The organism is Phenylobacterium sp. P4_E10, from assembly GCF_056401675.1.
This window is the reverse complement of the sequence record NZ_JBFUIW010000007.1, coordinates 1-55,360: the sequence shown is the minus strand read 5'-3', so window position 1 is coordinate 55,360 and position 55,360 is coordinate 1. Positions and strand designations below refer to the sequence as shown.

Annotated in this window: 49 protein-coding genes and 2 pseudogenes (1 of these 51 cut by a window edge); 21 read left to right on the top strand and 30 right to left on the bottom strand. The window is 67.5% G+C overall.

All coding sequences use genetic code 11. The features are described 5' to 3' along the window. On the top strand, positions 1-354 hold the 3' portion of the coding sequence (gene folE, locus AC1DQJ_RS10135; RefSeq protein ID WP_477602808.1) for a GTP cyclohydrolase I FolE. Its footprint begins 231 nt before the window's first position; 354 of the gene's 585 nt are visible here — the last part of the coding sequence; its start codon lies beyond the left edge, outside the window; its stop codon occupies positions 352-354. 138 nt (positions 355-492) lie between these two features. On the opposite strand, the gene ykgO is transcribed toward folE, so the two are convergent. Beyond that, on the bottom strand, positions 493-618 hold the full coding sequence (ykgO, locus tag AC1DQJ_RS10130; protein ID WP_056023006.1) for a type B 50S ribosomal protein L36: 126 nt from the start codon (positions 616-618) through the stop codon (positions 493-495). 165 nt (positions 619-783) lie between these two features. Here ykgO and AC1DQJ_RS10125 point away from each other — a divergent pair, with 165 nt between their 5' ends. Then, positions 784-2,067 carry a lytic murein transglycosylase gene (locus AC1DQJ_RS10125; RefSeq protein ID WP_477602805.1) on the top strand — a complete coding sequence of 428 codons (1,284 nt, stop codon included), beginning with the start codon at positions 784-786 and terminating at the stop codon, positions 2,065-2,067. Here the strand turns inward: AC1DQJ_RS10125 and AC1DQJ_RS10120 are convergent. Next, positions 2,064-3,389: an MFS transporter gene (locus tag AC1DQJ_RS10120; RefSeq protein WP_477602803.1), complete on the bottom strand. Its 1,326-nt coding sequence runs from the start codon at positions 3,387-3,389 to the stop codon at positions 2,064-2,066. The genes AC1DQJ_RS10125 and AC1DQJ_RS10120 overlap by 4 nt on opposite strands. A 112-nt stretch (positions 3,390-3,501) precedes the next feature. Between AC1DQJ_RS10120 and motA the strand changes: the two genes are divergently transcribed. Beyond that, positions 3,502-4,371, top strand: coding sequence for a flagellar motor stator protein MotA (gene motA / locus AC1DQJ_RS10115; protein ID WP_477602801.1), 870 nt, complete (start codon positions 3,502-3,504; stop codon positions 4,369-4,371). Positions 4,372-4,510: 139 nt separating this feature from the next. On the opposite strand, the gene AC1DQJ_RS10110 is transcribed toward motA, so the two are convergent. Then, complete coding sequence (locus tag AC1DQJ_RS10110; protein ID WP_477602799.1) at positions 4,511-5,590, bottom strand: 5-(carboxyamino)imidazole ribonucleotide synthase; 1,080 nt, start codon at positions 5,588-5,590, stop codon at positions 4,511-4,513. A gap of 9 nt (positions 5,591-5,599) precedes the next feature. Next, positions 5,600-6,091, bottom strand: coding sequence for a 5-(carboxyamino)imidazole ribonucleotide mutase (gene purE / locus AC1DQJ_RS10105; protein WP_477602797.1), 492 nt, complete (start codon positions 6,089-6,091; stop codon positions 5,600-5,602). 119 nt (positions 6,092-6,210) lie between these two features. On the opposite strand from purE, the gene AC1DQJ_RS10100 reads away from it, so the two are divergent. Both AC1DQJ_RS10100 and AC1DQJ_RS10095 read left to right on the top strand, forming a co-directional pair. Then, positions 6,211-6,930 (top strand): GGDEF domain-containing protein, encoded by a 720-nt coding sequence (locus AC1DQJ_RS10100; RefSeq protein ID WP_477602795.1) that lies wholly within the window; start codon positions 6,211-6,213, stop codon positions 6,928-6,930. An 84-nt stretch (positions 6,931-7,014) separates the two neighbouring features. Beyond that, positions 7,015-7,380 (top strand): VOC family protein, encoded by a 366-nt coding sequence (locus tag AC1DQJ_RS10095; protein WP_477602793.1) that lies wholly within the window; start codon positions 7,015-7,017, stop codon positions 7,378-7,380. A gap of 6 nt (positions 7,381-7,386) precedes the next feature. On the opposite strand, the gene AC1DQJ_RS10090 is transcribed toward AC1DQJ_RS10095, so the two are convergent. Genes AC1DQJ_RS10090 through AC1DQJ_RS10080 form a run of 3 tightly spaced genes read right to left on the bottom strand, consistent with a single transcriptional unit; the run spans position 7,387 to position 8,702 of the window. Beyond that, on the bottom strand, positions 7,387-7,605 hold the full coding sequence (locus tag AC1DQJ_RS10090) for a YdcH family protein (protein ID WP_477602791.1): 219 nt from the start codon (positions 7,603-7,605) through the stop codon (positions 7,387-7,389). Between the two features lie 47 nt (positions 7,606-7,652). Next, entirely contained in the window at positions 7,653-8,099 is a 447-nt protein-coding gene (locus AC1DQJ_RS10085; protein ID WP_477602789.1) for a TIGR02444 family protein, read from the bottom strand. A 3-nt stretch (positions 8,100-8,102) separates the two neighbouring features. Beyond that, the gene (locus tag AC1DQJ_RS10080) at positions 8,103-8,702 is read right to left on the bottom strand and encodes a UbiX family flavin prenyltransferase (protein ID WP_477602787.1); all 600 of its coding nucleotides are present in this window, start codon (positions 8,700-8,702) and stop codon (positions 8,103-8,105) included. A gap of 131 nt (positions 8,703-8,833) precedes the next feature. Here AC1DQJ_RS10080 and AC1DQJ_RS10075 point away from each other — a divergent pair, with 131 nt between their 5' ends. Continuing rightward, positions 8,834-9,007 (top strand): DUF465 domain-containing protein, encoded by a 174-nt coding sequence (locus AC1DQJ_RS10075; protein WP_477602785.1) that lies wholly within the window; start codon positions 8,834-8,836, stop codon positions 9,005-9,007. Between the two features lie 165 nt (positions 9,008-9,172). On the opposite strand, the gene AC1DQJ_RS10070 is transcribed toward AC1DQJ_RS10075, so the two are convergent. Further along, the gene (locus AC1DQJ_RS10070; RefSeq protein WP_477602783.1) at positions 9,173-9,841 is read right to left on the bottom strand and encodes a DUF1013 domain-containing protein; all 669 of its coding nucleotides are present in this window, start codon (positions 9,839-9,841) and stop codon (positions 9,173-9,175) included. A 229-nt stretch (positions 9,842-10,070) separates the two neighbouring features. On the opposite strand from AC1DQJ_RS10070, the gene AC1DQJ_RS10065 reads away from it, so the two are divergent. The 3 genes from AC1DQJ_RS10065 to AC1DQJ_RS10055 all read left to right on the top strand — a co-directional run bounded on the left by AC1DQJ_RS10065 (position 10,071) and on the right by AC1DQJ_RS10055 (position 12,656). Continuing rightward, positions 10,071-10,424: a hypothetical protein gene (locus tag AC1DQJ_RS10065; protein WP_477602781.1), complete on the top strand. Its 354-nt coding sequence runs from the start codon at positions 10,071-10,073 to the stop codon at positions 10,422-10,424. Between the two features lie 109 nt (positions 10,425-10,533). Then, positions 10,534-11,274 carry a TylF/MycF/NovP-related O-methyltransferase gene (locus AC1DQJ_RS10060; RefSeq protein ID WP_477602779.1) on the top strand — a complete coding sequence of 247 codons (741 nt, stop codon included), beginning with the start codon at positions 10,534-10,536 and terminating at the stop codon, positions 11,272-11,274. A gap of 80 nt (positions 11,275-11,354) precedes the next feature. Further along, positions 11,355-12,656, top strand: a complete 1,302-nt coding sequence (locus AC1DQJ_RS10055; protein WP_477602777.1) for a lanthionine synthetase LanC family protein — start codon at positions 11,355-11,357, stop codon at positions 12,654-12,656. Here the strand turns inward: AC1DQJ_RS10055 and ribB are convergent. The 6 genes from ribB to AC1DQJ_RS10025 form a co-directional block, all read right to left on the bottom strand. Then, positions 12,653-13,774: a 3,4-dihydroxy-2-butanone-4-phosphate synthase gene (gene ribB / locus AC1DQJ_RS10050; RefSeq protein ID WP_477602775.1), complete on the bottom strand. Its 1,122-nt coding sequence runs from the start codon at positions 13,772-13,774 to the stop codon at positions 12,653-12,655. The genes AC1DQJ_RS10055 and ribB overlap by 4 nt on opposite strands. After that, positions 13,771-14,346 carry an NADPH-dependent FMN reductase gene (locus tag AC1DQJ_RS10045; protein WP_477602773.1) on the bottom strand — a complete coding sequence of 192 codons (576 nt, stop codon included), beginning with the start codon at positions 14,344-14,346 and terminating at the stop codon, positions 13,771-13,773. Before AC1DQJ_RS10045 ends, ribB begins: the two co-directional genes overlap by 4 nt. Next, the gene (locus AC1DQJ_RS10040; RefSeq protein ID WP_477603104.1) at positions 14,343-16,061 is read right to left on the bottom strand and encodes a class I adenylate-forming enzyme family protein; all 1,719 of its coding nucleotides are present in this window, start codon (positions 16,059-16,061) and stop codon (positions 14,343-14,345) included. The genes AC1DQJ_RS10045 and AC1DQJ_RS10040 overlap by 4 nt, the downstream gene beginning before the upstream one ends. Positions 16,062-16,211: 150 nt before the next feature. Then, positions 16,212-17,540: an acyl-CoA dehydrogenase family protein gene (locus tag AC1DQJ_RS10035; protein ID WP_477602771.1), complete on the bottom strand. Its 1,329-nt coding sequence runs from the start codon at positions 17,538-17,540 to the stop codon at positions 16,212-16,214. 190 nt (positions 17,541-17,730) lie between these two features. After that, positions 17,731-19,251: an MATE family efflux transporter gene (locus AC1DQJ_RS10030; RefSeq protein WP_477602769.1), complete on the bottom strand. Its 1,521-nt coding sequence runs from the start codon at positions 19,249-19,251 to the stop codon at positions 17,731-17,733. 201 nt (positions 19,252-19,452) lie between these two features. Next, a complete protein-coding gene (locus AC1DQJ_RS10025) occupies positions 19,453-20,856 on the bottom strand; it encodes an amino acid permease (RefSeq protein ID WP_477602767.1) in 1,404 nt (467 codons plus the stop codon). A 164-nt stretch (positions 20,857-21,020) separates the two neighbouring features. Here AC1DQJ_RS10025 and AC1DQJ_RS10020 point away from each other — a divergent pair, with 164 nt between their 5' ends. Further along, on the top strand, positions 21,021-22,766 hold the full coding sequence (locus tag AC1DQJ_RS10020) for a DUF885 domain-containing protein (RefSeq protein WP_477602765.1): 1,746 nt from the start codon (positions 21,021-21,023) through the stop codon (positions 22,764-22,766). A gap of 135 nt (positions 22,767-22,901) precedes the next feature. Here the strand turns inward: AC1DQJ_RS10020 and AC1DQJ_RS10015 are convergent, their stop codons facing one another. Then, the gene (locus AC1DQJ_RS10015; protein ID WP_477602763.1) at positions 22,902-23,537 is read right to left on the bottom strand and encodes a TetR/AcrR family transcriptional regulator; all 636 of its coding nucleotides are present in this window, start codon (positions 23,535-23,537) and stop codon (positions 22,902-22,904) included. A 155-nt stretch (positions 23,538-23,692) separates the two neighbouring features. On the opposite strand from AC1DQJ_RS10015, the gene AC1DQJ_RS10010 reads away from it, so the two are divergent. From AC1DQJ_RS10010 to AC1DQJ_RS10000, 3 genes and pseudogenes are all read left to right on the top strand, one after another. Next, positions 23,693-24,529 carry a UDP-2,3-diacylglucosamine diphosphatase gene (locus tag AC1DQJ_RS10010; protein ID WP_477602761.1) on the top strand — a complete coding sequence of 279 codons (837 nt, stop codon included), beginning with the start codon at positions 23,693-23,695 and terminating at the stop codon, positions 24,527-24,529. A gap of 56 nt (positions 24,530-24,585) precedes the next feature. Beyond that, positions 24,586-24,777 (top strand): annotated as a pseudogene (locus AC1DQJ_RS10005) (TetR/AcrR family transcriptional regulator); the annotation flags it as partial. A 111-nt stretch (positions 24,778-24,888) separates the two neighbouring features. Beyond that, the gene (locus tag AC1DQJ_RS10000; protein ID WP_477603102.1) at positions 24,889-25,986 is read left to right on the top strand and encodes a glycosyltransferase family 4 protein; all 1,098 of its coding nucleotides are present in this window, start codon (positions 24,889-24,891) and stop codon (positions 25,984-25,986) included. A 76-nt stretch (positions 25,987-26,062) separates the two neighbouring features. Here the strand turns inward: AC1DQJ_RS10000 and AC1DQJ_RS09995 are convergent, their stop codons facing one another. From AC1DQJ_RS09995 to AC1DQJ_RS09970, 6 genes are all read right to left on the bottom strand, one after another. After that, positions 26,063-27,103: a substrate-binding domain-containing protein gene (locus AC1DQJ_RS09995; protein WP_477602759.1), complete on the bottom strand. Its 1,041-nt coding sequence runs from the start codon at positions 27,101-27,103 to the stop codon at positions 26,063-26,065. 47 nt (positions 27,104-27,150) lie between these two features. Further along, positions 27,151-28,401, bottom strand: coding sequence for an OprO/OprP family phosphate-selective porin (locus AC1DQJ_RS09990; RefSeq protein ID WP_477602757.1), 1,251 nt, complete (start codon positions 28,399-28,401; stop codon positions 27,151-27,153). A gap of 269 nt (positions 28,402-28,670) precedes the next feature. Then, positions 28,671-29,480 carry a phosphonate ABC transporter, permease protein PhnE gene (gene phnE, locus AC1DQJ_RS09985; RefSeq protein ID WP_477602755.1) on the bottom strand — a complete coding sequence of 270 codons (810 nt, stop codon included), beginning with the start codon at positions 29,478-29,480 and terminating at the stop codon, positions 28,671-28,673. Positions 29,481-29,489: 9 nt separating this feature from the next. Further along, on the bottom strand, positions 29,490-30,512 hold the full coding sequence (gene phnD / locus AC1DQJ_RS09980; RefSeq protein ID WP_477602753.1) for a phosphate/phosphite/phosphonate ABC transporter substrate-binding protein: 1,023 nt from the start codon (positions 30,510-30,512) through the stop codon (positions 29,490-29,492). Beyond that, entirely contained in the window at positions 30,509-31,303 is a 795-nt protein-coding gene (phnC, locus tag AC1DQJ_RS09975) for a phosphonate ABC transporter ATP-binding protein (RefSeq protein ID WP_477602751.1), read from the bottom strand. The genes phnD and phnC overlap by 4 nt, the downstream gene beginning before the upstream one ends. 154 nt (positions 31,304-31,457) lie before the next feature. After that, on the bottom strand, positions 31,458-31,985 hold the full coding sequence (locus tag AC1DQJ_RS09970) for an N-acetyltransferase family protein (protein ID WP_477602749.1): 528 nt from the start codon (positions 31,983-31,985) through the stop codon (positions 31,458-31,460). A 219-nt stretch (positions 31,986-32,204) separates the two neighbouring features. Between AC1DQJ_RS09970 and AC1DQJ_RS09965 the strand changes: the two genes are divergently transcribed. From AC1DQJ_RS09965 to AC1DQJ_RS09955, 3 genes are all read left to right on the top strand, one after another. Beyond that, complete coding sequence (locus AC1DQJ_RS09965) at positions 32,205-33,458, top strand: type III PLP-dependent enzyme (protein WP_477602747.1); 1,254 nt, start codon at positions 32,205-32,207, stop codon at positions 33,456-33,458. A 98-nt stretch (positions 33,459-33,556) separates the two neighbouring features. Next, entirely contained in the window at positions 33,557-34,618 is a 1,062-nt protein-coding gene (locus tag AC1DQJ_RS09960; RefSeq protein ID WP_477602745.1) for a 1,9-bis(guanidino)-5-aza-nonane synthase, read from the top strand. A 75-nt stretch (positions 34,619-34,693) separates the two neighbouring features. Next, complete coding sequence (locus AC1DQJ_RS09955; protein ID WP_477602743.1) at positions 34,694-35,506, top strand: acid phosphatase; 813 nt, start codon at positions 34,694-34,696, stop codon at positions 35,504-35,506. Between the two features lie 147 nt (positions 35,507-35,653). Here the strand turns inward: AC1DQJ_RS09955 and AC1DQJ_RS09950 are convergent, their stop codons facing one another. Together AC1DQJ_RS09950 and AC1DQJ_RS09945 are read right to left on the bottom strand one after the other, a co-directional pair. Next, a complete protein-coding gene (locus tag AC1DQJ_RS09950; RefSeq protein ID WP_477602741.1) occupies positions 35,654-36,421 on the bottom strand; it encodes a molybdopterin-dependent oxidoreductase in 768 nt (255 codons plus the stop codon). After that, entirely contained in the window at positions 36,418-37,233 is an 816-nt protein-coding gene (locus AC1DQJ_RS09945) for a cytochrome b/b6 domain-containing protein (protein WP_477602739.1), read from the bottom strand. Before AC1DQJ_RS09945 ends, AC1DQJ_RS09950 begins: the two co-directional genes overlap by 4 nt. 116 nt (positions 37,234-37,349) lie before the next feature. Between AC1DQJ_RS09945 and AC1DQJ_RS09940 the strand changes: the two genes are divergently transcribed. Beyond that, complete coding sequence (locus tag AC1DQJ_RS09940) at positions 37,350-37,547, top strand: hypothetical protein (protein WP_477602737.1); 198 nt, start codon at positions 37,350-37,352, stop codon at positions 37,545-37,547. Here the strand turns inward: AC1DQJ_RS09940 and AC1DQJ_RS09935 are convergent. Beyond that, entirely contained in the window at positions 37,544-37,738 is a 195-nt protein-coding gene (locus AC1DQJ_RS09935; RefSeq protein WP_477603100.1) for an alkylphosphonate utilization protein, read from the bottom strand. The two genes, AC1DQJ_RS09940 and AC1DQJ_RS09935, sit on opposite strands and share 4 nt — an antisense overlap. A 223-nt stretch (positions 37,739-37,961) precedes the next feature. Between AC1DQJ_RS09935 and AC1DQJ_RS09930 the strand changes: the two genes are divergently transcribed. Both AC1DQJ_RS09930 and AC1DQJ_RS09925 read left to right on the top strand, forming a co-directional pair. Then, positions 37,962-38,891, top strand: a complete 930-nt coding sequence (locus AC1DQJ_RS09930) for a thioesterase family protein (RefSeq protein WP_477602735.1) — start codon at positions 37,962-37,964, stop codon at positions 38,889-38,891. Between the two features lie 17 nt (positions 38,892-38,908). Next, entirely contained in the window at positions 38,909-40,006 is a 1,098-nt protein-coding gene (locus AC1DQJ_RS09925) for an NAD(P)H-dependent flavin oxidoreductase (protein WP_477602733.1), read from the top strand. Here the strand turns inward: AC1DQJ_RS09925 and AC1DQJ_RS09920 are convergent. After that, entirely contained in the window at positions 40,003-40,881 is an 879-nt protein-coding gene (locus tag AC1DQJ_RS09920; RefSeq protein ID WP_477602731.1) for an alpha/beta fold hydrolase, read from the bottom strand. The two genes, AC1DQJ_RS09925 and AC1DQJ_RS09920, sit on opposite strands and share 4 nt — an antisense overlap. Before the next feature lie 261 nt (positions 40,882-41,142). Here AC1DQJ_RS09920 and AC1DQJ_RS09915 point away from each other — a divergent pair, with 261 nt between their 5' ends. Together AC1DQJ_RS09915 and mnmC are read left to right on the top strand one after the other, a co-directional pair. Further along, positions 41,143-41,445 carry a hypothetical protein gene (locus tag AC1DQJ_RS09915; RefSeq protein WP_477602730.1) on the top strand — a complete coding sequence of 101 codons (303 nt, stop codon included), beginning with the start codon at positions 41,143-41,145 and terminating at the stop codon, positions 41,443-41,445. Between the two features lie 81 nt (positions 41,446-41,526). Beyond that, a complete protein-coding gene (gene mnmC / locus AC1DQJ_RS09910) occupies positions 41,527-43,404 on the top strand; it encodes a bifunctional tRNA (5-methylaminomethyl-2-thiouridine)(34)-methyltransferase MnmC2/FAD-dependent 5-carboxymethylaminomethyl-2-thiouridine(34) oxidoreductase MnmC1 (RefSeq protein WP_477602728.1) in 1,878 nt (625 codons plus the stop codon). On the opposite strand, the gene AC1DQJ_RS09905 is transcribed toward mnmC, so the two are convergent. The 5 genes and pseudogenes from AC1DQJ_RS09905 to AC1DQJ_RS09885 form a co-directional block, all read right to left on the bottom strand. Then, positions 43,388-46,558 (bottom strand): TonB-dependent receptor domain-containing protein, encoded by a 3,171-nt coding sequence (locus AC1DQJ_RS09905; protein WP_477602726.1) that lies wholly within the window; start codon positions 46,556-46,558, stop codon positions 43,388-43,390. The genes mnmC and AC1DQJ_RS09905 overlap by 17 nt on opposite strands. A gap of 456 nt (positions 46,559-47,014) precedes the next feature. Beyond that, positions 47,015-50,158 carry a TonB-dependent receptor domain-containing protein gene (locus AC1DQJ_RS09900; protein ID WP_477602724.1) on the bottom strand — a complete coding sequence of 1,048 codons (3,144 nt, stop codon included), beginning with the start codon at positions 50,156-50,158 and terminating at the stop codon, positions 47,015-47,017. A 470-nt stretch (positions 50,159-50,628) separates the two neighbouring features. Continuing rightward, positions 50,629-53,598, bottom strand: coding sequence for a TonB-dependent receptor domain-containing protein (locus tag AC1DQJ_RS09895; RefSeq protein WP_477602722.1), 2,970 nt, complete (start codon positions 53,596-53,598; stop codon positions 50,629-50,631). 243 nt (positions 53,599-53,841) lie between these two features. Continuing rightward, positions 53,842-54,702 (bottom strand): tetratricopeptide repeat protein, encoded by an 861-nt coding sequence (locus tag AC1DQJ_RS09890; protein ID WP_477602720.1) that lies wholly within the window; start codon positions 54,700-54,702, stop codon positions 53,842-53,844. A gap of 146 nt (positions 54,703-54,848) precedes the next feature. Next, positions 54,849-55,360: pseudogene (locus tag AC1DQJ_RS09885) on the bottom strand (hypothetical protein); the annotation flags it as partial.

Here is a 55,360-nt window from a genome sequence, read left to right as displayed (position 1 = left end):
ATTCGGGTGGTGAGCTTCTGCGAGCACCACATGCTGCCATTCCTGGGGAAGGCGCATGTCGGCTACCTGCCCGACAAGCGGGTGGTCGGAATCTCCAAGCTGGCGCGGGTGGTCAACGGGTTCGCGCGCCGCCTGCAGATTCAGGAGAAGCTGACCTCAGACATCGGCCAGGCGATCCACGACATCCTCGAGCCGCGCGGCGTCGGGGTCGTGATCGTCTCCGAGCACAGCTGCATGACCATGCGTGGCGTCAACACGCCCGGCTCGCGACTGACCACCAGCCACCTGACCGGCGTCATCCGCGACGACCCGCGCACACGCCAGGAATTCCTGGAGTTCGTGAGGAACGGCTGATTTTTAGTGGGCTGGACATGCAAAAGGAACCGGCCTTGCGACCGGTTCCCTTTGGACTCTTGGCGAAGCGCGCGCCCATTCAGCGCGCGATCACGACACCGATGCCCGCAAGGCGGCCTGACGGCCGCCCTCGGCGTCTTAGCCTTGCTTGGCTTTGAAGCGCGGATCGGTCTTGTTGATGACGTAGACCACGCCCTTGCGACGCACGAGCTTGCAGTCGCGGTGGCGAGTCTTGAGCGACTTAAGCGAGCTTCTGACCTTCATGGACCTATCTCAAGGTTCCGGACCAGGTCCGGGGTTGTCTACAGAGCGGGCGCGTATACGGGGCGATGCCGTAAGAGTCAACGCCACTAGCGGTTCGTCGTATGGATGACAGGCCTCGCGGCCTTGTGATTGAGGGCTCGGCGGGGCACGGCTAGGTTGGTCCATATGGACCGCCGTATCTTTCTTGTCTTGCTTCTTGCCGGCTGCGCCGGTCCCGCCCCGCCGCCGCCGAGCGTGACAGGCCACCCGCCTGTCCAACCGCCGCCTGCGCCCCCGCCCCAGACACCGCCCGCCGCGCCTTCGGCCGACGCCGGTTTCGACGCCTGGAAGGCCGAGTTTCGCGGCCGGGCGGTGGCCGCCGGCCTGCCCGGAGAGCTGGTGGACCGCGAGTTGGCCGGCCTGACGCCCAACCCGCGGGTGATCAGCCTGGATTCCGCTCAGCCGGAGTTCTCAAAGCCGGTCGGCGACTACATCAGGGGCACGGTCAGCGACGACCGCATCGCCCGCGGCCGCCGCTATAGAGACGAACTTCCCTACTGGCCGGCGATCGAGCAGCGCTTCGGCGTCCCGCGCGAGATCCTGATCGCCGTCTGGGCCATGGAGAGCGCGTTCGGCGCCGTGCAGGGCGACTTCGACGTGGTCCGCTCGATGGCGAGCCTGGCCTATCACGGCCGCCGCCGCGCCTGGGCCGAGGGCGAATTGATGGCCGCCCTGCGCATCATCCAATCGGGCGAGGACAGCCGCAGCCAGTTGAAGGGCTCCTGGGCCGGGGCCATGGGCCAGACCCAGTTCCTGCCCTCGAACTATCTCGCCACCTCGGTCGACGCCGACGGCGACGGGCGGCGCGACATCTGGGGCTCGCCCAACGACGCCCTGGCCTCGGCCGCCAACCTGCTGGCCAAGGGCGGCTGGCGGCGCGGCGAGGGCTGGGCCCGGGAAGTCACCGTGCCCGCTGACTTTGACTACAGCCTCACCGAAGGCCCGCGCGAGACGCCGGGCTGGTGGGAGCAGATGGGGGTGAAGCCTGCGGACGGCCGCCCCTGGAGCGCCGCTGACCAGGCCGCCAAGGCCATGCTGGTCGCCCCGTCGGGCGCCAGCGGTCCGCTGTTCCTGCTGCTGCCCAACCACTTCGCGATCCGCACCTACAACAACTCCACGGCCTACGCCCTGGGCATCGGGCTGCTGGCCGACCGGTTCGCCGGGGGAGAGCCGCTGGTGAAGCCGTGGCCGGTGGAGACGCCGCTGGCGATCGGCGACCGCATCGCCGCCCAGACCGCCCTGGCCAAGCTCGGCTTCAATCCTGGCGCGCCGGACGGGGTGATCGGGGTCAACACCCGCACCGCCCTGCGCGCCTGGCAGAAAGCCCGCGGGCTGACTGCGGACGGCTATCTCTCAATGGAGATGGTGCGGCGGCTGAACGTCGAGGCCGGCGCGCTTCCGACCGGCTAGACGCCGCCTTCGTCGCTCTTTTCCAGGGTGGCCATGGCCGCGTCGGCGCGGGTGGCCGGCTGCGGGTGGGCGTTGCGCAGCTGCGGATTGCGGAAGGCGTAGATCAGCATCAGCACCATCAGCACGCCGCAGAGAATGAACGGCGCCGGAGCGATCCGCTCGTAGAGCCAGACGAAGAACGGCGCCAGCACGACGTTGACGCCGTTGACCGCGGCGATGGCGCCCGCGACGCGAGCCTGCTCATGCATGCCGACAGCCAGGGACGAGCCGGCCGTGAAGCCCGGCCGCGCCAGGCCAAAGCCGAGGCTTGAGATGGCGTAGCCGGCCACCACCGCCCCGTAGGTCGGCTGGAAGGCGACGATGACGTTACCGAGCGCGGCCACCGCCACGCCCCAGCGCAGCAGCTGGCGCGGCGTCATCTCGAACATGCGGATGATGCCCCACTGGGCGAGCAGCCCGGCCATGGCGCCGAACATCATGGCGATGGCGATGAAGCCCTGCGCCTTGAGCGGGCTGAGTTCCAGCTTGTCGATGATCAGGAAGCCGAGGGTCTGGCCCTGGGCCGTCTGGCAGACCGCGACGATGAACCCGTAGATCAGGAAGGGCGTGACCCGCGGATCGCGCCACATCGGCTTTTCCTTGGTGGCGTCCCCGCCTTTGGCGTCCTTGGCGATCTCGGCCTTCACCGGCGCGACCGGCATGTGCTTGCTCTCCGGCAGAAACCGCCAGACCACGAACAGCATGGCGCCCGCCAGCAGCGCAAAGCCGAACATCGGCCCCGAGAGCCCGATCAGCGGCAGCACGAACAGCGGCGCGATGAAGGGGCCAATGACGGTGCCGAGGCCGAACGCGCCGGCCAGGCTCGACATCGACTGGGTGCGGTTCTCGGGCGCGGTGTGCTCGGCCACATAGGCCTGGGTCGCCGGATTGGACGCTGCGCCGAAGAGACCGAACAGCGCTCGGGCGAACAGGAAGCAGACGAAGATCACCATCGGCGCCGCCAGCTTGTGCAGCCCGGCCAGCACCACCAGGGCGCAGGCGATCATCGAGAACATGAAGCCGGAGAGCCCGATCAGCATCAGCGGCTTGCGGCCGTGGCGGTCGGAGGCCCGCGCCCACCAGGGCGAGGAGAACGCCCAGAGCAGCGCCGAGAGCGAGAAGATCGCCGCCACCATCGGATCGGGAATGCCGATCGAACGCCCGATCGCCGGGAGCACCGAGATCATCCCGGTGTTCCCCATGGCGGTCACCAGCGACACGCCGAAGATGATAGCGAACGTCTTCTTGGGCAGGCCTTCCGGCGCCGATGCGATCTTGGGCATGAAATCGCTGTTAAGCCGCGCCGAACCCTTACGCAAACCCGGAAATGCTCACGCAGCATTAAGCATTAATGGTGATGCTAAGGCCTGAACGTCGCGGGGACCGCCTTTTCCAATGTTTCAGATCATCGGCATTGTGCTGCTCTTCGCGCTGGTGTTCGGCAGCTACATAATCTCCGGCGGCAACATGGGCGTGATCATGCACGCCCTGCCCCACGAGATGATGGCGATCGGCGGCGCGGGCGTCGCCGCCTTCCTGATTTCCAACTCGGTCCCGGTGATCAAGGGTGCGCTCGGCGGCTTCGGCAAGGTGTTCGCCGGCCCCAAATGGAAGGCCAGCGACTACCGCGACCTGTTGTCGCTGCTGTTCCTGCTGACCAAGACCATGAAGTCCAAGGGCGTCATCGCCCTGGAGAGCCACATCGAAAATCCGAAGGAGAGCACGATCTTCTCGCGCTTCCCGAGGATCATGAAGGATCACTTCGCCATCGACTTCATCTGCGACACCCTGCGGATGATGACCATGAACCTCGAAGACCCGCACCAGGTCGAGGACGCCATGGAAACGCAGCTGGAGAAGCACCACCACGAGGCGCTGGCCCCGGCCGGCGCCCTGCAGAACCTGGCCGACGCCCTGCCCGCCCTGGGCATCGTCGCCGCCGTGCTCGGGGTCATCAAGACCATGGGCTCGATCACCGAGCCGCCGGAAGTCCTGGGCGGCATGATCGGCGGCGCGCTGGTCGGCACCTTCCTCGGCGTGTTCCTGGCCTACGGCCTGGTCGGCCCGATCGCCACGCGCCTCAAGGAGATCACCGAGGAGGAAGGCTCCTTCTACAAGATCATCCAGTCGGTGCTGGTCGCCCACCTGCACGGCAACGCCGCGCAGATCTCGGTGGAAATCGGCCGCGGCAGCGTGCCCTCGGGCGCGCAGCCGAGCTTCCTGGAACTGGAAGAAGCGCTCTCCGCGATCCCGGCCGAGGCATAGCATCTCCGAGATGCTCCCCCGCTGGGGGAGCTGTCAGCGAATGGCTGACTGAGGGGGACTTCTGCCGCCCAAGGGCGGCCCCCTCCGTCTCGGCGCGTCGCGCCGATCAACCTCCCCCAAGAGGGGAGGAACGCTTTTCCTACAAAGGCCGCAGCCTGTTCACGTGGCCCATCTTGCGGCCGGGCTTGGCGTCGCGCTTGCCGTAGAGATGCACCCGCGTCTCCGGCTCGCCGGCCAACTTGGCCCAGGCGTCGGCCTCGGGACCCAGCAGGTTCAGCATTTCCACGCGGGCATGGGCGTGGGTCGGACCCAGCGGCCAGCCGGCGACCGCGCGGATATGCTGCTCGAACTGGTCGACTTCGCAGCCGTCCATGGTCCAATGGCCGGTGTTGTGCACCCGCGGGGCGATCTCGTTGACCAGCAGCTTGCCACCCTTGAGCTCGAACAGCTCGATCCCGATCACGCCCACATAGTCGAGCGATGAGAGGATCTGAGCGGCGATGCGTTCGGCCTGGCCGGCAGTCTCGACGCTGACCTCGGCCGGCGCGAAGGACCGACGCAGCACGCCCTTCTCGTGGTGGTTCTCGGCCATCGGATAGACGGCGATCTCGCCGTCACGGCCGCGGGCGGCGATGACTGACAGTTCGCGCACGAAGTCGGCCGGCGCTTCCAGGATCACCGGCTTGTCGCCGAGCGCCTTGAATGCATCGGCGCCGTCGGCGGCGTGCTCGACCCAGCGCTGGCCCTTGCCGTCATAGCCCTCGCGGCGGGTCTTCATCAGGGCCGGCGCGCCCAGGGCGGCGACCGCCTCGCGGGCGGCCTCGGCGCTGTCGGCGGCGGCGAAGGCCACGGTCGGCGCGCCTGCGCCGTTCAGGAAAGTCTTCTCCTCGGCCCGATCCTGGGCGACGGCCAGGGCCCGGGCGCCGGGCGCCACCGGCATGCCCAGCGACGTCAAGTGCTCGACCGCTCCGGCCGGAACATTCTCGAACTCGAAGGTGACGACATCGGCCAACTCGGCCAGCCGCGCCAGGGCGGCCGGGTCGTCATAGGCGCCGACAATTGTGTGGGCCGACACCCGGCTGGCCGGACCGTTGGGCTCAGGGTCGAGGATGGCCACGTCGAAGCCCAGCCGGCCGGCGGCCAACGCCAGCATTCGGCCAAGCTGCCCTCCGCCGAGAATCCCGATCGTCGAGCCGGGGGGCAGGGGGAGGGCTGTCATGGCTGCGTCTCAGTCTTCGACGGTTTCGGCCACGCCGGCGGTATTGCGGGCGCGGAATTGGGCCAGGCGATCAGCCAGCGCGTCATCGGAGAGCGCCAGGATCTGGGCGGCAAGAAGGCCGGCGTTCTTGGCGCCCGGCTCGCCGATCGCCAGGGTCGCCACAGGGACGCCGCCGGGCATCTGGACGATGGACAACAGCGAATCCATGCCCTTCAGACTCTTCGACTCAACCGGTACGCCCAATACGGGTAGCTCGGTCAGGGAGGCCGTCATGCCTGGCAAATGGGCCGCACCGCCGGCTCCGGCGATGATCACTTTGAAGCCCGCAGCCTTCGCGCCCTTGGCGAATTCGTACATCCGATCGGGGGTGCGATGAGCCGAGACAACCTTTGCCTCATAAGGGACGCCGAGGGCGTCGAGGGCATCGGCCGCAGCCTTCATCGTCGGCCAGTCAGACCGGCTGCCCATGATGATGGCGACCTGCGCTTGTCGTGCGCTCATTCCCGAAATGCCCCTTCGCCGGAAAGGCGGGGAGTATAGGCGCCGCCCTTGCGCCCGCAACCAAGGACGTTCAGGATTCGCGAAGTGAACTTTCCGCCGATTCAAGACGGATGGGGCTTATGAAGATCAGCGGCGCGCGAACCGAACCCTTCTCAGCGATCCGCAAGCGCGCGTTGGTGCACGCCGGCGCGCAGGCGAGCGCCCAATCGGCGCCGACGACGGACAAGACCGCGTTCCTCGGTCTGGGCGAGGCCGACCTCACCCCAGCGGTCCAGGGCGCCCTGACCACCCTGCTCAGCGAGATCGACGAACTTCGCGGCGAGGTCGGTCGTCTGAAGTCCAAGCTGACCGAGGTCGAGGGCCTGGCCGACCGTGACGCCCTGACCCCTCTGCTCAATCGCCGCGCCTTTGTGCGTGAGCTTGGCCGCATCCGCACTTTCGCCCAGCGCTACGGATCGCCGGCCAGCCTGGTCTATTTCGATCTCGACGGCTTCAAGGCGGTGAATGACCGCTATGGACACGCGGCGGGCGACGCCTGCCTCTGCGCCGTCGCCGATCGTCTCATCGCTCATGTGCGTGAAAGCGACGTGGTCGGCCGCATGGGCGGCGACGAGTTCGCGGTCATTCTCGTCCAGGCCGACCAGGCGACCGCCGAGAACAAGGCCCGCTCTCTTTCCCAGGCGATCGAAGCCACGCCGATCCGCTTTGGCGAATGGACCGCCCCGCTGCACATTTCCTTTGGCGTTCGCGAAATTTCGACGGAGCTCGACGCCGAGGCGATCGTCGCCGAAGCCGATGCGGCGATGTTCGCGCGCAAGCGGCAGCGGCGCGTCGACTGAAAGTCCAGTTTCGCCGATTCCCCTTAGCTGACGCGCGCACCGTTTGGATAGGTTCGCCGCTCCGAACGACCAAAGGGGAACACTATGATCGGCTACGCCACCGTCGGCTCAAACGACATTGAAAAGGCCAAGACCTTCTTCGACGCAGTCTTGGCGCCACTCGGCGCCAAGCGCTCGTTGGCGGCCCCCCGCATGCAATTCTATGGAGGTCTGGACGGCGGCGCGCTTGCGGTCTGCGAGCCCTACGACAAGGCGACCGCCTCCGCCGGCAACGGCGCAATGGTCGCCCTGGCCTGCCCGACCCGTGAAACGGCCGAACAAATCCACGCCGCCGCGCTGGCCGCTGGTGGCACCTGCGACGGTCCTCCCGGCGAACGGATGCCCAATTTCTACAGCGCCTACTTCCGCGACCTCGACGGCAACAAGTTCTGCGCCTTCAAGATGGACTGAGGTCCCTCAGGCGATGATGTCGGGCGTCTGCTGATCCTTCAGGCGCTCGATCTCGTCCTTCAGGGCCAGCTTCTTCCGCTTCAGGCGGGCGAGGACCATCATGTCGGGCACTGGCGCCTGGGCGATCGCCTCGACCGCCACGCCAAGGTCGGCATGCTCCTGCACCAGGGTGTGGAGGCGGGCGTCGAGCCTTGCCTCCGGATCGTTACTGTCGTCGTCGTTCATACGCGCCCCACGTCACGGGCCCTTATGCCACGGCGCCGCTTGGCGGCCTAGCTCAGCGCGCTCGCCAAGCGAGCCAGGGCGTCGTCGGGAGCGGGTTTTCCCCAGGCGCGCGAGGCCGCCCGCAGAGCCTCCAACGCCGGACGGCCGCCGCGATGGCGCCCTGTCATAGCCTCGAAGGTCTCCATCAGCACCCGCTCGGCCCGCAGCTCCGCGGCCTTCACGTCCTCGCGCAGCCCCTCGCGCGCGCCTTCGCCCACCTGTGGGAAGGGCGCCTTCAGGGTGCGGCGCACGGCGCGGATCGGCTTGAGCACTTCGTCGTCCCAGCGCCGGCCGGCGGCCGCAGCGGCGTCCAGGGTCGCCTGGTCAGGCCCTTCGGCCCACACCGCCCACAGCAGGAACGAGGTGTTCTGCTGGTGCTCGTCCTGCAGGGCGAGGCAAGCGTCCGCCGCCCCAGCCTGCGAATAGGCCTCAAGCGTCCAATCCCACAGCGACAATACTCAGCCCTCCCCCGTCAGCGGACCCAGATCCTGGCCCCAGCGCTTTACCGGCTTCCAGTCCAAGCCGAACAGATCCAGCGCCCGCCCGACGGACTGGTCGACCATCTCCTCGATGGTGGCGGGCTTGGCGTAGAAGGCCGGCAGCGGCGGGGCGATCACCGCCCCCATCTCCGCCAGCCGCACCATGGTGCGCAGGTGACCCAGGTGCAGCGGCGTCTCGCGCACCATCAACACCAGCGGGCGGCGTTCCTTCAGGGTGACGTCGGCCGCGCGGGTCAGCAGCGACGAGGTCACGCCGGTGGCGATCTCGCTCATGGTCCGCACCGAACAGGGCGCGATGATCATGCCCAGGGTCGGATAAGAGCCCGACGCCACCGAAGCGCCGACATCGCCGACGCGATGGGCGACATCGGCCCGGGCGTGGACGTCCGGCAGGGTGAGACTGGTCTCCTGCGCCAGGGTCAGGGCGGCCGCCTTGGAGAAGATCAGGTGGCTCTCGACGCCCAGGTCGCGGCACGCCTCGAGCACGCGCAAACCGTACACCACGCCGCTCGCGCCGGAGACCCCGACCACCAGTCGCGGCCGCTCAGCTTTGCTCATGCCGTTGTATCTCCACCGCCGCTTTCAAGGGCTCGGCCGGCCGCCACCGACCGCAAACATATGTGATCTGACAGGGCTGAACAGCGGGTGTTCACTCTGATCACCATAGTTCGACAAGGAGACGACACGTCATGGCCGTGGAAGCCCGTATCCGTGAACTCGGCGTCCGACACCAATCCCTGGACCGGATGATCGAAGAGGAAACGAACAGGCCAGCCGCAGACGCCATCAAGTTGAAGGAGCTGAAGCGCAAGAAGCTGAAGCTCAAGGAGGAGATCGAAGCCTTGGGCGCGCAAGCGCACTAGGAGCGGCCTCCTCCACGTCCGGCAGGGCGGGGCGCGGACGCCAGACGGCCCTGATCGGTCACCTCCATGGGTCCCCGGAAGTGACCGGCAGGGTCGGCTGCGCGTGACCACCCAAGCAGCTCACGCGACATGAAAAAGGGGTGGCGAGCCACCCCTTTTCCGTTCCTAGTCTTCGTCGCCGTCTTCGTCGTCGAAGTGCGGCGCATCGGCCTCGTGCGGCTCGTCAGCGGAAGCCGCGACTACACCCGTTTCGGAAGCCGGCTCCAAGGTCGGGCCGTCGACGATGCCGCGCTTGGCGTCGTCCTTGGCCTTCTTGTCGGCCGCCTTGCGCACCACGGCGTCCAGCTCCAGCTGGCTGGCCAGACCGAGGGTCACCGGATCGACAGGCTTGATGTTGGTCGAGTTCCAGTGGCTGCGGTTACGCACCTGGTCGATGGTGGCCTTGGTGGTGCCCAGCAGGCGGGCGATCTGGCTGTCGGCCACTTCCGGGTGGTTGCGGATGAACCAGGCGATGGCGTCCGGACGGTCCTGGCGGCGCGACACCGGGGTGTAGCGCGGGGCCTTCTTGACCGGCTTCAACAGCTCGGCGTGACGGCTCTTCTGAGCCTTCATGCGGTACTTGTCGCTGGCCTGCGCCTTGTCCAGTTCCTCGCGGGAAAGCTGGCCATTGGCGATCGGGTCGGCGCCGCGGATGTCGCGCGCCACTTCGCCGTCGGCGATGCCCTTTACTTCCAGCGGGTGCAGGCCGCAAAAGTCGGCGATCTGATCGAAGGTCAGCGAGGTGTTGTCGACCAGCCAGACGGCGGTCGCCTTCGGCATCAGAATGTCGGTCATGACGGTCTTTCCAAAATGACGGCGCCCGGCCTTTCGGCCGGGCGGTGCAATCAAGCAGACCGTCATATAAGCCCGTTCCGCGCTCAAGAAAACGACAAACCTCAAGCACCCGTGCGGCCAAGCTGAGAGCAGGCCAAGCAAAGCTCCCCCTCCGGGATGTTCCCAGGAGACATTTGCAGCGGACGTGCCAAAGTCGTCTCAACAACGACCCTTTGGGAGGGCTCCTGGGATGAGAGGCGCGATCCTTCCGATCGCAGCGGTGGCGATGCTATCGGCCTGCGCGACCACGAAACCGCAGTCGACCGCGTTTGCGGTGCAGACCCAGCGGTCCGACTTCAGCAAACTCTCCTGCCGCCAGATTGCGGCTGAACTGGCCGCCGCCGAGCAGGCCTACAGCTCGGTCTCCAAACGCGGCCGGCCGGCCCACGAGGAGCAGAGCGCCCAAGCCTTCCTGTTTCCGGCCTCCCTGGGCGCGGCGCCGCCGAGCGCCGGCCCGAAGCTGCAGGCGCGGATCGAGGATCTGCAACGAGCCTCCCGCGCCAAACGCTGCACAAGCGCCTTGCGCGAAACTGGCACCGCCTAGACCCCTTCCGGTTCAGTCACCTGAACCGGACGCTTGAAGCTGTCGCGCTCCAGCAGAGTTCGCAGAACCAAGATTGCCCGGCGGCGCGAGCACCCCTAGCAATGGGTGCATGACTCGCATCGCCCTACCGCAGATCAGTACGCCCGACGTCGTCGCCGGGGGCCGCTCGGCCCGGGACGGATACCAGCGCGGCTGGGGCCTCATGCACGCCGGCCTCATGCAGCAGATCGCCGAGGACAAGCTCTATCGCGAGGCGGCGGACGCCAGCGGCGGCTGGTCGCTGATGGTCGAGGCCAAGCGGATGAACCTGTTCCTGCTTCTGACCAGCTTCTTCGAGCGGCTGGACGGGCGCGACGTGATCGAGTTCGGCTCTTATCGCGGCGGCAACGCGCTGTTCATGGCCCACGTCATGAAGGCCCTCTATCCGAAGGCCAAGGTCTATGCCTGCGACACCTATGCCGGCATGCCGGTGACGGACGCCGGCCGCGACCTGCACGGCGCTGGCGACTTCTCCGAAGCCTCCTACGAGGCGCTGGCCAAACGGCGCGACAAGTTGAAGCTGAAGAACCTGGAGATCGTGAAAGGCCTGTTCCAGGACACCTTCCCAGGCATCGCCCAGAAGAAGCCGAGCTTCGGCCTCGCCCACATCGACTGCGACATCTATTCGGGCGTGAAGTACGCCCAGGACGCGGTCTGGCCGTTCATGGCGAACGGCGGCTACGTGGTCTACGACGACGCCGACGCCCCTTCCTGCATCGGCGCGACCGAGGCGGTCGAGCAACTGGTGATGGAGCGCCGCCTGCACTCCGAGCAGGTCTGGCCGCACTGGGTCTTCCGCGCCGGCCTCTAGCGACCTTCGTTCTTCCGAACCATGCTGGTCGCCGCCGCCCCGGCTCGCTAGCCTTGGGAAAAAACCAAGGACGGGTGGAAATGACCAGTTACGGCCAAGCGGCTCTCGAGGCGCTCAACTTCATCGAGGCGCAGCGCGCGCCCGGAACCGCCGTCTGGCGCAGCAACGACCATCCCAAGGCGAGGCCGGCCCATACGCTCTATCACGGGGCCGGCGGAGTCATCCTGCTGCTGCTCGAACTGCACGCGCAGTCCGGCGACCCAACGCTGATGGAGAAGGCGATCGCCGCGGGCGATGAGATCCTGGCCCTGCTGCCGACTATCGAGAGCCTGTCGGTCAACTCCTCGACCGGCTGGGGCGGCTACGTCTTCGTGCTCGGCGAGCTGGCCAAGGCGACCGGCGAGCAGCGCTTCCGCGACGGTGCGGCCTTCTGCCTGCAGGTGATGGAGAAACAGGCGGTGAAACTGGGCGGGGGTGTCGGCTGGGTCGAGCCCATGCCGTTCTCCGACATCACCGGCTTCACCGGCGACCGCGAGATCTACGACCAGTCGGTGGGTTCCGCCGGCGTCATCCTGACCCTGCTCTATGCTGACCACGAGGGACTCTATCCCGGCGCCCTGCCGCTGGCTGTGGCCGCCGGCGAGCGGCTGCTGGAAGTGGCCGAGCCGACGCAGGAGGGGCTGCGTTGGCGGATGATGGCCGACATGCCGTTCCAGTTCACCGCCCCGAACTTCGCCCACGGCGGCGCCGGCGTCGGCTACGCCCTGCTGCAGCTGCATCGGGCCACGGGGGATGCTCGATATCTGGACGCGGCCAAGGAAGCCGCACGCTATGCGATGAGCCGCAGCCACCCGGTCGGCGAGGGCCGCCTGGTCTGCCACAACGAAGACACCCGCAAGCCGATCTTCTACCTCGGCGCCTGTCATGGACCGGCCGGCACCGGGCGGCTGTTGCTGGAGCTGCACGCCGTGACCGGCGAACAGCGCTGGGCCGACGACCTGGACGCCCTGGTGGCGGGGATGGAAGGGATCGGCGCGCCGGAGGAGCGGTCTGCGGGCCTCTGGAACAATCACGGCCAATGCTGCGGCGAGGCCGGGATCGGCGAATTCGCCCTGCTGCTCGCCCGCCGCACCGGCAAGCCGGCCTATCTGAACCTGGCCAGGCGCTGCGCCGAGGTGATCCTGGACGCCAGCGAGACCGAGGACGGCCAGCGGCGCTGGCGCCAGGCTGAACATCGCGACCGGCCCGACTTCATCCAGGCCCAGACCGGCTACATGCAGGGCGCGGCCGGCATCGCCAGCTTCCTGCAGCATCTGGCCGGGACGCTCGAAGGCGCCCCGGTGAAGCTCGCCATGCCGGACTGGCCGGCGATGGACGCCTAGTCGAGCGGCCGGCGGCCGACGATGCGCAGACCGTAGCCGCCGGAGCCCGGGAGCACGGTCGAGGAGTTGGAGAGCAGCTCCATGTCGCGAACGCCCAGGTCCAGCAGGATCTGGGCCCCGACGCCGTAGTCACGCAGGACGTTGGCGCCGTGGTCGGTCCCCGGCTCGGCGCCATAGCGCTCCGACAGCCAGGCCGGGTTGGAGTCGCGGATGAACACCGCCACGCCGGCCCCGTCGAACTCGGCGATCGCCTTCAGCGCGTTGGGCACATAATCGCGCCGCGCTTCCTTGTGACCCAGCATGTCGGCGGCGAAGTCGACGCGGTGCATGCGCACCAGGGTCGCCTTGTCCGGATCGATCTTGCCCTTGGTCAGGACCACATGCTCGGTCTTGTCGAGGATGTTGCGGTAGATGACCATCCGGAAGCGGCCGCCATAGGCGCTGTCGAAAGGCGTCTCCAGCACCCGCTCCACCTGCCGCTCGGTGCGGCGGCGATAAGCAATCAGGTCGGCGATGGTGCCGATCTTCAGGCCGTGCAGCTGGGCGAACGCCACCAGGTCGGGCAGGCGGGCCATTGACCCGTCGTCCTTCATGATCTCGCAGATCACCCCGGCCGGGTTGAGGCCGGCCATGCGGCTGATGTCGACGGCGGCCTCGGTGTGGCCGGCGCGGACCAGCACGCCGCCGTCCTTGGCCACCAGCGGGAAGACGTGGCCTGGCGAGACGATGTCGTCGGCGCGCTTGGTCGGGTCGACCGCCACGGCGATGGTGTGGGCGCGGTCATGCGCCGAGATGCCGGTGGTCACGCCCTCGCGGGCTTCGATCGAGACGGTGAAGGCGGTGCCGTGGCCCGACTGGTTGTCGATCGCCATCGGCGGCAGCCGCAGGGCTCGGGCCCGGTCCGCGCTGATCGACAGGCAGATCAGCCCGCGGGCGTGCTTGGCCATGAAGTTGATCTGGTCCGGCGTCGCGAACTGGGCCGGGATGATGACATCGCCCTCGTTCTCGCGATCCTCGGCGTCCACGAGGATGTAGGGACGGCCGTTGCGGGCGTCCTCGATGATGTCCTCGATGGGCGAGATCGCCGATTCGTGAGGCGTGTCGGCGGCGTTGGTCATAGTCGGGCTTTCATCTTGGCGAAGTCGAGGACCTGCTCCCCGACCGTGGCCAGCTGCCAGGCGTCTTTCGCCTCGATGCAGCCGCCCTCGGCGTCGAACAGTCCCGTCGTCGCATTCAGGGCCGCGCCGAACGGTGTCGGCCAGCCCCGCAGCGCATGTACGATCGACCGTAGCGTGGTCAAGGTGGTTCCGGCCGCCTGCCAGCCGTCCGCGGTAATGACGCAGCCCACCGCGCGGTCGGTCAGATAGGGCCGCTCGTCGGTGCGCAGCATCTCCAGGGTATCGAGCGCGTTCTTGATCACCCCCGAGATCGAGCCGTGATAGCCCGGGCTGGCGACGATCAGGCCGTCGGCTTCGCGCACCGCCTCGGCGAGCAGCAGCTGCTCCTCGCTCGGGGCGGCGTTGGAGGGGTTGTAGATCGGCAGGCGGGCCAGGAACTCGCCGCCCAGCAGCCGGGTGTCCCCGCCGCCGGCCTCGACCGAGCGCAGGGCCACTTGAAGCGCGCGCTCGCTGGTGGATCCGGGCCGGATAGTGCCGCCGATACCGACGATCAGCGGCCGCTTCGAACTCATGCCTGCCCCTCGAACAGCTTCTTCAGTTCCGTCTTCACGATCTTGCCGTTGGCGTTGCGCGGCAGGGTCTCGGGCCAGAACCGCACTTCCACCGGAACCTTGAAGGCGGCCAGCCGCTCGCGGACCAGGGCGCGCAGATCATCCTCGGTGGCGCTGCCGCCCGGCTTGAGGTGAACGACGGCGACCGGTTCTTCCCCGAGCGTCTTGTGCGGCCGGCCGACGAGAGCGGCGTCCATCACGTCCGGGTGGTCGTACAGCACATTCTCCACCTCGACGCAGTAGATGTTTTCGCCACCGCGGATGAGCATGTCCTTGGCCCGGTCGATGATGAAGAGGAAGCCCTCCTCGTCGATCCGCGCCAGGTCGCCGGTGCGCAGCCACCCTTCGACGAAGGTCTCGGCGGTGGCCTCGGGCTTGTTCCAGTAGCCCTTCACCACTTGCGGGCCCTTGACCCAGAGCTCGCCGACCACCCCGGTCGCCAGGATAGTGACGCCGTCGGCCGGGTCGCGGATCTGCATCTCGCCGACCGGCGCGGCCGGACCGGCGCTGTCGGGGCGGTTCTCGTAGTCCTTGCCCAGGTGCGAGGTGAAGGTGGCGGTCGTCTCGGTCATGCCCCAACCGTTGCCGGGCTGCGAGGCTGGGAACACCTCGACGATCTTGCGCACCAGCTCCGGCGCCGAGGGCGCGCCGCCATAGGAGACGGCGGTCAGCGACGACAGGTCGTACTTGTCGCGCGCGGGATGCTCGATCAGCTGCCAGGCGATGGTCGGAACGCCGCCGGTCGAGCCGACCTTCTCGCGCTCGATCAACTGCATCGCCTGCTCGGCCTCCCAGCGGCGCATCAGCACGATCTTGCCGCCGGCGTTGAGGCTGGGCGACAGGTTGGCGCTGAGCCCGGTGGCGTGGAACATCGGCACCACCAGCAGATTGACCCGCTGCGGCAGCTTGTGGGGATCGCTCTCCGGCAGCGGCTGGCCGGCGCGCAGGAAGTTGCGCGTCGCCGCGATGCCGCTGGCCATGATGTTCGAAGTCATGTTGCGGTGGGTGCCCAGCGCGCCCTTCGGCTTACCCGTCGTGCCCGACGTGTAGAGGATGGTGGCGTCGTCTTCCGGCTCCAGCGCCACGTCGGGCAGCGGCTGGTCGGGCAGCTGGCCCCAGCTGTTCACTGGCCCGATCACGTCCTCCAGGCGCGCGACCTTGGCGTTGCTGGGCGGGCCGCCCAGGCGCGGGACATAGACCTTCTCCAGATCCGGCAGGTTGGGGAACGACTCGACGATGCGGTCGAGCCGCTCCTCGTCGACGATCGCCACCTTGGTCCCGGAATCGGCCAGGCCGTATTCCAGCTCCGACCCAGTCCACCAGGCGTTCAGTGGGGTGACGATCGCACCGGCCAGGATCCCGGCCCAGAACGCCACCGGCCATTCCGGCAGGTTGCGCATGATCACCGCGACGCGGTCGCCCTTCTTCACGCCATCGGCCTGGAGCTGCCGGGCCAGGGCGATGGTGGCGCGCGAGAAGCTCTCGAAGGTGGCGCGGTCGTTCTCGTAGACGAGGAACTCGCGGTCCTGGAAGGTTCGGCCGTTCAGGAAGATATCGCGCAGGGTCGGCGGCGCGTTCTTCCAGGTGCGGGTGACGATCCCGCGGATCGGCTTTTCCTCGATCTCGAACCGTTGGCCCGGCGCGGTCAGGGCCGCATGGGCCTGCGCCAGGGTCATCACCGGCCAGGCGGGCGCGGCGGGAGCGTCAATCTGCGTCTGAACGTCGGTCACGAAATCCTCGAAGTCCAAAGTCTCAAATCAAAAAAGAGGGCGGCCCCGCGAAGGAGCCGCCCACACTAGTCGCTTGCTCTCCAGGCTGGATAGCCGTCAGGCGTTTTCTGCGGCCGTAGACCGCGCCGCCTTGTAGGCTTCCTTCAGTTCGCCCAGCTCCTTGGCGTACTTCTCCTGGGCCGCTTCGCGCAGCCGCGGGATGTGGTAGCCGGGGAACAGGTCGTTGTCGGGCCGGTAGTCCTTCAGCACCTGCTTGGCGAGCGTGACCTTGTGAACCTCGGTCGGCCCGTCGGCGATGCCCATGACCAGCGAGCTGGTGACCATGTGCATGAACGGCATCTCGTTGGAGACGCCGAGCGCGCCGTGCAGGTGGGCGGCCTTGGTGGCGACGTCGTTGTAGACCTTGGGCATCGCCACCTTGATGGCCGCGATGTCCTTGCGGACCAGGTTATAGTCCTTGTGCTTGTCGATCAGCCAGGCGGTGCGCAGCACCAGCAGGCGGAACTGCTCGACCGCGATCCAGCTGTCGGCGATCTGCTCCTGGACCATCTGCAGGTCGGCCAGCTTGCCGTCACGGGTGGTGCGTGAGACGGCCCGGCGGCACATCAGGTCCAGCGCGTGCTTGCAGGCGCCGACCGTGCGCATGGCGTGGTGGACCCGGCCGCCGCCCAGGCGAACCTGGGCGATCACGAAAGCCGCGCCCCGCTCGCCCAACAGCGCGTCATAGGGCACCCGGACGTTGTTGTAGCGGACATAGCCCTCCGAACCCTGCCCGATCTCGCCGCTGCCGACGCCGACGTTGCGGATGATCTCGACGCCGGGGGTGTCGGTGGGCACCAGGAAGATCGAGGTGCGGCGGTAGGGATCCTTGGCGTCCGGATCGGTCACCGCATAGAGCACCAGCACCTTGGAATAGCGGGCGTTGGTCGAGAACCACTTCTCGCCGTTGATCACCCACTCATTGCCGTCCAGCACCGCGCGGGTCTTGAAGGTCAGCGGGTCGGATCCGCCGGTCGGCTCGCTCATCGAGAAGGCCGAGCGGATCTCGCCGTTGAGCAGCGGCCAGAGGTACTGCTCCTTCTGCTTGTCGGTGCCGTAGTGGGCGATGATCTCGGCGTTGCCGGTGTCCGGCGCCTGACAGCCGAAGATCGTCGGGGCCAGGCTGTTGCGGCCCAGCTTCTCGTTCATCAGGCCCAGCTTGAGCTGGCCAAAGCCCTGGCCCCCCAGTTCCGGGCCCAGGTGGCAGGCCCACAGGCCCTGGTCCCGAACCTTCTGCTGCAACGGCTTGATGAGCTTCTCGCGGCCCAACGACCCGTGGGCGACAACACCGAGGTGCGAGAGGGGTTCGACCTCCTCGCGCATGAAGTCCTCGATCCAGTCGAGCTTCTTCTGAAATTCCGGGTCGGTTTCGAAATCCCACGCCATCTAGCGTCTCCCATATGGCCGCATGGAGCGGCGGTTTTTCAAACAATCGGTATGGACGGCCGCGCGGCCATCCGGAAAACCTGCGTCCGGACAGCCCCTTAGGACTCCGGTCTCGAGGCCATTATCAAACGCCCGTTTGCCTGACGCAACGTCGCCCTTGAGGCGAAGCCGCGTTTTTCTAGCCCGCGCCCTACTCCGCGGGAACCTTGGCGGGAACGGCGACTCGCGCAGCCTCCTCCGCCGCCTCGGTCTCCTCGGCCACGGAAGGCGTGCCCATGCCGGTGTCGGGGGCCGAGCCGCGCGGAATGCCCTGCATCAGCCGCGCCTTTCGCCAGCCGCCGAAGCGGTAGTAGCCGGCCGCCAGCACCAGCGAGACCATCGAGCCGAGCGGGAAGCTCCACCACACGGCGTCCGGACCCAGGGTCGGCTCCAGGAAGTGCGCGAACGGAATCCGCACGAACCACATGGAGATCAGCAGCCCCAGCAGCGGCGGCCAGACCGCGCCGGTCGCCCGGATGATGCCGTTCAGCACGAAGGCCATGCCGAACGGGATGAAGCCCCACAGCACGTAGGCGTTGATGTGCATGGCGATCGCCGCCGAGGGGCTCGAGGCCGGCAGGAATGCCATCAGCACGTAGGGCTCGACCAGGTAGATCAGCGCTACCGGCGCGCCGGTCATCAGGGCCGCGATCAGCACGCCCTTGCGCGCCACCTCGTTCACCCGGTCCATCCGGCCGGCGCCGACGTTCTGGGCGGCCATCGACGACACCGCCGCCCCCAGGGCCATGGCCGGCATCTGGACATAGGTCCAGAGCTGGATCGCCGCGCCGTAGCCGGCCGCCGTGGCCGAGCCATAGGCGTTGACGAAGCGGATCATGATCACCGCCGCGCCGGAGATCACCAGCATCTGCAGGGCCATGGGGAAGCCCTTGACCACCAGGGTGCGGATGATCGCCAGCTCCGGCTTGAACAGCCGCCAGTCGCCGCGCTTGAGGATCAGCACGCTGTCGGTGCGGTACAGATAGACGATCATCGCCGCCAGGGTGACCGATTGGCTGATCAGGGTTGCAAACGCCGACCCGGCGATGCCGAGCTGCGGAAACGGTCCGTAGCCGGTGATCAGCAGCGGGTTGAGGATCACGTCCAGCCCGACGGAGAACACCGAGAACCAGAACGGCGTGCGCGAGTCGCCGGCCCCTCGCTGCGCCATCATGACGAACGAGAAGAAGTACATGAACGGCATAGCCAGGAAGATCACCCGCAGGTAGGTGATCGCGTCCCGCGTCGCGTCCGGCGGCGTCTGCATGACCTTCAGGATGGCTGGGGTCAGGGTGTAGCCCGCCGCGCCTACCACCAAGGACAGCACCAGGAAGAAGGTGGAGGCCGAGCCGACCACCCGCTTGACCGTCGCCAGGTCCTTGGCTCCCACCGACTGCGAGATCAGCAGGTTGGCGGCCATGGTGATGCCGAACACCGCGCCGAGCATCAGGAAGAAGATGTTGTTGGCGTTGACGGTCGCGGTCAGCGCCGCCTCGCCGAGCACATGGCTCACCCAGATCGCATTGGCCGAGCCGTTCAACGATTGCAGGATGTTCGAGCCCAGCACCGGCAGGGCGAATACGATCAGGGTCTTGCCGATCGGCCCGCTGGTGAGGTCCTGCATGCCGGGACGGCTCGGGGCGCCAGGGCCCTTGTTAGGTCTTGAATCCACTTCGCTCCCCAGGGCGCCGATGAATAGGCGCCGTCCTGCCACCCGACCGCGCCCTTGAAATGAGGACGCTGCTTTGCTCACGCCCCGGGAAGCAGGCGGGGCGAACTGTAGGCGGGGCGTACCGCCGCCTCAAGCACGTGAAGCGAGCTTTCTCCCGACCGGGCGCGTCACTTGGGCGCGCCCAGTCGTGGAGTTCGCGATCTAGGCCTCGGCCAGCGCGCTCTTGGTGCGCCCATAAGCCAGGTAGACCAGCACGCCGATCGCGTTCCAGACGAAGAAGAAGATGATCGTCTTGGCGGTCAGGCTGGTGAACAGATAGGCGCAGCCGGCCAGGCCTAGCGGGCCGATCACCCAGATCAGCGGCGCCTTGAAGGTCCGCGTCAGCTCCGGCGAGCGGCGGCGCAGGATCATCACCGCGGCGATCGTGGCGATGAACGCCGCCAGGGTCCCGGCATTGGCCAGCGAGGCGATCTCCGACAGCGGCATGGCGCCGGCGATGATCGCGGCGATGATCCCGGTCAGGATGGTCACCGCGCTCGGCACGCCGCGCGGCCCGACGCGCGCCAGACGGCGCGGCAGCAGGCCGTCGCGGGCCATGGCGAAGAACACGCGGCTCTGACCGAACATGAAGACCATGATCACGGTCGGCATGGCGACCACCGCCGCCCCCGCGATCAGCGAAGCGGCCAGCGGCCGGTTCAGCTCACGCAGGATGAAGGCCAGCGGCTCTTCGCTCTTTGAGAAGACGTCGAACGGCGAGGCGCCAAGCGCGACCGCCGCGACGATCATGTAGATCAGGGTGCAGGCGATCATCGAGCCGATGATGCCGATGGTCAGGTCGCGGCGCGGGTTCTTGGCCTCCTCGGCCGCGGTCGAGATCGCGTCGAAACCGTAGAAGGCGAAGAAGATGATCGCCGCAGCGCCCATCATTCCGAACTTCCTGTCGCCGATCTGCTCGGCGCCGAAGCCGAAGGGCGCGAAGGGCTCGAAGTGCGCGGGGTTAAAGCTCGGCAAGGTGAGCGCCACGAAGGCCGCCAAGGCCACCAGCTTCACGCAGACCAGGATGAAGTTCACGTTCGCGCTCTCGCGGGTCCCGACCAGCAGCAGCCCCGTCACCGCCAGGGCGATGAACACCGCCGGCAGGTTCACGATGCCGCCTGTCTCCGGCCCGGTGAGCAGCGAGGCCGGAATCGGCCAGCCCGCCTGCTGGATGAGGCCCGAGGCATAGCCGGCCCAGCCCACCGATACGGCGCTGCAGACCAGGGTGTATTCGAGGATCAGGCTCCAACCGATCACCCAGGCCGCCGCCTCGCCCAGGGTCGTGTAGGAATAGGTGTAGGCGCTGCCGGCCTGCGGCACGAGCGTCGCCATCTCCGCATAGCAGAGCGCCGCGCAGGCGCAGACCGCCCCGGCCACCGCGAACGACAGGATCACCGCCGGCCCGGCCAGGCCCGCCGCCACGCCGGTCAGGGTGTAGATGCCGGTGCCGATGATCGCGCCGATGCCCAGGGCCATCAGGTGCGGCCAGCCGAGCGTGGCCTTGAGTTGGCGGCCGGCATGCGGCGCCGGCGCAGCGATCGGCTTGCGACGTGTGACGAAACTCATGGACGTTCCCCGAACTTATGCGCCGCGATCATGACTTGTCGTGCGTCCGACTTGAAGTGGGGTGATTCTTCGCCGTCCGGCGAGCGGTGTTAGCCGAAAATGCCCTTGGCGCCGGATCGTGCGGGCGCCAGCTTGGCCGTCCTCATTGTGAAGGTGGACTGATCATGCGTCTGGCGCCGCTGGCCCTCATCCTTGCCCTGGGCGCTACGCCCGCCCTCGCCGACGATGCGGCGCTGAACAAGCTGGTCGCCGACTATGAGGCATTCGCCCTGGCGCAGGACCCGATCGAGGCGGGCAATCAGGGCGATCGCGCCGCCCTCTCGCGCCTGCCCGACGACTCGCCCGCCGCCGATGCGGCGCGGACCAAGACACTGAAGGCCTTCGCCAGCCAGATCGCCGCCGTCGACCCGGCCAGCCTGTCGGCCGAGGGCAAGATCAACCGCGAGTTCCTGGCCTGGACGGTCGATCGCCGGCTGCAGAGCCTGGCGTTCGACGAGGCGCGGATGCCGTTCTCCTCCGACGGCGGCTTCCACTGGACGATGGGCTACCTCGCCTCGGGCGTCCCGATGCGCAGCACCGCCGACGCCCGCGCCTGGATCGACCGCATCAACGCCGTCCCCGCCTATTACGCCACCGAGATCGCCAACGCCCGCCGCGGGGCCAAGACCGGCTTCACCCAGCCGCGCGCCACCGTCGAACAGGTGATCGCCCGCGCCAGGGAACAGGCGGCCGCCCCGGTCGAGTCCGATCCGCTGATGGGTCCGCTGAACCGCCTGCCGGCCTCGATACCGGCCGCCGAGCAGGACGCCCTGCGCAAGGAGGCGATGGCCGCCATCACCACCAAGGTCCGCCCGGCCCAGGCGCAGTTCGCGACCTTCCTGGAAAGCGAGTACCTGCCCAAGGCGCGCAAGGTCTTGGCGGCCCGCGCCCTGCCCGATGGCGAGCGCTACTACACCTGGCTGGTGCAGGACCACACGACGACCAAGCTGACCCCCGACCAGATCCATCAGAACGGCCTGAACGAGGTCGCCCGCATCCGCAAGGAGATGGAGGCGGTGATCGCCGAGACCGGGTTCAAGGGCGACTTCGCAGCCTTCCAGACCTATCTGCGCACCGATCCGCAGTTCTACGCCGCCAGCCGCGAGGACCTGCTGGAAAAGGCCTCCGAAATCGCCAAGCGGATCGACGACCAGTTGCCCGGCTGGTTCGCCACCCTGCCGCGCCTGACCTACGGCGTGCGCTCGGTGCCGGCCGATATCGAGAAGACCTACACCACCGGCCGCTATTTCCCCGGCAACCCGAAGCTCGGCGTCGCCGGCGGCTACATGGTCAACACCTCGGACCTGCCCCAGCGCCCGCTCTACGAACTGCCGGCCCTGACCCTCCACGAAGCCGTGCCCGGCCACCACCTGCAGATCGCGCTCGGCCAGGAGGCCGAGGACGTCCCCTATTTCCGCCGCGAAGCTGGCGTCAGCGCCTTCACCGAGGGCTGGGGTCTCTATTCCGAGAAACTCGGCGGCGAGATGGGCATCTATCGAAACGCCTATGAGCGCTTCGGCCGGCTGTCCTACGAGATGTGGCGCGCGTGCCGCCTGGTGGCCGACACCGGCCTGCACTGGAAGGGCTGGACCATGGAGCAGGCCCGCGAGTGCTTCACCAAGAACTCCGCCCTCTCCCCGCTGAACATCGACGTGGAACTGGCCCGCTATGTCTCCTGGCCGGGCCAGGCGCTGGCCTACAAGACCGGCGAAATGAGGATCCTGGCCATCCGCGAAAAGGCGAAGGCCGAGCTGGGCGACAAGTTCGACATCCGCCGCTTCCACGATGCGATGCTGCTCGACGGACCGATGCCGCTGGACATGCTCGAGCACAAGATCGACGCCTGGATCGCGGCCGAGAAGGCGAAGTAGCTGCGGAAATTCCTCCCCCCTTGGGGGAGGTGGATCAGCGCATCGCGCCGAGATTGTGGGGGCCCGCTGAGTCAGCGATCCCCCTCAGTCAGCCATCCGGCTGACAGCTCCCTCAGCAGGGGAACAATTGGCGACCTAGTCCGGCCACAGCTCCTGGACGTCGCCCTTGCGGTTCAGCACCCGCACGGCCCGCTTGACCACGGTCAGCAGCCGCTCCTTGCGGGCTTGCTCGTCATAGGTCATCGCACCGCGGGCCAGGCCCTCGAGCAGGAAGCGGCCTAGGTCGCGGCTGGTCTGGAAGCGCGGATCGACGCCGGCCTGGGCCAGCGCCAGGAAGCGGTCGCCGACCTGGTTGTGGTCGAAGGCGCTCTGGGCGTCGGCCAGCCGCACCCGCAGCATGGCTTCGGTGCGGGCGGCCGCCTCCAGTTCTGCGAAGGCGACAAACGGGATCTCGTGCAGCAGCGCCCAGTAGGCGTCGATCGCCTGCTCGGCGGCGTCGACGCCGGGCGCGACGGGCGCGGAGGCGGCCTGCTCGAACAGCCGGGCCCGCTCGACTTCGATATGGGAGATGGCGGCCTCGACCAGCTCTTCGCGGCTGGAGAAATGATAGAGCATCGCCCCCCGCGTCAGGTTCGCGGCGTCCGCGATCATGGCGTTGGTGGCGGCGTGATAGCCGATCTCCGCGAACAGCCGCATGGCGGCGTCGAGGATGCGCGCGCGGGTCCGCCGAGACTTCGGCGTTTCCTTCGCAGGATAGGTTCGGGCGTCCATAGGACCTTATGTGTCGGAAGACCTGGGGAGGGTCGGCCTGACCAAACCCTTAATTCAAAAGGCAGGGCGACAAAAGGGCGCCGACGGCTTTCATGAGAATGACATGCAATCAGCCTAGCGGATGAGCAGGTTCTGCGCAGCCGAGGAGCCACGGCATGTCGGGCGTCGCTATCCGTAAGTATCGGACGGTGTTCATTTCGGACGTCCACCTTGGCACCAAGGGGTGCCAGGCGGAGCTGTTGCTGGATTTCATCCGGCATATCGAGTGCGACACGCTTTTTCTCGTCGGCGACATTGTTGACGGCTGGAAGCTGCGCTCAGGCTGGCATTGGCCGCAGGCCCACAACGACGTGGTCCAGAAAATCCTGCGCATGGCCCGCAAGGGCGTCCGGGTGGTCTACGTCCCCGGCAATCACGACGACGGGGTGCGAGACTTCGTCGGCGTCCACTTCGGCGGCGTGGTGGTGGCGCGCGACGCCATCCACGAGACCGCGGACGGGCGCCGCTTTCTTGTGCTGCACGGCGACGAGTTCGACGGCGTAGTGCAGCACGCCCGCTGGCTGGCCTTCGTCGGCGACTACGCCTATCGGGTGCTGATCGCGACCAACACCCTGTTCAACCGGGTCCGCCGGCGCCTGGGCTTCGGCTACTGGAGCCTGTCGGCCTTCCTGAAAACCAAGGTCAAGAACGCCCTGCAGTTCGTCGAGAATTTCGAGGCCGCGGTCGCTGACGAGGCCCGCCGCCGTGGCGTCGATGGCGTGATCTGTGGACACATCCACAAAGCCGAGATGCGCGATATCGACGGGATCGCCTATATCAACGACGGTGACTGGGTCGAAAGCTGCTCGGCGCTGGTCGAGCACGCGGACGGACGGCTTGAGATTCTGGAGTGGGCCAAGCTTCGCTCCTGGTCGGCCATCGATCGGACCATCCGCCTGGCCGAGCCGGCCTATGAGCCGGACGTCGTCCCGGCCGCTCCGGCCGCCGCCTGAGCAGTCGCGAGCAGTTTCATTGACAGCATCGCTTATTTGGTGACAGTCCCGCTGTCATGATCCCGCCGACACGCTACGCCTCGAGCCTGCGCGACCGTCAGAAGCAGGCCACTCGCGACCAGATCATGCATGCGGTGGCTCGCAAGCTGGAATCCGGTCCGCTGGAGGATCTGAGCTTCGCCGACATCGCCGCCGAGGCCGAAGTCGGCGAGCGCACCGTCTACCGCCACTTCCCGACCAAAGAAGCCCTGCTGGGCGCCTTCTGGGCATGGCTGCAGGCCCAGGCGCTAAGCCCGGCCCGGCCGGCGACCCGCATTCGCGACGCCATCAACGCCCCGCGCGAGAACGGCCAAAAGCCGATGCGGATCCTGCTGGTCACCGACGCCTGGGAGCCCCAGGTCAACGGCGTGGTCCGCACCCTGACCCGCGTGGTCGGCGAGTTGAAGGACCTCGGCCACTCGGTGGAGGTGATCAGCCCCGACCAGTTCAAAACCTTCCCGCTGCCGACCTATCCGGAGATCAAGGTCGCGCTGGCCGCCCACGAACCGGTGCAGGAGCGCTTCAAGGCCTTCGAACCGGAGGCCATCCACATCGCCACCGAGGGTCCGTTGGGCCTGGCCGCGCGGCGGATCTGCGTGGAATGGAAGCTGCCCTTCACCACCAGCTACCACACCCGCTTCCCGGAATACGTGTCGGCCCGCCTGCCTTTGCCGTTGGCGGCCGGCTACGCCTACATGAAGTGGTTCCACAAGCCGTCGGGCCGCATGATGGTCACCACCCCGACCATGCGCGACGAGCTCGAGCGGCACGGCTTCGGCAACATCTCGGTCTGGTCGCGCGGCGTCGACACGGTGATGTTCCATCCCAAGCGCGAGGACGAGCCGGATGTGTTCGCCGGCCTGGCACGACCGATCTACCTGTCCGTCGGCCGCGTCGCCGTGGAGAAGAACATCGAGGCCTTCCTCGGTCTCGACCTGCCCGGCACCAAGGTGGTGGTCGGCGACGGCCCGCAGCTCGAAGAGCTCCGGGAGCGCTATCCGGAGGCGGTCTTCAAGGGGGCCAAGTTCGGCGACGAACTGGCCGCGCACTTCTCCTGCGCCGACGTCTTCGTCTTCCCCTCTCTGACCGACACTTTCGGCCTGGTGATCCTGGAAGCCATGGCCGCCGGGATCCCGGTGGCGGCCTATCCGGCTCCTGGGCCGATCGACATCCTGCCGGGCTCGGGCGCCGGCGTCCTGGCCCACAGCGCCACCGAAGGCCTGCGCGAGGCCTGCATCGAAGCGCTCAAATTGGACCGCAAAGTAGTCCGCGCGTTCGCCGAGGGCTTCTCCTGGAAGGCCTGCGCCGAGGACTTCGTAAAGAATCTGCAGCCCTATCCGGAGCCGGAGAAGACCCGGTTCTGGCGTAAGCTACGGCGCCTGGCGCGTGTGCGCCGCCGGCGGCCGGAGGCGGCCTAGCCAACGCCATCGCGGAAACGGAAAACGCCGCGGACCTCCCGGCCCGCGGCGCTCCCTTTCTCTCCTCAGTCCGCGACTAGGCGGCCGGGCGCGCCATCGGCGTCAGCTTCTGGGCCGTACCCTGCTGCCCGTCGTGCTGGCCGGCCGGCAGCGGGATCAGGCCGCGGCTCTGCAGATAACCACCCTTGCCCGTCGCCGCGTCGGAGACGAACTCGTTGAGGAATTCCTGCAGGCCTTGGGTCACCCCGATATTGGCCTTCTTCACGTAGATGTAGAGCGAACGGGCCAGCGGGTAGGAGCCGTCGGCGATCGAGGCGGCGGTCGGCTTCACGCCGTTGATCGCCGAGCCCTTGATCTTGTCCATGTTCTCTTCGAGGTACGACCAGCCGAAGACGCCCAGCGAGCCGGGAGTCTTCACCAGGGTCCCGACGATGGCGTTGTCGTTCTCGCCGGCGTCGACCCAGCCGTCCTTGCGCAGCGGATCGACCAGTTCCTTGAACTTCTTCTCGTTGTTCGAGCGCAGATCGTCGGCGGTCGGGAACTTGCGGGCCCCGGCCTCAACGGCCAGTTCGACGAAGGCGTCGCGGGTGCCCGAGGTCGGCGGCGGGCCATAGACGTTGATACGGTTGCCCGGCAGGCCGGCGCCGATCTCGTCCCAGGTCGCGTAGGGGTTCTTCACGAACTTGCCCTGGCGCAGCACGTTGGACGCCAGGCCCAGGTACAGGTGCTCGGTCTTGAAGTTGTAGTCGGCGCCGTCCTTGTCGGTGGCGACGACGATGCCGTCGAAGCCGATCTTGATCTGGACGATGTCCTTCACGCCCTTGGCGGCGCAGGCGTCGAACTCGGACTTCTTCATCGGACGTGAGGCGTTGGCGATGTCCGGGAAGGCGTCGCCGACGCCGCCGCAGAACAGCTTGATGCCGCCGCCGGTGCCCAGGCTCTCGACCTTGGGCGCCTTCTTGCCGGTCTTCTTGGCGTAGTTCTCGGCCACGCGGGTGGCGAACGGGAACACGGTCGAGGAGCCGGCGGCCCAGACATAGTCACGGGCGGCGAAGGCCGGAGCCGCGGCGCCCAGGGTGGTGGCCGCAACGGCGGCGCAAAGCAGAAGCTTTTTCATGTCAGGTTTCTCCTGTCGGCCCCGCGCTGGGCGGGGCCGCTTGTGCCTTAGAAGTCGAGCTGAGCGCGCATCTGGAAGACGTCGACGTCGACGTCGCGGCCCGCGCCGGGGTTGTCGTTCTCACCCTTGGTGTAGTTGGCCTGGAAGCGGACATAGGCGGTCGGGTAGTAGTTCACGCCCAGGGTCCAGGCGGTGTACTCGCCGGCGTCCTGCGAGAGCGTGCGCGAGGCCGTGGTGCTGGCCGACGAGTAGGCGTCGGTCAGGTCGGCGTAGTCGTAGCGAACCGCCAGCTCGACGCCGCCGAAGCCGCCGGCGGTGATCGGGTTGAGGATCTTCGGACGACCGAACTCACCCTTGGTGGCGTCGTAGTTGCGCTGCTCGCCGGTGGGCCAGAAGCTGGCGAACACGTAGCCGACCTTCATGTCGGGGTCGCCGCCGGCCGAACCCGCGCCCGCGAAGCGATCGACGGCGATGTCGGCGTACTCGCCCTGCAGCGAGAAGGCCTTGTGAACCACCGCGCCCTCGACGGCCCAGGTGGTGTCCTTGTCGCCGATGGCGCCCGAGTTGATGTATCGCGAGCCGAAGTTGGTGTTCGGACGGCTCTGATAGTTGAATGCGGTTTCGTCGCCATGGTCGCGCCAGCGGCCCCAGCCGGCCAGGTGGACCTTGGTGTCGTCGGTCAGGATCGGCGCGTAGGAGACGCGGCCGGTGACGCCGATACGTTCCTCGCCGGTGGTGACGTCGACGCTGTTGATCGAGTCGCCCTGCACCGCGCCAGTGATGGTCCAGTTCATGCCGTTGGCCTTGGCCACGGCGCTGACCAGGTAGCTGTCGACGCCGAAGTCGCCGAACGGACCGCGATCCATGAAGGTGGTGAAGCGGGTGGAGGTCAGGTTCTCAAGGCCGGCGGCCTTGATGTTGCCGAACATGAGCGAGGTCATGTCGGTCGGCTTGATCTCGATGACGACGTCGTCCCACGACGGCGTGCCGCCGTTCACCCAGCCGCCTTCGATCTTGTAGGCGACGTAGTTGTTCAGCTTGCCTTCGACGCCCAGGAACACCTGGCGGCCGCGGAACGCGCGGTAGGTGGCGTCGGCGCCGGTCTGGCGATCGACGTCCTCAAAGACGGCGTCCAGCAGGACCCGGCCGCGGACCTTGAATTGGACGTCGTCGTTCGTCCATTGCGGCGCGCCCTTCCAGGCGGTGGTGGTGTCTTGCGCCTGCGCACCGGTGGCGGCGGCCATGAACGCGATCACGCCAAGCGCCGCCCCGGCGCACAGCGAGGTGTTGATCTTCATTATCAGGATCCTTGTAGAGCTATCCCCGTGAGCCCTTTCAGAGCTTGCGAGGCGGCTTAACGGGCTCCCGTGACGCTTCAGCCAAGCTTCCGCGACGGCTGATCGTCAGTTCGGTGACAGATTTGCGATGGCCGGAATGAAACCTGGCACAAGCGCTGCTGTAGCGCCGGAAAACGCTTATCCGACAAGGATTTCAGCAAGGCCCGCCATTGCGCGCGGCGCAGGCGTGGAACGCACGAGGCGCCCCGCCTGCGACCTTTTGGACACGCCTAGAGCAGGCGTCCGCGGATGGTTTGTGACAGCAGGTCGATCAATGTGACGGCGACCACGATGACGATCGCGATGGCCGCGACTCGCGAGTAGGCGAAGCTGTTCAGGCTGTCGAACAGGATCTGGCCAATGCCGCCGGCGCCGATCAGGCCGAGTACGGTCGCCGCCCGGCTGTTCGACTCGAAACGGTAGAGCGCATACGAGGTCCACAGCGGCGCGACCTGCGGGATCACGCCCCAGACCACTTCCTGCAGCGGCGCGGCGCCGGTGGCGCGCACGCCCTCGACCGGCCCCTTGTCGATCGACTCGACCGCCTCCGAGAACAGCTTGCCGAGCACCCCGCCGGTGTTGAGCGCCAGGGCCATGACCCCGGCGAACGGGCCGAGTCCCACGGCGACGACGAAGATGGTGCCGATCACCAGGTCGGGGACCGAGCGCAGGGCGTCCATCAGCCGCCGGATCGGCAGCTGCACATACGGCGGCGTGACATTGCGCGCGCCCAGCAGTCCCAGCGGAACCGCCAGCAGCACCGCGATGGCCGTCCCCCACAGGGCGATCTGGATGGTCAGCCACATCTGGCTGACCAGGAACATCCCGTCGCTGAAGTCCGGGCGCAGGAACTCGTGCCCGAACTGGCGCATGTTGTCCGAGTTCTTGAACAGCAGCGGCAGCTTGGCCATTTCGGCCGGGCCGAAGCTGACGATCAGCAGCACGATGATCCCGCCCCACAGGGCAAGGTCGAACACCCGCTGGCCCAGCGGTCGGGTCGGCGGTTTCAGCAGGTCGGCCTCAGTCACGCTGGCGGTCACGTAGGTATCCTATTGGGCCGCGACGGGCTGGCCGGTCTTGGCCTCGAGCGCAGCGCGCTCGGTGGCGATGTCGTCCAGCGCCTTCTGGGCCTGAGCTTCCTTGACCTTGTCGCCGTCGTTGCGGGCCTCGAGCAGTTGCTCGGTGGCTTCCATCTCACGCACGGGCAGCAGGTGCGAATTGTTGGCCGGGCGGAAGCCGCCGATCGACAGGGCCCCCAGCAGCTTGCGCTGGCGCTCGGCCTCGGGGCCCTCGCCCTGGGCGTAGGTGAGGAAGAATTGGCGGAGCTTTTCCTTCACCGCCGGATCGAGGTCGCTGCGCCAGATGATCGGGTCTTCCGGCAGCTTGGGGCTTTCCCAGATCACCCGCACCTGGTCGGCGACCGGCGATCCGCGCTCGCGCTGCAGACGCAGGGCGGTGGAGTTGTTGGTGGCCACGTCGAGCACGCCCTTGGCCACCGAGAACAGGTTGGCCTGGTGGTTGGCGGTGCGCACCTGCTTGAAGCAGGCCTCCGGGCGGATGCCCTTGGGCGCGAACAGATAGGTCATCGGCGCCAGGGTGCCCGAGGTCGACTTGGCGTCGCCGATCCCGAAGGTCAGCGTCTTGTCGCACTTGAGCACGTCTTCCAGGGTCGTCTTCGACTTGGCCGGCACGATCAGCAGCGACTTGTAGCCGTCCGAGCCGCTGGGATCGAAGGTGCGCGCGAAGACTTCGCCGTTGGAGCGGCGAACCGCCTCCAGGCCCGACTGGTTTGAGAACCAGCCCGCGTCGGTCTGCTTGAAGCGCAGCGCCTCGATCAGGGCGGTGTAGTTGGAGGCGAAGAACGGCTTCACCGGAATGCCGATCGACTTCTCCATGTCGGCCAGGATCGGCTTCCAGAAGGTCTCCATGCTCGACGAGTTCTCGGTCGCCAGGATCGAGAAGTTGAGCACCTTCGGCGGCTCGCCGGCGCCCGGCGCCTTTTCGGACTTTCCGCAGGCGGAGAGGCCAAGGGCGGCCAGGCTGCTGCTGATCAGCAGGCGACGGTCGATCATTTCGGCGCTCCTTCCCAGAAGACGTCTTCGAATTCCGGGCCGTAGATATCGATGAGCTGTTTGCGTTCCAGACCCGAAGCCGGGCCATCGTAGACGATCTTGCCGGCCTTCAGGGCGACGACGCGATCGCAGTAGCGCAGGGCGTAGTCGACCTGGTGCAGGGTGACGACCACGGTCAGGCCGTCCTGCTGGTTCAGGTCGCGCAGGATCTCCATGACCCGACGGGCCGAGACCGGGTCGAGCGAAGCGACCGGCTCGTCGGCCAGGATGATCTTGGCCTTCTGGACCAGGGCGCGGGCGATGGCGCCGCGCTGCTGCTGGCCGCCGGACAGGGTGTTGGCCCGCTGGCCCGCATATTCCGCCACGCCCACCCGGGCCAGCGCCGCCATGGTCGCGGCCTTGGTCTCGGCCGGCCAGGCGCCGAACACGCCGCGGAGGAACGGGATGCGCCCCAGCGAGCCCAGGGCCACGTTGGAGAACAGGGTCAGGCGGCCGACCAGGTTGAACTGCTGGAAGATGAAGCCGATGCGGATGCGCGCGTCGCGCACCTTGCTGCTGATCTTGCCTTCCGACTGCACCACGCCGCCGAAGGCCTCGATCCGGCCGGGGCCGGAGTCGATGGTCTGCAGGCCGCTGATCGAGCGCAGCAGGGTGGACTTGCCCGAGCCGGACGGCCCGATCAGGGCGATCATCTCGCCCTTGCTGACATTGAGGGACACGGAATCCAGGGCGCGCCGAGAACCGAAGCTCTTGGAGGCGTTCCGCACGGACAGAACGGCGGCTTCAGACATAGATGGCGAGGCTTCCCCGGATCAGCGCGCGCAACGGTACGGACTCGTTGTGATCGCCGACCCTTGCGACGGCTTCATGACATGAGGCCATGCTTGCGGTCCAGCGTCCGATAGCGCGGCGTTACGCGTAAGGCTCAGGAATGCGCTGACAAAGTCAGCAATCGCCCGCCGCGACCAGCGCCGAAAGCTCATCCCAGACAAAGACGACATTCTCCGAGCGCCAGAGCGGGCCTGGATCGGCGTAGCCGCCGGCCCGCCGACCGCCCAGCGCGTCATAGAAGGTCATCGCCGGCTGGTTGCCGACCACCACTCCGAGCGCGCAGCCGCTGTAGCCCCACTCGCCCAGCTTGCCGGCCAAGACGGCCATCAGCGCGCGGCCCACCCCGATGCGCTTGGCGTTCGGCGCGACATGCAGCCAGCGAATCTCGCCGCGCCCCTCGAACGCCGGCTCGGTCGGCGCGCAGGCCGTGCCGAATCCGAGCAGCCGCCCTCCCCGCTCTGCGACCAGGGTGAAGCGGCGGGGATGGTCTTCGGCGAGCACCTCTCGCCAGCGCGCCAGCCTCACGTCTTCGGTCAGCGCTTCCCAGGCCGAAACCGTCGCCAGGTCGCGATAGGTCTCGCGCCACACCTCAACGTGCAGTTTTGCGATCGCCGGCGCATCCTCGAAAACCGCTGTTCGCAAGGCGATAGCGCCCTCCGTAAAAGCCTGAGAAACCATGTCTGGGCTGCCCCCTCGCAAGCCCTGGCCGGGCCAGGGTTTGATGACAATTTCTGGGCGAAGAAACAAACCCCTTTACATCAGGGGTCATCGCCCCTATTTCGCACCGCTCCGGCGGACCCGATGTCCTCAAAAGCGCTGCTAACGCCGGCTGGGTTCAACTGCCAATGGGGGCTACGTGAATTGCGCACGTACCATACGCCCCTGGACCTGGTCCGTGAGCGGTCACCGGAACGTCCTGTCGCCATTGCGCGACCGGACGCGGTGGCGGTAGCGGCGCGCTGGTTCCAGGATAACTTTAAAGGCGACGTCTTTTACGCGGTGAAGGCCAATCCTTCGCCCTGGGTCATCAAGACCCTCGCGGAAAACGGCGTGACGTCCTTCGATGTGGCCTCGATCCCCGAGATCGAGCTGGTCGCGCAGCACGCGCCGGGTTCTCGCATGGCGTTCATGCATCCGGTGAAGAGCCGCGCGGCGATTGCGGCCGCCTACTTCGAACACGGCGTGAAGACCTTCTCGCTGGATACGCACGAGGAACTCGAGAAGATCCTCGCCGCGACCCAGGGGGCCAAGGACCTCAACCTGATCGTCCGGCTCGGCGTCTCCGCCGAGGGCGCGGCCTACTCGCTGGCCGGCAAGTTCGGCGTCGACCTGCATCAGGCCCCCGGCCTGCTGCTGGCGGCCCGCCGTGCGACCCAGGACCTGATGGGCGTCTCCTTCCATGTGGGCAGCCAGTGCATGCGTCCGACCGCCTACCAGGCGGCGATGACGCAGGCCTCGCGCGCGCTGGTCCGCGCCGGCGTCTTCGCCGACGTGGTCGATGTCGGCGGCGGTTTCCCGTCGGTCTATCCCGGCATGGTTCCGCCAGATCTGGCCGACTACATGGACTCCATCGATCGCGGCTTCGCCGAGATGATGGTGCACGAGACGACCGAGCTGTGGTGCGAACCCGGCCGGGCGCTGGTGGCCGAGGGCTCCTCGATCCTCACCAAGGTCGAACTCAAGAAGGGCGACGCGCTCTATCTGAACGATGGGTCCTACGGCTCGCTGTTCGACGCGGCGCACACCAAATGGCCCTTTCCGGTCAAGCTGCTCCGCAGCGAGAACGGCGAGGCCACTGAAGTGCAAGGCCCGCTGAAGCCCTACCGCTTCTGGGGTCCGACCTGCGACTCGCTGGATCACATGCCCGGCCCTTTTTGGCTCCCGGAAGATGTGCGTGAGGGCGACTATGTCGAGATCGGCATGCTCGGCGCCTACGGCGTGGCGATGAACACCCGCTTCAACGGTTACGGCGACGCCGAGACTGTCGAGGCCTCCGACGCGCCGATGGCCTCGATGTTCGGCCTGGCCCGTCGCTCCATTCCGGTTCCCCGCCAGGAGAACCAGAATGTCGTGAAGCTGTCGCGTGCGCGCGGAAAGAAGCGTCGGCGGAAATAAGCCGGGCGCTAGGAAGTTATAGGCGCGGCCGGTCGCTCCGTCCCGGTCGCGCCTTTTCCTATTTGGACGGGCGCTCAAACCTCAAGGGATCTTGAAGAATGAACGCTGACGTTCAGAAGTCGAACCGCAAGGCCGAGCTGCTGGCCAACACGGTCGAGCACGTGGCGATCGACCAGTACGACGCCCGTCCGGTCATCGACGCCATGCGCAAGATGAGCTTCACCAGCCGCGACACCGCGCGCGCCGCCGACATCTGGTCGATGTCGCTGGAAGACAAGGACTGCTCGACCTGGCTGACCCTCGCGGGCTCCACCAGCGCCGGCGGCTGCATGCACATCTACCGCGACATGGTGAAGTACGGGATGATCGACACGATCGTCGCGACCGGCGCCTCGATCGTCGACATGGACTTCTTCGAAGCCCTCGGCTTCAAGCACTATCAGGCCCAGTCGAACGTCGACGACCGCGATCTGCGCGACCTCTACATCGACCGGATCTACGACACCTATATCGACGAGGAAGAGCTCCAGAACTGCGACGGCACGATCTACGAGATCTGCAATCTGCTGGAGCCGCGCCCCTATTCGTCGCGCGAGTTCATCTGGGAGATGGGCAAGTGGCTGGCCGCCGGCAACGCCAAGAAGCCCGACTCGCTGATCGAGACCGCCTATCGCGAAGGCGTGCCGATCTTCTGCCCGGCCTTCGTCGATAGCTCGGCTGGCTTTGGTCTGGTGAAGCACCAGGTCGAGAAGATGAAGGAAGGCAAGCCCTACCTGACCATCGACGCGGTCGCCGACTTCCGTGAACTGACCGACATCAAGCTGGCGGCCGGCACCACCGGCCTGTTCATGGTCGGCGGCGGCGTGCCGAAGAACTTCGCCCAGGACACCGTGGTCTGCGCCGAGATCCTCGGCCACGAAGCCGAGATGCATAAGTACGCCGTGCAGATCACCGTGGCCGACGTGCGCGACGGCGCCTGCTCGTCCTCGACCCTCAAGGAGGCCTGCTCCTGGGGCAAGGTCGACGTGACCTGGGAACAGATGGTCTTCGCCGAAGCCACCACCGTGGTGCCGCTGATCGCCTCCGACGCCTGGCACCGTGGGTCGTGGAAGGCCCGCACCAAGCCGCGCTGGAACAAGCTGTTCGAAAAGCAGGCTTAAGAAGCAAACGGCCGGGGTTCACGCCCCGGCCGTTTTTCTTTAGGCCAATGCCCAGCAGCCGAAGTTGGGGACGCCATGAACCGCCTCGTGATCAGTCTGAGCGCCGCCGGTGTTATGGCCGCCGCCATCGGCGGCCTGGCCTTCGCCGAACAGGCCAAGCCCGCCGTCGCCGGGCCGCCGGCCCCGACCGGCTATCTGGGTGCGACCGCCCCCGACACCTACAAGATCCTGCCGCCGGCCCCGACCGCCGGCACGATCCGCTTTCAGGCCGACCGCTCGACCTTCCTGGCCACCCGCTCGCAGAAGGACAGCCCGCGTTGGGCGCTGGCCATCGCCGACGCCGACGAGGCCGCCATCGTCAAGGACATGAGCTGCGCGATCGGCATGGAGCTGACGCCGCAGAACGCGCCGAAGCTGACCAAGCTGCTGATGACGGCGCGCTACGACGTGCGCAAGGCCGTCAACACCCCCAAGGACGTCTACAAGCGCCAGCGCCCCTATCTGATCGACGACGGCGAGATCTGCGTGGCCAAGACCGACAGCCTGGCCAAGAGCCCGGACTATCCCTCCGGCCACACCACCTGGGGCTGGACCGTCGGCCTGCTCTTGGCCGAGCTGATTCCTGATCGCTCGACCGAGATCCTCGCCCGCGCCCGCTCATTCGGCGAAAGCCGGCTGGTCTGCGGCGTGCACAATATGAGCGCGGTGGAATCGGGCCGCACCAACGGCTCGATCGTGGTCGCCGGCCTGCACGGCTCGGACGCCTTCCGGACCGACATGGACGCCGCCCGCAAGGAACTCGCCGCCCTGCGCAAGACCGCCAAGCCCCTCGACCCCAAGGTCTGCGCCGCCGAGGCCGACCTGATCGCCAAGTCGCCGTACAACTGAGGCTGAGATAGTTCCTTCCCCGCTGGGGGAGGTGGATCGATGCGCAGCATCAGACGGAGGGGGCTTGGGGCCTAGCGAGCCGCGCCGGCGCGGCCCCCCTCAGTCAGCTTCGCTGACAACTCCCCCACCCGGGAGCATCTCCGCCCGCTAAATCCCCGCGTACCACTCGTAGCCGCGGTCTTCCCAGAACCCGCCCTTGCCGCCGCCGATGCCCGCGAGGTCGGCCACCGCCTCGATGCGCATCACGTATTTGGCGTGCTTGTAGCCAAGCTGGCGCTCCACTCGCAGCCGCAGCGGCGCCCCGTGCGGCACGCCCAGCGGCGCGTCGTTCATGTCGTAGGCGAGGATGCTCTGCGGGTGATAGGCGTCGATCAGGTCGATGCTCTCGTAGTACTTCGCCAGGCCCTGCGGTGCGTTTGGATCGAGGGTGTCGGCGCAGTGGAAGACGATGTAGCGCGCGCCCTCCTTCAGCCCCGCCCGGTCCAGCAGCGGCCCCAGCCGCGCCCCGGTCCACTTGCCGATCGCCGACCAGCCCTCGACGCAGTCGTGGCGGGTGATCTGAGTGCGCGAGGGCTGCGCCCGCAGTTCGGCCAGGCTCAGCGCCAACGGCCGCTCGACCAGGCCGTCGACGACCAGCCGCCAGCCTTCGAACCCGGCCTCGACCAGCGCCCGGTAGTCGGGGTCGCCGGGCGATGTGGAACCGTTGGCGCGGAAGTCCGGCGAGATCTCCGCCTGGGTGAATTCCTGGGCCAGGGCCTTGCGATCGACGACCAGCCGCTGCGCCCGCCGCGTCAGTCCCTCGGCCATCGCGAGCCCTTGCTGCACGACCGGGCTCATCGTCAGCTTGTCACAGGCAGCGAGCATCGCTCCCGCGACCGCGGCGGCGGCGCCGGACAGCCAGCGACGGCGGTTCATCGCGGGTCTCCCGTGCGGATCGCGAACCTGCCGGTGATCATCGAGCGCAGGCTGTTGAGCGGGCTCGACAGCACCACCATCGCCAGGTGCACCAGCACGAACAGCACGATCAGGCTGGCCGACAGGAAGTGCAGCGTCCGCGCCGACTGCCGGCCGCCGAACAGCTCCGGCGCCCAGCCGAACCCGGCGTTCATGCCCGGCGACATCGACAGCCCGGTCAGCACCATCAGCGGCAGCAGGACCGCGATCACCACGAGGTAGGTGAGCTTCTGCAGCGAATTGTAACGCCGCGCCGCCTCGCCCTTCGCGAACCGCAGCCGCGCATGGTCGGCGACTTCCTGGGCCAGGTGGCGCGGTGTCAGCTCCTGGCGGCTCGGCAGCAGGTCGCGGCGCAGGTGTCCGCCGATCAGCCCGGCGCTCCAATAGACCAGGCCGTTCAGCACGAAGATCCAGGCGAAGAAGAAGTGCCAGCGCCGCCCGTCCGCCAGGCTGCGATAGCTGGGCAGGGTCGCCCAGGCCGGAAAGCCGCGCACCTGGCCGTCGGAGAAGCCCAGCAGGCCGGTGGTCTCCAGATAGGCCGAGCCGATCTTGGTCACCCCCACCGCCTCGCCGCCCCGCTCGGCCGCGAACATCGAGACCCATGGCCGGGCGAAGGTCGAAACGTCGCCCCAGTAGAGCGCCGGATGGGCGTTGAAGATCTGCAGGCCGCTGAGCAGCAGCACGCCGAGGGCCAGCACGTTGATCCAATGCGTCAGGCGCACCACCAGGCTGTGCCGGGCGACGAGCACGCGCGTGGCCGGGGACGAGGTCATCGGGGTTCCTTTGAGCGCAGCCCAGCTTGCCATGATGACGATACGTCGGCCACCGTTCCCCGGATGCCGGAACGCCGCCGCGCTTCGATGACTTTCCTTAATGAAAGGAGCCGGCCATGCCCCAACCGACCAACGACAACAAACCCCTGCAGAGCCACGGCCGTCGCAAGAACGCCGCCCCACCGCTCGACGCCGCCAAGGACAATGCCGGCGTCGATCGCTATCCGGAGGAGAGCCGCACTTTCGACACCGACGCCCCGCCCGGCGGGCACATGGGCTCCGGCGGCGATCCCAGCGAGGGCAAGCGGGACTAAAGCTTGCGGACGAACTCGGCGCGCAGCACCAGGCCTTTGATCGCCTCGTGCCGGCAGTCGATCTCCTGCTCGTCGCCGGTCAGGCGGATCGAGCGGATCACCGTGCCGCGCTTCAAGGTCTGGCCCGCGCCCTTCACCTTCAGATCCTTGATCAGGGTGACGGCGTCGCCGTCGGCCAGCAGGTTGCCCACCGAATCGCGGACCTCGACCTGCGCGGCTGCCGCGCTGCTTTCGGCCGCCTGCTCGGCGCTGATCCATTCGCCGGTCGCCTCGTCGTAGACGAACTCTTCTTCACCGCTCATCGGAACCTCACATGCAGTCAGGCCGGCGCCTTACAGCCCACGCAGCCTGCCGCCTAGCCTCAGTCGCCGCCGCGCCCTAAGGTCCGGCCTTCTTTTTTCGGGGAGCAGCCAAGTGTTCGAAGGCGTCGAGGTGTGGAGCGGCGGCGTCAACACCTGGGAATGCGACGAGATGGGCCACATGAACGTCAGGTTCTGGGTGGCCAAGGCGCAGGAGGGGCTGGCCGGCCTCGCCGCCCAACTCGGCATGCCGCGCGCCTTCGCCAAGGACGGCGAGGCGACCCTGGTCGTCCGCGAGCAGCACATCCGCTTCCTGCGTGAGGCCCATGCCGGCGCCGCGCTCTACATGACCGGCGGCGTGGTCTGGCTGGGCGACAGCGACGCGCGCCTGCTGCTGGTGATCCGCCACGCCGACGGCCAGCCCGCCGCCACCTTCCAGTTGGTGGTCGAGCATGCGACCAGCCGCGATCTTCGCCCCTTCCCCTGGCCCTCACGGATCCGCGAGGCGGCCACGGCGATGAAGGTCGAGGTCCCGCCCTTCGCCGCCGCCCGCAGCGTCGATCTCTCCCCCGTCGCCCCCACCGCCAGCCTGCCGCGTGCTCACCAGCTCGGCCTGCGCCGGATCGGTCTTGGGGTCATCGGCCCGGCCGAGTGCGACGTATTTGGACGGATGCGGCCGGAGCTCTTCATCGGCCGTGTCTCGGACGGCGTCGGCCGGCTGTTCGGCGAGATCCGCCACGGCCCCGAACTCGCCGAGGGCGAACCCGCCCCGCGGATCGGCGGAGCGGTGCTCGAGTACCGCGTGCTGCACCTGGACTGGCCGGAACCTGGCGACGGCGTCGAGTTCCGCTCCGGCTTCGCCGGTTGCGACGCCCGCACCCGCCGGGTCATGCACTGGATGCTGGATCCCCAAAGCGGCAAGGCCTGGGCCAGCGCCGAGGCGGTGGTGGTGTCCTTCGACCTCGACAAGCGCAAGGTGGTCGATATCTCGCCCGCCGCCCAGGAAGCCTTCCGCGCCCTCTGCGCGCCGGGGCTGGCCCTCTAGCCGACCGGAGAATTTCAATGCCGACCTGGCCTGACCGCCGCCTCCTGGACCTGCTGGGGATCGAGCATCCAATCCTGCAGGCGCCGATGGCCGGCTCCACCACCCCGGCCATGGCGATCGGCGCGGCGAAGGGCGGCGGGCTCGGCGCCCTGCCCTGCGCGCTGGTCTCCGCCGACCAGGCCAGGGCGCAGGTCGCAGAGTTTCGCGCCGCAGTCGGCGACCGCCCGCTCAACCTCAACTTCTTTGTCCACCGCTCGCCGCCCAATAACCCGGCCCGCGCCATGGCCTGGCGGGCCAGACTCGCGCCCTACTATGTCGAGGCGGGGCTGGACCCCGCCCCCGCCCCGCCCGAGGCCGACCGCGCGCCGTTCGACGACGCCCTCTGCGCCCTGGTCGAGGAAACCCGGCCCGAAGTTGTCAGCTTCCACTTCGGCCTCCCGGACGCGCCGCTGCTCGATCGCGTCCGCGCCGCCGGCGCCAGGATCATCTCTTCGGCCACGACTGTCGCAGAGGCCCGCTGGCTGGCGCAGCGCGGCGTCGATGCGGTAATCGCCATGGGCGCCGAGGCCGGCGGCCATCGCGCCACCTTCCTCTCGGGCTTCGGCGAGGCGCTCGACCATCGGCTCGACATGGCCGCCCAACCGGGCCTGTTCGCGCTGCTGCCGCAGATCGTCGATGCTGTGGATGTTCCAGTGATCGCCGCCGGCGGCGTCGCCGACGGCCGGACCATCGCCGCCGCCCTGGCGCTGGGCGCGTCCGGCGTCCAGGTCGGCACCGCCTATCTGTTCACGCCCGAAGCCGCCCTGCCGCCCGCGCATAGGGCCGGGTTGGAGGAGGCGCGCGACGACAACACCATGCTCACCGACGTCTTCACCGGCCGGCCGGCCCGCGCGGTGGTCAACCGGCTGATGCGCGAGGCCGGCCCGCTGGGAACCGATGTCCCCGCCTTCCCCAAGGCCGGCGGCGCGCTCGCCCCGCTGCGCCAAGGCGGCGAGAATCGCGACTTCACCAACGCCTGGTCGGGTCAGTCCGCCCGCCTCGCTCCCCGCGGCCTCAGCAGCGAAGAGCTGACTTGCCGCCTCGCGCGGGACGCCCTGGGCCGCGCTGGCCTCTAACCCGCGGCCCGCCGAAGTTCCGCCTGCACCAGGTCCGGCCGCTCCATCGGCAGAAAATGGGTGGTCCCCGCGATCATCTCGACCTGGATGCGGCCGCTCGCGACCAAAGCGTCCATGCGCGGGTCGTCTCGGCAGGTGGAGCCTTCCTCCGCCTTCAGGATCCGGATCGGGACCTGGGCCTGCTCGAACGCGCCCCAGGTGTCGTGGGCGTGCGAGCTGAAGTTCGAGGCCTCCCACGCCGGCGAACAGGCCAGCTCGACCTCGCCGTCGGGGCGCTCGCGGAAGCCGTCGGCGACATAGTCGGCCAGCATCTCGCCTTGCCAGGTCCTGAACGCCCCCCGGCCGGTATAGGCGGCCACCACTGCAGCCTTGTCGGGAAATACCGAGCGGCGGCGCAGCGCGCCCTGCACTAGCGGCGAATTGGCGAACTGCTCGGGGTCGATCTGGCCCGCGCCCGCCGTCACCACCGGATCGAACAGGACCACGCTGCGCACCCGCTCGGGCGCCTGGGCCTGGGCCAGCACGCAGGCGGTGCCGCCCATCGAATGGCCCGACAGCACGACGTCGCGCAGGTCCAGGGTCTCCAGCAGCGCCAGCAGGTCGTCGCGCAGGCCATCCCAAGAGGTCCGCCCCTCGGTTTCCGCAGGCAGGGTGGAGCGGCCATGGCCGCGCTGATCGACCGCCAGGATGCGCAGCGACTCGGCCAGCGGGGCCAGGATGGTGCGATAGGTGCGGGCGTTGAAGCCGTTGGCGTGCACGAAGACGATGTCGATCGGGCGGCTGGAATCACCGAACTCCAGGGTCGCCATGGCGCCGCCGCGCCCCGCCAGATCGATGAGCCGCGCGCGCGGCGCCTCCGCCAAAGCCGATTCCATCACCAATACCCTCCGCCCACCCGCCTACATCGCGAGTTCAGGCCATCGAAACCACACTGACGCACCGTCCGGCAACGCTCGTGAAAGTCTTGGTTTTCCGGGTGATCGGCGTGAGGGTTACAAAAGTGATCACGAGGGCGTGAATTAAAGCCTTGCCCTCTGCGCGAAGCCGGGCATATTCCAGACCAGCGCAGCGAAGTTTCCCGCAAGGGTGGCCTCGCTGGGCGCCTTCTAACCTCCGTTTCCAGGGGACCCAGGGACATGACCACCGAAATCCTTCGCAAGCTGCTCGTCGCCGGCGCCGCCGTCGCCGCTCTGTCCGTCGCCGCCTGCGGCAAGCCGGCTGAAAAGGCCGCTGACGCCGCCGCCGAAGCCACCACCGAAGCCTCGACCGCCGAAGCCGCCGCCGCCACCGCGACCGACGCTGCGGCCACCGCTGCTGACGCCGCTGCCGACGCCACGAAGGCCGCTGGCGACGCCGCCGCTGCCGCTCCGGCTGACGCCGCCGCCGCTGCTCCGGCCGCTCCGGCTGCCGACGCCGCTGCCGCTCCGGCCGCGAAGTAAGTCTTTCGAACGCACTCGCGTTCGTGAGCGAAGGGCCGTCCCTCGGGGCGGCCCTTTTCTTTTGCGCGCTATAGTCGGCGCATGAGCGACAATTCCCCATTCGGCGGGCCTACGCTGGACTGGACCGACGACGGCCAGCCCCGCTCGCGCCTCTACGGCGACGTCTATTTTTCCGCCGAAGACGGCCTGGCCGAGTCCCGCGCCGTATTCCTGCAAGGCTGTGGGCTGCCGGAAGCCTGGGCCGGCCGCGATCGCTTCGTCGTCGCCGAGCTGGGCTTCGGCACCGGCCTCAACATCCTGGCCCTGCTCGACCTCTGGCGATCCACCTCTGCGCCCGACGCACGGCTGCACGTCTTCAGCATCGAAGCCCACCCGATCACCGCCCAGGAGGCCGCCCGCGCGCTCTCGCGCTGGCCCGAGCTCGCCGAGCTCAGCGACCTGCTCGTGGCCCGCTGGCCGGGTCGCGCGCGCGGCGTCCATCGGATCGAGCTTCCCGAACTGCGCGCCACGATCGACCTGGCGGTGATGGATGTCGAAGCTGCGCTCGCCGGCTGGTCCGGCCAGGCCGACGCCTGGTTCCTCGACGGTTTCTCGCCGGCCCTCAATCCGGCCATGTGGCGCGAGGAGATCCTGGCCTTGGTGGCCGGCCGTTCGGCGCCCGGAGCGGTCGCCGCCACCTTCACGGTCGCCGGGGCGGTGCGCCGCGGCCTGGCCGCCGCCGGCTTCGAGGTCGAGAAGCGCCCAGGCTTCGGCCGCAAGCGCGAACGGCTCGAGGCGTGTATGCCCGGTGGGCCTCCGGTCCCTCGCAAACCGACGGTGGCCGTCGTCGGCGCCGGGATCGCCGGCGCATCGGCCGCCCGCGCCCTGCGCGCGCTCGGCTGTGCTCCGATCCTGCTGGACGCCGAAGAACCGGGCGCCGGCGCCTCCGGCAATCCCGCCGCCCTGGTCACCCCGCGCCTCGACGCCGGCCTCGGCCCCCTCGCCCAGTTGTTCGCCCAGGCCTTCGAGCGCGCCGTGCGCCTCTATGAGGCGCTGCCCGGGGCGGTCATCGCCCGCGGCGTGTTGCAGCTCGCCGAGGGCGACCGCGATCTGCAGCGCTACGCCAAGATCGCCGCCTCGGACCTCTTCGAACCCGGCGCCCTTGCCCTCATCGACCCGCAGGCGGCCAGCGAGCGGTTGGGCGAGCCCGTCCCGGGGGGCCTCGACCAGACGGCCGCTCTGGTCGTCGAGCCGGCCACCGTTCTCGCCGCCTGGTCCGGCCAGGTCCGGCCCGCGGCGGTGGCCAGCCTCACGCCCTTCGAGGGCGGCTGGCGGCTGCTCGACGCGGCCGGCGGCACGATCCTGGAAGTCGAGACGGTAATCCTGACGATAGGCGCCGCTATCGGCGCGATTTTGCCCGATCTGCCGATAACTCCTGTCCGCGGCCAGGCCAGTTGGACGACGGGGTCTCCGGGGCAGGCGGCCGCCTGGGGCGGCTATATCGCCCCGACTCGCAAGGGTTTTCTGTTCGGCGCCACCCATGACCGCGGCCAGGACACGACCGAACTGCGCGAAGAGGACCATCGGCGCAACCGGCAGCTTCTCGCGGGGGCCCTGCCGATATTGGCCGCAAGCATCGAGCACGCGCCGCTGGAGGGCCGCGCCTCGGTCCGCGCCACCACGTCCGACCACCTGCCGCTGGCCGGACCGGTCCCGGATGCGCCGGGCCTCTACGTGCTGGGCGGCCTGGGGTCGCGCGGCTTCTGTCTGGCCCCGCTGCTGGCCGAACACCTTGCCGCGCAAGCGATGGGCGCGCCCTCGCCGCTGCCGGCGCCTCTGAGCGACCTGGTCGATCCCGGCCGCTTCCGCCGCCGCGCCGAAAAAAAGAGGGCGCCGCCTTCGAGGAGCGACGCCCAAGTGGTCTCTGGTCCGGCGCGGGGGACCGCGCCGGCTGGAGGTGGTCCTAGAAGCGCTTCTTGAGCGACATCGCGAACACGCGGCCGAGCGGGTTACCGCTGCCCGGATCGTAGTTGTACTGGGTGCCGATCGCGAACGGCGGCTCTTCGTCGAAGATGTTCTGGACGGTCAGGGTCGCCGTGGTGTCCCAAGGCAGTTCGGCCCGATAGGTCAGGTCGTGCTGCCAGTACTCGTCGATCTTGATGGACTTCTGCAGGGCAGCGGCCAGGGCGATCGAGTTGGTTTCGACCTGGTTGGTCGAGGACACGTGGCGGATCTGCCAGCGCAGGTTATGCATGCCGCTGGACCAGTTCACGAAGGCGTTGGCCCGCAAGCGGTTGTAGCCAGTGAACAGCGAGGCGCGGTAGGTGCCGGCCCGCTCCTGCACGCCCGCCGCATTCGAGGGGAAGCCTTCGATATCGTAGGGCTCCTCGTCGAACTTGATGAGGTAGGTGCCGTCGAAGCCAGCGTTGATGTTGCCGCTGAAGAATTCGCCGACATCGAGGTTGGCCTGGAAGTCGACGCCGGACGTCTTCACGCCGCCGCCGTTGATGTACTGGGTGCGGTACGAGAGGATGTTCGCCCGACCGCAGGAGCCCGTGAACGTGAACCGCGCCTGCACGGCCGCATAGGCCGCGTTGCCGCAGTTGCCGGTCGCCGAGCCGCCAGGGAACATCACGTTCAGCAGGTCGGCGGTGGCTTCCGAGGTGAGCGGATCCTCGAAGTCGAAGTCCCAGTAGTCGACGGTCGCACGGAAGTTCGAGATCTCCACGACGGCGCCGACGTTGTAGGTGAAGGCGGTTTCCGGCTCGAGATCCGGGTTGCCGAAGAGGTCGTTGGCCCGGTAGGTGCCGTTCGCGTTGGTCAGGTTACGCGCGAAGTTGGTGGTGGTCAGGGTCGCGGCCGGAGCCCGGTAGGTGGTGCCCACCGAACTACGCAACGCCAGCCAGTCCAGCGCCTGCCAACGGATCGAGGCCTTCGGATTGAAGGTGTCGCCTTGGCTCTCGTAGGTCTCGTAGCGACCCGCGAGGGTCAGTTCGAGGTCCTCGGTGATCGGGATCAGGGTTTCGGCGAACACCGAGCTGATCTTCCGGTTCACGTCGTAGGGACGCAGGTTGGCGTTGAACAGGAACGGACCGTTCGAGGTAGTCGGGCAGAACGGCGATCCGTCGCCGAACGGCGGGCTGTCGACGCAAGGCGTGGCGTTGGCGTCGTAGGTCACGTCCGGATCTTGGATCGTGCGGTCGTAGCGGTACTGCGCGCCGGCAGCCCAGGCCACGTTGCCGCCGCTCAGTTCCCAGGGCAGTTCGCCGTTGAACACCACGTCGGCGACGAACAGTTCCGAGGAGATCTCGTTGCGCTGCTTTTCGTCCATCCACGCGACCACGGCGCCGCGGTTGGCGGCCGCGTCGTTGAAGCCAGCGATCGTGCTGTTGGCTATGTAGAACGGGTTGGCGCCGACCTGCGCCAGGCTCTCGTCGAAGGCGTTGGTGAACGGGTTGAAGTAGAAGCAGCCGAGGGCGGCGTTGCCGGCATTGGCGGTGAAGTTGCTGGTCTCGGCCGCCGTACACTGGTTGGCGTCGCCATCGCGGCTGCCGTAGCCGCGGAGGGCCATTTGCAGCCGGTTAACCGACAGGTCTTCGAGGTTGTAGTTGAAGTCCTGCTTTTGCCAGGTCATCGCGACGTCGAAGCTGATGTCGTCGGTGATCTTGCCCTTGAAGCCGCCAGCCACCCGGGCCGTATCGACCTTGTAGGAATAGTGGGCGTGCCGGTCGTCGGTGTAGGGGTTGCCGCCGAAGCCGATCGGCCGCCACACGCTCTGGCTGGCGGCGACACCGTTGGCCAGGGCGCTGTTGACGCCCGCTCGCGCCAGGGCCAGGCCCGCAGCACAGCTCGCGGCGTCGACCCCGTACGGCAGCGCACCGCCCGAGCAGCTCGCCGCGTTGATCTGCGAGATCAGCGCCAGCAGGCCGGGGTTGGTGTTGGGAATGTAGAAGTTCGACTGTTCGCCCGTACCCGTGGCCGGAATGGGCGAAACGCCGCCGCCGGCCGATCCGCCGGACGCCAGCTGCGGCGCCGGGAACTGGTTGGGACCCGTCACCGCCCAGCTTTGCAGCGGAGTCTCGTGCATGGCGTAGAGCACTTCGATGTTGGCGCTGAGCGTGTCCGTCACATCGAAGTTGAACTTGCCGTAGGCTTGGTAGTGGTGCTCGTCCTCAACCAGGTTGTCGAAGCTGGTGTACTGGAAGTTACAGACGCCGCTGTTGGGCACGACGGTCCGCGTGCCGATCAGGGTCGTCAGGCTGTAGGGCGCGCCGCCGTTGGCCGCGCAGCCGATGTCCGGCATCACGCCGGTGAAGCTGGCCGCGGTGAAGCCGGTGTTGGGCGAGCCGACCGGGGTCGTCGCGGCGTAGTTGTAGCCGCCGGGGTTGCCGGTGGCGGCCCAACCGCCCAGCGGGTTTTCCAGGAAGCCGTCAACGCCGGTGCGGATCGCCCAGTCACGTTCGAAGATGGGCATCTCGGAGCGCGCGCGATACCCGAAGGTGATCAGGGCGTCGCCGGCGTCCCATTTCTTGCCCCATGCGACGGAGGCTTCGTAGTCGCCGTTCGAACCCTCGATCATCTGGTACTGGCCAGCCAGTTCGAAACCGTCGAGGTCGGTGCGGGTGATGAAGTTGACCACGCCGCCGATCGCGTCGGAGCCGTAGGTCGCCGCCGCGCCGTCCTTCAGGACTTCAACCCGGCCGATCGCCGCGTTGGGCAGCAGGTTGATGTCGACCGCGTTCAGCCCCTGGGGCGAAACCGGGACACGACGGCCATTGAACAGCACCAGCGTGCGGGAGCCGGTGGCCGCGGAATTCAGGCTGCGCAGGTTGATGGTGGCTGCGCCCGAGCCCGAGCCGAAGCGGTTGTTCTCGCCGATAACTGCGCCTGACGACGGGATCGTCTTGATGAACTGGACCATGGTCGGAGAGCCGCGGGCTTCCAACTCCTTGGAGCCGATCACGTCGACCGGCAGGGCGGCGTCCTCCGGCGTACCGGCGATGAATGAACCGGTGACGACCACCTCCTCGACGGTGGATGCCTGTCCCGATTGCGCGTGGGCTGTACTGGCGGCCGAAATTGCCAAAGCGACGGCCAGCACTGAGCCGCCGCAGAAGTAACTGCTCTTCAACATAGGTTTCCTTCCCCCTCGAGAGCCGCCTCCGTCTGTCGCGGGGGCTATTTGACTCGTGAGCAGAAAGATCATCGGTCGCCGTTTCGCCGGGCGCTACTTTTTTTCAGGGGCGCAACATACCGTTGTCCACAAACAATCGGCGCCAGAATGGGGCGAGTGATCAATGTTCACAAACCATTGTTCCAGCGAAGCTTGTTCGCAGGAGATGCGCTGAACACCTTATAGAGAGGGGATTTCCGGCTCGACGCATGGCGGCATCGTCACAACGTCGGCGAGTACCCGAAGGGCGCGTGAAGTCCGTAGAATCCACTGACGCGACGGAAACTGAAGGCCCGAACTGTGGCAAGAAAGCCGCGCTTCCGGCGACCCTCAGCGCCTTGCGGCGGCGCATACCGCAGATAAGAGAAGCGCCGCCCCGAGGTTCGGGACGGCGCTCCAGGTCAGTTCAGGTTAGGATCAGAAGCGCTTCTTCACGCCCACTTGGAACACCCGGCCCAGCGGGTTCGCGCTGGAGGGGTCGTAGTTGTACTGGGTGCCGATCGCGAAGGGCGGATCCTCGTCGAAGAGGTTCTGCACCGTGGCGGTCATCGTGGTGTCCCACGGCAGTTCGACCTTGTAGGTCAGGTCGTGCTGCCAGTACTCCGGGATCTTCGTCGTCGACTGGACCGCAATGGCCAGGCCGATCGAGTTGGACTCCGTCTGGTTCACCGAGCCGATGTGGCGGATCTGCCAGCGGACGTTGTGGATGCCGCTCGCCCAGTTGAAGTAGGCGTTGGCCCGCAGACGGTTGTAGCCGGTGAAGATTGAGGCGCGGTAGGTACCAGCCCGCTCGATGGTGCCCGGAGCCGGAGCCGCGATACCTTCGATGAGGTAGGGATCTTCGTCGTACTTCAGCAGATAGCTGCCGTCGAAGCCGGTGGTCAGGTTACCGCCGAACAGGTCGCCGACGTCCAGGTTGGCCTGGAAGTCGATGCCCGAGGTCTTAACCTTGCCGCCGTTGATGTACTGGGTGCGGTACGACTGCACGTTCGCGCGGCCGCAAGCGCCGGCGAAGGTGAAGCGGCTGCGCAGCGCGACATAGTTCGGGTCGGTGCTGGTGCAGACGTTCGGGCCAGTGGCCGGGAACGCGGCGGCCAGCATGTCGGTCGCCGATTCCAGGATCAGCTGATCCTCAAAGTCGAAGCTCCAGTAGTCGATGGTGGCGCGGAGGGCGCCGAAGTCAGCGACGGCGCCGACGCTGTAGGTGAAGGCGGTTTCCGGTTCCAGGTCGGGGTTGCCGTACTGGTCGTTGGCGCGCCAGGTGCCGTTAGCGTTCGTCAGGCCGCGGGTGAAGTTATCGGTGGTGATGATCGCCGACGGAGCGCGGTAGGTGGTGCCCACCGAACCACGCAGTGCGAACCAGTCCAGCGCCTGCCAGCGGACCGAGGCCTTCGGATTGAAGGTCTCGCCCTGCCCCGCATAGTACTCGTAGCGGGCGGCGAGGGTCAGCTCGAGGTCTTCGGTGATCGGCAGCAGGGATTCGGCGAAGACCGAGCTGATCTCACGCGAAACGTCGTACTGGGCGAGGTTCGCGTTGAACAGCCACGGACCGGTCGGGACCAGGCAGTACGGCTGGCCGTCGCCGAGCGGCGCGGAGTCCACGCACGGCGTCGCGTTGACGTCGTGCAGGGCTTCCGGGTTCTGGCGGTATTGGTCGTAGCGGTACTGCGCGCCGGCCGCCCACTTCACGTTGCCGCCGCTCAGTTCCCAGGGCAGATCGCCGTTCAGAACCAGGTCGGCGACGAACAGGCGGGTCGACATCTTGTTGACCAGCTGCTCGTCCATCCAGTCGACCAGCTCGTTGCGGGCCGCAACGGCGTCGTTGAAGCCCGGGATCGCGCTGTTGGCGATGAAGAACGGGTTGGCCGCGACGTTCGACAGGCTTTGATCGAAGCCGTTGGCGAACGGGTTGAACCAGTAGCAGCCGATGGCCGCATTGCCGGCGTTGGCGGTGAAGTTGTTGGTCTCCGCCGCGGTGCACTGGTCAGCAGCGCCAGCGCGGCTGCCGAAGCCCCGCAGGCCCAGCTGCAGACGGTTGACCGAGAGGTCTTCCTGCACGCGGGTGTAGTCCTGCTGCTGGTAGGTCAGGGCCGCATCCCACTTGATGCCCAGCGGCGCTTCGCCCTTGAACCCGCCGGAGACCCGGAAGGTGTCGACCTTGTACGAATAGTGGGCGTGCTTGTCTTCGGTGTACGGGTTGCCGCCGAAGCCGATCGGACGCCACGCGGTCTGGCTGGCCGCCACGCCGTTGGCGGCGGCGCCGGCCAGACCCGAACGGGCGGCCGCGAGGCCGGCCGCGCAGCTCGCCGCGTCGATGCCATAGGGCAGGACCGTGCCGGTGCAGTTGGCGCTGTTGACCTGGCTGATCAGGGCGGCCAGGCCGGGGTTGGCGGCCGGGATGTAGAAGCGGCCCTGGTCGGACGGCGCAATGGCCGGCAGCGGCGAGGTGCCGCCCACCGCCAGCGGGGTCGGGAACTGGTTCGGACCCGTGACCGCCCAGCTCTGGTTGGGCGTGTCGTGCATGGCGTAAAGAACTTCAACGTTGGCCGACAGGGTGTCGGTGATGTCGAAGTTGAACTTGCCGTAGGCTTGGTAGTGATCTTCGTCTTCAACCAGGTTGTCGAAGATAGTGTACTGGAACTGGCAGGAGTTGGGATCCGGGTTGACCACCCGCAGCCCGATCACGGCCGAGATGTTGTAGGGCGCGCCGCCGTTGGCCGCGCAGCCGACGTCCGGCAGGTTGGCGCCGTAGACCACCGAGTTGAAGCCGCCGTTCACGCCCGGCGTCGTCGAGGTGATGGTGCTGTATTGGCCCGGGTTGCCGGTGCTGGCCCAGCCGCCCAGCGGGTTTTCCAGGAAGCCGGCGTTGCTGGTGCGCAGGGCCCAGTCACGTTCCTGAATCGGCAGCTTCGAGCGGTGGCGGTAGCCGAAGGTGACCAACGCGTCGGCGTTGTCCCACTTCTTGCCCCACGCCACGTTGGCTTCATAGTCGCCGTCCGAGCCGTCGATGTACTGGTACTGGCCAGTGAACTCGAAACCGTCGAGGTCGGTGCGGGTGATGAAGTTGACCACGCCGCCGATCGCGTCGGAGCCGTAGGTCGCCGCCGCGCCGTCTTTCAGGACTTCAACCCGGCCGATCGCGGCGCTGGGGAGGAGATTGACGTCCACCGAGTTCAGGCTCTGGGGCGAGACCGGCACGCGCCGGCCGTTGAACAGCACCAGGGTCCGCGAACCCGTCGACGGCGAGTTCAGATTGCGCAGGTTGATCGTCGCCGCGCCCGAACCCGAACCGAACCGGTTGTTCTCGCCGATCACGGCGCCGGACGAAGGAATGGTCTTGATGAGCTGGACCATCGTCGGCGAACCGCGCGCCGCAAGCTCCTTGGAGCCGATGACATCCACCGGCAGGGCCGCATCTTCAGGTGTTCCGGCGATGAATGAGCCGGTGACGACCACCTCCTCAACAGTCCCTTCGTCCTGGGCGGCGGCCACGCTCGTCACGCCAAACGCCAGGGCGACGGCCAATAGCGACCCGCCGCAGAAATATCTGCTCTTCAACATAAGTGTTTCCTTTTCCCCCTCGAACCCGCGCCGCGATTGAAATGTGGCGCTTGTCTGCGTTCGAGTATGGCGATCATCGGGGCAGATGTTCGCGGACGCCAGACCGTTGTTACAGCGGTTGCAAGCTTGAAACACTTGCCTAATCGGTGTATATTTTTGACGTACCTGAGAAATATGTAGAACTACAACATACCGTCGTGAGGAAAAATTCTCCGGCGCGTCAGAACTATTCCTAACCCATTGCTTTAATTTCTATTCTAGATCGCGCGCTGCAACTGAACGTCGTTCGAATAATTCCGGTCGTTCAAACTTGACGCGCGCGTCGGCTTTGCGGTTCGCGATCGGCCGAAGCGGCAGTGTGGCGCCGGCGCCGCGCCCAGAAAAAAAGGCGCCGCAGGGGAATCCCCGCGGCGCCATGGCGTCGAAATTGAGCCGTGCTCGGACCGCTTGGAGCGGCCTCTACGGGGTCTCTAGAACTTCTTCTTGACCCCAAGCTTGTACGTCCGGCCCAGGGCGTTGCCCGTGAACGGATCGTAGTTCAGGTCGAGACGAGCGAACGACGGCTCGGTGTCGAACACGTTGTCGATGGACACATTGACCGTCACATCCCAGGGCAACAGGACGCGATAGTCGATCTCGCTCACCCAGCTTTCGTCGATCTTCACCCCGTTCGCCTGGATTGCGCCGTTCACCGGGTTCGGCGCCAGGATCGAGGCCCGCTGGTCGATGTAGGAGTCGATGAAGTTCACGGTCCAACGGAGATTGTGCGGGCCATGGCTGTACTCCGCAAAGCCCGAACCCTTGAGCTGCGGCAGCGAGGTGGCCGTGAGCTGGTAGTTCAGGTAGCCGGCGGCATCGAAGGCCTTCTCGACGACCACGCCGCCGACTTCGAACTCGTCGATCTTGTAGTCGAGGGTGTAGGTGACCGAACCGCCAACCCGCAGCTGGCCGCCCCAGACGTCGCCGAAGTCGTAGTCAGCCAGCACGTCGATGCCGGACGTCTCGATCGCCGGCCCGTTGGTCCAGAAGGTCCGGACCCGCGCAATGGTGGCGATGCTGCACGCCCCTTGGAACACGAAGCGCTCTTGCAGACCGGCGTAGGCCGGGTTGCCGCAGTTGCCGATGGCCGCGCCGCCGGGGAAGAGGGTGTTGACCATCGAGCCTGACGGCTCGGCGACGATCGGGTTCTCGAAGTCGAACCGCCAGTAGTCGACGGTGGCCTTGAAGTCGCCGATCTCGATGATCGCGCCGGCGCTGTAGGTCTTGGCCTTCTCGGGCTCCAGGTCCGGGTTGCCGAAGATGTCGATGGCCCGGAAGGCGCCGCCGATGAACGACAGGGCCGTGACGCTGCTGGTGTTCAGCTGGGTCAGCGGCGGGCCGCGGAAGGTCGAGCCGGCCGAAGCGCGGAACGCCAGCCAGTCCATCGCCTGCCAGCGAATCGAAGCCTTCGGGTTGAAGGTCGAACCCGTCTCGCCGCCGTAGTCCTCGTAGCGGGCGGCCAGCTGGAACTGCAGATCGTCGGTGATCGGCAACGCCGTTTCCGCGAACAGGGCGTAGACGTCCGATTCCATATCCGCCTGTTCGCCGGTGCCCAGGAACATCAGCGGCCCATTGCGGACCGTGCAGGAGGTCGAGCCGGTGACCGGCGTATCGATGCAAGGATTGGCGTCGATATTGCTGAGGTCGTTGTAGATCGAGGTGAAGAAGTTGCGACGGAACTGAGCGCCGGCCGCCCACCCGACCGCGCCGCCGCCGAGCTCCCAGCCAAGCTCTCCGTTGAACACCAGGTCCGCCACGAACAGCTTGGAGGTCTGCTTGGTGGAGACCTCGCGGAAGAACCAGCGGGTGACGTCCGGGTCATTGGCCAGCGCGGCGTTGAAGGCCGGGTTGGTCGCACCGGTGATGGTGTTGTTGGCCACGCCGTTCGAGAACGGATTGAACCAGTAGCAGCCCAGCGCCGCATTGCCGGCGTTGGTGGTGAAGTTGGCGGTTTCGGCGGCGGTGCACTGGTTGGCGTCGCCTTCCTTGGAACCGTAGCCGCGCAGGGCCAGCTGGAAGAGCGAGACCACGGTGTCGTAGCCAGTCCGCAGGCCGGTTTCCTGGCCGTAGGTCAGAGCGAAATCGTAACCGATGTCGTTGTCGAACTTGCCGCGGAGGCCGCCGCTGACGCGGAAGGCGTCATAGTGACGCTTGCCGACCGAGGGCCCGTAGTCGAAGGCCGGGTTGCCGCCGACCGAGAACGGGCGGTAGCGCACGCCGGGGATATGGACGCCGGTGGCGAAAGCCGGGATCTGGCTCGGATTGGCCGCACGGTAGGCGATGAAGCCCGGGTTGGTCGACGGCACGAAGTAGCCGGCCAGCACGGCGGACGGCAGCCCGGTGGCCGGGTTGGTGGTCGCGGTCGAAGTTTGCAGCGCCAGATACGACGGCGAGGTGTTCCACTCGGGCACGTCGGTCTCTGAATAGAAGGCCTCGACGTGCAGGTCGGCGTTTTCGCCGATGCTGGCATTGGCCTCCGCATAGAGTTGGAAGCGGTCCTCTTCCTCGACCAGGTTGTCATACGGAATGTAGGCGAACAGACAGGCCGGGAGCGCGCCGGGCTGCACCACGCCGCCGAGCGGCGTACAGCCCGTATCGAGCTGGAAGCCGGCCGCAGGCGTGAAGGCCCCGCTCGGAAGGTTCGTCACCGGCAGGAACGGCGCGATGGCGTTACCCGCCGACCAGCCGCCTTCCGGGTTGTTGAAATAGGGCTGCGTCGCCCAATCGCGCGAGGTCGTGGTCAGCTCGGAGCGGTGCTGATAGGCGGCGCTGAGCAGGACGTTGCCGTTCTCCCAGGTATGACCCCAGAGCGCGCCGGCGGTGTAGTCGCCGTCCGACCCGTCGATGTACCGGTAGCTGCCGTTGACCTCGAGGCCGTCGAAGTTCTTGCGGGTGATGAAGTTCACCACGCCGGCGATGGCGTCCGAACCGTAGGTCGCGGCCGCGCCGTCCTTCAGCACCTCCACCCGCCCTACGGCGGCCGATGGGATGATGTTGGTGTCCACAATGCCCGCGCCGGCCTGGCCGAACGGGTTGATCGCCATCCGGCGACCGTTCATCAGCACCAGGGTCCGCTGAGCGCCCAGGCCGCGAAGGTTCACTGAGCCGGAGCCTTCCGAGCCTTGAGCTCGGGGGTCAAACTGGTTGGTGTCGCCCAGGACGCCGCTGGAGACCGGCAGGGCCTTGAGGAGTTCGACGGTGGATGGGGACCCCTGCTTTTCGAGGTCCTCGGAATTGATCACGTCCACCGGTAGGGCCGCATCCTCCGGCGTGCCGGCGATGAATGACCCGGTGACCACCACCTCCTCGACGGTGCCGGACTCTTGGGCAAGGGCTTGGCCGCCTAGGGCCAGTACGACGGCCATGATGGAGCCGCCGCAGAAATATCTGCTCTTCAACATCTTATTCCTCCCCCTCGACGGACGCCGTTTTCGATCTGACGCGATGGTCGTCCGTGGGTACGAGGATCAAACGCCCGTTCGTTGCAGTCACGCTAGGTCATTTTGCAGCTCTGCAACAATTGAATCCGAACTGCGTTCAGCGCGCAACACCCTGCCGCGGAAGGCTTTTTTGACGCCAACGTCAAACCTTGGCGCTTTGTCGCCCGGCCATAGGTCTGGCCTGCAACGGCCGCGTGGGGAAGGCTATCGCCGGGCCGGAGCGGATTTCGCGGCGGTCTTGAAGCTGGCCAGGATGGCCACCGCATACTTCGCGCGCTGCTGAACATCCGGGCGCGGATCACGCTTGAGCGCTTGCTGGTACCATTCCTCAACAACTTCAATGTCGGAAAGGGGTACGCCGCCTTTGAAAGCGTAGGTGCCGGGGCCGGGCGTCTTGCCGCCGGTCATTTCTGAGAACAGCTGATCCGCGATCAGGATAGCCACCAGCGGATCTCCGGCCTTCTCTGCGCCCAGCCACAGCTCCATGGCCTTCTTGGCGTCCTTCTTGCCGCCGTCGCCCTTGGCGTACATCTCACCCAACCGCCGGGCAGCATCAGTCTTGTTCTGCTTGGCGGCCTTCGCGTACCAGATGCGGGCTTCGGCATGGTCGCGCTTGCCGGCGGAACCGTTGAAATAGGCGTCGCCCACGGCCATCGTCGCGTCAGCGTCACCGGCATCGGCCGCCTCCTTGCACAAAGCCAGGCCACGCTCGGCCTGTCCGGGCTCGGACATCAGCATCTGGCCAAGCGTGCACTTCGACTTTGCGAACCCCATCTGCGCGGCTCGGGTGTAGGCGGCCTCAGCTTTCGCCTTGTCCTGCGCGCCGCCCACGCCGCTCTGATAGCACATGCCCACCAGATGCATGGCGTCGCCCCGCACGGCCGAAGCCTTCTGCTCATAGGCGCAGCCCCGCGGCGCGTCCTTCGGGATTGCGGCTCGCCCAAAGAGGAAGACGATGCCGGCATAGTACTGAGCCTCGGGGTCGCCGGCGTCGGCAAGCTTCACGAGCGGGCCGGGATCGCCGGCGTCCGCCTTGGCCATCGCCGCCTGAAGCTCCGGGCGCAACGTCGCCTCAGGCGCCGTCGCAGGCGCTTGCGCCTGCGACGGCGAGGCTAGGACGCCGAGCGCGAACACCACTGCGCAGCCCCAACGGGCGGGGGCCCGGCCGGACGTCAGAGGAGGACTGCTGGGGCTGAGCCTTGTCATCGCGGCTAGATCGGCGGCTCAGCCGGCCGCGGCGTTGGCGAACTTGCGGTCGGCGGCGGCCCGGCCGACGGCGCGGGGAGCTGGGAGCCGCCCGGCGCGGGCGCGGCGGGGCTTTGTGGCGGGGCCGTGCCGCCAGAGGGATCCGGCACGGTGACATAGACGATCGTGTCGCCTTCGTAGCGGGGCTCATAGAAGGCGCCGCCGCAGTGGTAGTAGCCGTAGCCTCCCCAGCTGTACGGCGAGCATCCGGTCGGAAGCGCGTAGTACATCGAGCCCATGACAGCGGCGGTGGTCCAGGCGAACGCCGCACCGGCTAGGAACGGGTAGTCGACCCAGCCGCCCCAACCACCGTCGATATTAACGTAGTTGCCGCCGCCGATGGTGATGTCGCCCCGGCCGCCTCCGACACCGCCGACACCGCCGACGCCTCCGACGCCTCCGACGCCTCCGACACCGCCGACGCCGCCCACTCCTCCAACACCGCCGACTCCTCCGACGCCGCCCACACCACCTACGC

Excerpts from the sequence above, each read along its gene's own strand:
- AC1DQJ_RS09950 (WP_477602741.1), bottom strand. The coding sequence starts at position 36,421 with ATGAACCGCCGTCGCTGGCTGTCCGGCGCCGCCGCCGCGGTCGCGGGA.
- AC1DQJ_RS10025 (WP_477602767.1), bottom strand. The coding sequence starts at position 20,856 with ATGAGTTTCGTCACACGTCGCAAGCCGATCGCTGCGCCGGCGCCGCAT.
- AC1DQJ_RS10000 (WP_477603102.1), top strand. The coding sequence starts at position 24,889 with ATGCGGATCCTGCTGGTCACCGACGCCTGGGAGCCCCAGGTCAACGGC.
- AC1DQJ_RS09895 (WP_477602722.1), bottom strand. The coding sequence starts at position 53,598 with ATGTTGAAGAGCAGATATTTCTGCGGCGGCTCCATCATGGCCGTCGTA.
- AC1DQJ_RS10035 (WP_477602771.1), bottom strand. The coding sequence starts at position 17,540 with ATGGCGTGGGATTTCGAAACCGACCCGGAATTTCAGAAGAAGCTCGAC.
- ykgO (WP_056023006.1), bottom strand. The coding sequence starts at position 618 with ATGAAGGTCAGAAGCTCGCTTAAGTCGCTCAAGACTCGCCACCGCGAC.
- AC1DQJ_RS09945 (WP_477602739.1), bottom strand. The coding sequence starts at position 37,233 with ATGACCTCGTCCCCGGCCACGCGCGTGCTCGTCGCCCGGCACAGCCTG.
- AC1DQJ_RS09920 (WP_477602731.1), bottom strand. The coding sequence starts at position 40,881 with ATGGAATCGGCTTTGGCGGAGGCGCCGCGCGCGCGGCTCATCGATCTG.
- phnC (WP_477602751.1), bottom strand. The coding sequence starts at position 31,303 with ATGTCTGAAGCCGCCGTTCTGTCCGTGCGGAACGCCTCCAAGAGCTTC.
- AC1DQJ_RS10080 (WP_477602787.1), bottom strand. The coding sequence starts at position 8,702 with ATGAGCAAAGCTGAGCGGCCGCGACTGGTGGTCGGGGTCTCCGGCGCG.
- AC1DQJ_RS10065 (WP_477602781.1), top strand. The coding sequence starts at position 10,071 with ATGAGAGGCGCGATCCTTCCGATCGCAGCGGTGGCGATGCTATCGGCC.
- AC1DQJ_RS09915 (WP_477602730.1), top strand. The coding sequence starts at position 41,143 with ATGACCACCGAAATCCTTCGCAAGCTGCTCGTCGCCGGCGCCGCCGTC.
- AC1DQJ_RS10075 (WP_477602785.1), top strand. The coding sequence starts at position 8,834 with ATGGCCGTGGAAGCCCGTATCCGTGAACTCGGCGTCCGACACCAATCC.
- AC1DQJ_RS10090 (WP_477602791.1), bottom strand. The coding sequence starts at position 7,605 with ATGAACGACGACGACAGTAACGATCCGGAGGCAAGGCTCGACGCCCGC.
- AC1DQJ_RS10070 (WP_477602783.1), bottom strand. The coding sequence starts at position 9,841 with ATGACCGACATTCTGATGCCGAAGGCGACCGCCGTCTGGCTGGTCGAC.
- AC1DQJ_RS09960 (WP_477602745.1), top strand. The coding sequence starts at position 33,557 with ATGAACGCTGACGTTCAGAAGTCGAACCGCAAGGCCGAGCTGCTGGCC.
- AC1DQJ_RS10125 (WP_477602805.1), top strand. The coding sequence starts at position 784 with ATGGACCGCCGTATCTTTCTTGTCTTGCTTCTTGCCGGCTGCGCCGGT.
- purE (WP_477602797.1), bottom strand. The coding sequence starts at position 6,091 with ATGAGCGCACGACAAGCGCAGGTCGCCATCATCATGGGCAGCCGGTCT.
- AC1DQJ_RS10015 (WP_477602763.1), bottom strand. The coding sequence starts at position 23,537 with ATGGACGCCCGAACCTATCCTGCGAAGGAAACGCCGAAGTCTCGGCGG.
- AC1DQJ_RS10055 (WP_477602777.1), top strand. The coding sequence starts at position 11,355 with ATGACCAGTTACGGCCAAGCGGCTCTCGAGGCGCTCAACTTCATCGAG.
- AC1DQJ_RS09905 (WP_477602726.1), bottom strand. The coding sequence starts at position 46,558 with ATGTTGAAGAGCAGTTACTTCTGCGGCGGCTCAGTGCTGGCCGTCGCT.
- AC1DQJ_RS10010 (WP_477602761.1), top strand. The coding sequence starts at position 23,693 with ATGTCGGGCGTCGCTATCCGTAAGTATCGGACGGTGTTCATTTCGGAC.
- mnmC (WP_477602728.1), top strand. The coding sequence starts at position 41,527 with ATGAGCGACAATTCCCCATTCGGCGGGCCTACGCTGGACTGGACCGAC.
- AC1DQJ_RS09925 (WP_477602733.1), top strand. The coding sequence starts at position 38,909 with ATGCCGACCTGGCCTGACCGCCGCCTCCTGGACCTGCTGGGGATCGAG.
- motA (WP_477602801.1), top strand. The coding sequence starts at position 3,502 with ATGTTTCAGATCATCGGCATTGTGCTGCTCTTCGCGCTGGTGTTCGGC.
- AC1DQJ_RS10040 (WP_477603104.1), bottom strand. The coding sequence starts at position 16,061 with ATGACCCTGGCGCAGGCCCATGCGGCCCTGACCGCGCCGGGCCAACGG.
- AC1DQJ_RS09940 (WP_477602737.1), top strand. The coding sequence starts at position 37,350 with ATGCCCCAACCGACCAACGACAACAAACCCCTGCAGAGCCACGGCCGT.
- ribB (WP_477602775.1), bottom strand. The coding sequence starts at position 13,774 with ATGACCAACGCCGCCGACACGCCTCACGAATCGGCGATCTCGCCCATC.
- phnD (WP_477602753.1), bottom strand. The coding sequence starts at position 30,512 with ATGATCGACCGTCGCCTGCTGATCAGCAGCAGCCTGGCCGCCCTTGGC.
- AC1DQJ_RS10020 (WP_477602765.1), top strand. The coding sequence starts at position 21,021 with ATGCGTCTGGCGCCGCTGGCCCTCATCCTTGCCCTGGGCGCTACGCCC.
- AC1DQJ_RS10060 (WP_477602779.1), top strand. The coding sequence starts at position 10,534 with ATGACTCGCATCGCCCTACCGCAGATCAGTACGCCCGACGTCGTCGCC.
- AC1DQJ_RS09990 (WP_477602757.1), bottom strand. The coding sequence starts at position 28,401 with ATGAAGATCAACACCTCGCTGTGCGCCGGGGCGGCGCTTGGCGTGATC.
- AC1DQJ_RS09900 (WP_477602724.1), bottom strand. The coding sequence starts at position 50,158 with ATGTTGAAGAGCAGATATTTCTGCGGCGGGTCGCTATTGGCCGTCGCC.
- AC1DQJ_RS09955 (WP_477602743.1), top strand. The coding sequence starts at position 34,694 with ATGAACCGCCTCGTGATCAGTCTGAGCGCCGCCGGTGTTATGGCCGCC.
- AC1DQJ_RS09995 (WP_477602759.1), bottom strand. The coding sequence starts at position 27,103 with ATGAAAAAGCTTCTGCTTTGCGCCGCCGTTGCGGCCACCACCCTGGGC.
- AC1DQJ_RS10100 (WP_477602795.1), top strand. The coding sequence starts at position 6,211 with ATGAAGATCAGCGGCGCGCGAACCGAACCCTTCTCAGCGATCCGCAAG.
- AC1DQJ_RS10095 (WP_477602793.1), top strand. The coding sequence starts at position 7,015 with ATGATCGGCTACGCCACCGTCGGCTCAAACGACATTGAAAAGGCCAAG.
- AC1DQJ_RS10045 (WP_477602773.1), bottom strand. The coding sequence starts at position 14,346 with ATGAGTTCGAAGCGGCCGCTGATCGTCGGTATCGGCGGCACTATCCGG.
- AC1DQJ_RS10120 (WP_477602803.1), bottom strand. The coding sequence starts at position 3,389 with ATGCCCAAGATCGCATCGGCGCCGGAAGGCCTGCCCAAGAAGACGTTC.
- AC1DQJ_RS10110 (WP_477602799.1), bottom strand. The coding sequence starts at position 5,590 with ATGACAGCCCTCCCCCTGCCCCCCGGCTCGACGATCGGGATTCTCGGC.